Genomic DNA, 57671 nt, shown 5'->3' on the forward strand with positions numbered 1-57671 from the left:
GCTCGCGCAGGCCGTCGAGTCCTTCAGTGATCTTTTCGTTGGGGTGGGCCGCCATCGGCTTGGCGCCGGCGTCGACCTTGATTCCAGGGATAATGCCGACCTTGTCGAGCGCCTTTGCGAAAGGAACTCCCGCGGTGGATTTCTGATGGATGGTTTCATCGACCAGGATGGCGCCGTTGAGGCAGTCGCCGAGGCCGGGAGCTGTAACGATCATGTCGCGATAGGCGCGGCGGGCCTCTTCGTTCTGGGGAATGCCGGAGGCGGCGAATCGCTTGTTCGCCGTGGGTGTGCTTTCGTCCATGGCCAGCAGGCCCTTATCGCCGGCTACCATGGCTTTTGCCGTTTCGTTCAGCTTACGGACATCCATCGTGAAGTTTCCTTTCTGCTGTTGAGTTTGCAGGTCTGCCGGGACGCATGCGCGCCTGCGAAGGCCGAACCATGCTACACCGATTCTGATGCCGGGGACGTTCCATAGTTGTGAATTTGTTTCGGATGCACGAACAAGAATCCTCGGCGGGCATCAAATAAACTGAACGTCGTAACGACTTAACGCGTCAAAGGTAAGCAGGAGCGTTGGCGAGATGAGGATTTACCTGAGCCTCTTGCTGGGAGTGTGCGGCATCGCATCCGCTCAACTGACGCCCGTTCCGCCTCCGTCCACCGGCATGCCAGCTCATCCGTTTTTCATCACCAAGACCTGGGTTGTGGGCGGTGTTGGCGATTGGGACTACATGGCGATGGACCCCCAGGCCCACCAGTTGTTCATTGCGCATGGGCCCACGGTGCAGGTGATCGACGTTGAAAGCGGTTCGGTGGCCGGCGTCGTCAAGGGATTGCGCGAGGCGCACTCCATTGTTCTCAGTGCCGAGGGGACGTACGGGTACGTGAGCGACGGCCCAGCGGACATGGTGCGGGTCTTCGATCGGCGCGACTTCGAGGTAATTGCGAGTATTCCAACCGGGCCCTCCCCGCGCTCGATGGTTCTCGATCCCACCAGCGGACTGCTTTTTGTCGTGGGATCTCAGACAACCGCATCGGGAAACACGCCGGCAGGTTCAGCGCGGAATGCACCGACGCAAAGGGCAAGATCCTCGCGAGAGAGCAGTTCGAGCACGATGTCGCCCGGCGGTGCGGCGTCCACGGTGACCGTAATCGATGTCGAGCGCAGAGCGCAACTGGCCGAGATCGTGTTGCCGGGCAGTCTCGGCTTTGCGCAGGGCGACGGCAACGGGCGAGTTTATATCACGGTTTCTGATCGCGACCAGATCTTGCGTTTCGATGCGGCGGCAATTGGGTCGGCCGTGCACAGGGCTATCGACGCGCAACGGGTTCCGGCTACAGAAAATGCGGCGACGACGCAGTCGGGTGCCGATCGATCGAGCGCAAAACCTCCAGTGCTCGATTGGACCGTCGGGGCAAAGGCCAATGTGCCTTCAGACGCCTATCCCATTGCGATCCGCCTCGATTCGAATTGCGAGCATCCGCGAGCGCTAGCGATGGATACCGCCCACGACCGGCTCTTTGCAGCCTGCAGCAACTTACGTATGGTGGTTTTGAATGCCGCCAACGGACAGGTGGTTTCTGCCCTGCCGATCGGCATAGGCGCAGACGCGATAGGCTACGATCCGGATCGAGGCCTGATCTTCACGGCGAACGGAGGTAGCGACGGAAGTCTTACCATCATTCGCCAGGACGTAACCGACACCTACTCGGTGATTCAGACTCTACCTACTCGGCAGAATGCGCGGTCGCTCGCGATTGATCCTGACAATGGCGAGGTGTATCTCGCCACAGTCATCTATGGTGCCGAACTCAATCGTCCACCCATCAATGGCGCGCCGCTGAAGATGAGTGCTGTAGACAGCAGCTTTCAAGTTCTCGTTGTCGGGAACTAGGACGCACGTCGACGACTAGTGCGGGATGATGCGGATTAGTGAGAATCGGTCCCCGTGGTTCCAGAGTTGGAGAAGCCGTCTCCAAAGATGGAGATCCAGCTGATAATCACGACAAGCACGCAACCAATCAGTCCTGTAAAGAACATGATTGCGATGAATCGAATCGCCAAGACCATGAGTGCGTGGGCCATTTTGTGAGGTAACCAGAGCCTTTCCGCACAGATCGAACGAGCCGTGAGCGTACTTGCGAAGTAGATGGAGTATAGGGAACGGCCGGAATCGGCACTAGTTATACCAAGGTATAGTTGCGTTCCATGATCCAGCCCTCTACAGTCCAGACACGGACCCGTATATCCCTTGGCAAGCTGGTCCGCCGTCCCTTCTTGTTTGAGTCTGTAAAACCAGGTTGCAACAGAATGCACCGTATGAGACCTTACCGGCCCGGCGGTGAAGTGTACCCCGCAGCATCTCGCGCAGTTCGACAGTAAGAAGATTCCAAAATTGAATGGAGGAGCTACACGATGAAACCCATTGTGCGGCGGGGGAGATCCCTGTCTTTTTCGCAAAAGCTAACGCGTCTGGCAGAACGCCTGCAGCAACCAAAGTGGCAGAGGTACGGCGCGACCGTACTGGTAGGCAAACTGGCCGGCATCGGTCTGACGCTGCTGATCATGGCCGGAATCACCACGATATTCTTCGCTAAGGTTTACGCCGCCGACGCCCCCATGAAAGCTGCGGACATCGTAAATCCCGTCAACACCGCATGGACGTTGATTGCGGCTTTCCTTGTCTTCGGCATGCAGATCGGATTCACCATGCTCGAGGCAGGCTTTTGCCGTTCGCGCGAGACCGTGAATGTGCTGATGGAGTGCATCGTCGATACCTGCCTCTGCGGGATCCTCTTCTATGCCATCGGCTTTGCGTTCATGTTCAGCCACGGCAACGGCTTCATCGGCTACCACTGGTTCTTCCTCCAGGGCGCGCCGGAAACCTATGAGTCCACTGGCGTGGCATTTCTCGCCGTCTGGATCTTCCAGTTCGCATTTGCCGACACCTGCTCCACCATTACCTCGGGGGCGATGATCGGCCGAACCGGATTTGTCGGTGATCTGCTTTACTCGGTTGGCGTGTCAGGATTTATCTATCCGATCGTCGGCCACTGGGCTTGGGGTCCGGATGGCTTCCTCGCAACCATGGGTTCAGCCGGATATTTTCTGCCGAGCCTCGGACAGAGCTTTCATGACTTCGCCGGTTCGACAGTCGTACATACGATTGGCGGATTCATAGCGCTGGCTGGGGCGATCGTCCTCGGACCAAGGCTCGGGCGCAAGTTCAAACGCGACGGCGGCGCACCGATGTTGCCGCACGATCTCACCATCGCCGCAACCGGCGGACTGATCCTGTGGTTCGGCTGGTACGGATTCAACCCTGGCTCCACGCTTTCGGCAATGGACTTTGTCGGCATCGGCCGCGTCTCCGCCAATACGACCCTGGCGGCCTGCGCAGCCGGGCTCACCGCGATGATGTACGCCTACTTCCTGAGCAAGAAATGGGATGTGGGCTTTACAGTCAACGGATTTCTAGCCGGACTTGTCGCGATTACCTGTCCTTGCTACTGGGTAAGTCCAACGGGATCCATCATTCTCGGTGGGGTCGCCGGAGTTGTGGTCTGCATGGGCGTGGAACTGCTGGAGTGGTTGCGCATCGATGATCCAATCGGGGCCGTTCCCGTGCACGGGCTCTGCGGCATATGGGGCACGCTCTCACTCGGATTTTTCGCATGCGGCAAGTATGGAGCCTCTGGACCAGCCGGCCCGGACAATTCGGCACCGCTCGCCGGTCTCTTCTACCACGGAGGATTCACGCTGCTCAAGGCGCAGTTTATCGGCAGCGCCATCGTTACTTCAGCCACGTTTGGTGTTGCCCTGTTGCTGATGTACCTGGTGAATCTCACGGGCACGCTGCGCGTTTCCGAGGAGGGCGAACTCTACGGAATCGATCTCCACGAGCACGGCATCTCCGCCTATCCCGAGTACGTGATCTCGTCTTTGGCCGCTCCTGCCGGCATGCCGAAGGATGTCACGGGTCCGGTGCCGGTCCACGAGATGACTTCATTGCGCAGCGCTTCCACAACCGGCGATTGATAGTCGAGAAAGCGAGGAGCTTATGACAAAGATCGAAGCTATCGTCCGGCCCAACAAGTTCGAGGCGGTGAAAGCCGCCTTGATCGAACTGGGTGTGGAAGGGATGACTGTATCGGAAGTCCGCGGCCACGGCCGGCAGAAAGGCCACACCGAGGTTTTTCGTGGAAGGGAATACGACGTCGACCTGCTTCCCAAAATCAAGGTCGAGCTTGTTCTGAACGACGAGTCCGTCGAACGTGCGATCGAGGCCATCTCCAATGCTGCCTACACCGGCAAAATCGGCGATGGAAAGATCTTCTTCTTTAGCGTAGGCGGCGCCGTCCGTATTCGCAGTAAGGAGCGGGACCAGGCGGCCATCTAGTCAATTCCGCACCAGGGCCGCTCTGCGGCTGATGGAAACGGTCGATTCGTTTCCTGGCTCTCTGCTATGCGTGGTGCGAAAGAGACAATCTGCACGCAATCAAGTCTTGTGAAAACTCAGCTTGAGCGGAGATTCTCGCATGTCATTCGGTTCTCCTGTTTCCCCTTTTGATCCCAACGGGGAAGACTGGTGGTCCAAAGATATTTCGGGGCTGACGCGGCAAATCAACGGCGTCAGCCATTTTCTTCATAGTCTTCGCATACAACTTCGCTTCGGCGCGCTCTCTCGTGCGCGGCTTCATCTCTTAAGGCTTCAGATTAAGGACGATGCAGCCGAGTGTGATTGGGTCGCGCGCAGGCAGGATCCATGGGATGTGGACCTCACTCGCATGATCGGAAGGCGTCATTCCTCGCTCCAGGCGCTGAAGGATACTATCGATATTCGGTCGATCCTCTTCATCGCCTTGCCGGATCTCGCAACAGCGCGTTTCCGCGTCTATCGAGAGTCAGCGGACCAATCTCGCGAATTGATCATTTTCGGCAATGTGCGCCGCCAGGACAGCATGTTCCGGAGTATCCACTCCCTCGCAATGCGGGCCAAGCTCGTGGGTCTTCGCTTCCGTCTCGAGAACGGCTTGCTCTGCCGGATCTCGTAGGAGGAGAAATTCGGTTTCGGAGACTAGGAGGGACCCCGCCAGGATGGAAACCGTGCTCGCTCGCACATCTTCACTAATTCGGCCAGAGACCCAGCCAGCATCCCATCCATAACGCGCCGCCGATGAATCTTGACCGTGATTTCGCTGAGGCTTAACTCCGAGGCAATCTGCTTGTTGAGCAGGCCCGCAGTGACCATCGCCATCACTTCCCGCTCGCGATCCGTGAGCGAGTTGATCCGCGCATTGATTGTGCTAACGATGGAATCCTCCTGGCGACGAGTCCTATCCTGTTCGAATGCCTGCGCAACGGCGTGCAGCAATTCCTGCTTCTGAAAGGGCTTGGTTAGAAACTCAATGGCGCCGGCCTTCATCACTTTACGCACCATCGGTATGTCTCCGTGCGCCGTCATGAAGATGATTGGCAAACCGATACCCAGGTTCTTCAGATGCTCCTGAAACTCGACGCCACTTGCTCCGGGCAGGCGCGCATCCAGCAGCATGCAGCCCGCACGCTGATCGTTCCAGCTTTCCCAGAATGCCTCGGCTGAAGGATATTGTTCGGTAGGAATGCCCACAGAATCGAGAAGGTTTGACAGCCCTTCGCAAATTGAAGCGTCGTCATCGACGATAAACACCGTTTCGGCCTTCACGCGGTCACCCTCAGCGTGAATCGGAATCGCGCGCCCGCGGGATTGCGGTTCTCGACCCAGATGCGCCCGTCATGTGCTTCTACAACGCTGCGGCAGATGGCGAGCCCCATGCCGGTCCCCTGCTCCTTCGTACTGAAAAACGGTTCGAAAATCCTGCTCACAATTTCCGGTGAAATGCCTGGACCAACGTCGTCCACGGTGATAAGCACCTCGTCGGCTCCGCGCCGCTCTGAGTGGATGGTCACCTCCCGTGAACCTGTCACAGCCGTCATGGCGTCCATGGCATTGGTCGCTAGATTGAGCAGAACCTGCTGAATCTGCACTGAGTCCCCCTCGATCTTGGGCAGATTGCGATCGAGCACCACGCGAATGCCGACTCCCCGCCGGATAGCTTCGTCCCGAAGCAGGCGAGCCAGTTCCTGAATGAGCGGATTCAGATCAACGGTCTGTCTCTCGGTTCCCTCCTTCCGAAACAGTGCCCGCACCCGTTTGACAACGGAACTCGCCCGCGTACTTTCCTGAACGATCTTCTCCGCGGTAGCCGACGCCTTTTCAAGATTTGCCGGATTGGTGCTCAGCCACTCTCTGCAGGCGTAGGCGTGCGTAACCACGGCGGTCAGCGGCTGGTTGAGTTCGTGCGCGATCGAAGCTGCCATTTCAGCCATACTCAGCGTCCGCCATAGCCGCGAAAGATTGTCCTGCGCGATGACCAGGCTTTGTTGCGCTTTGTGTTGCTCCTCAATATCGATGTGAATCCCGTACCATCGCGTGATTGCTCCATCTTCGGCACGCTGCGGGATGCTGCGGACCAGAAACCAACGGAAAGCTCGATCGGCGCCCCGTACCCGTACCTTTACTTCGAACCGTCCGCCCGCCACGAGCGCCGATTCCCAGCCTTGCCTGAAGAGCACAGCGTCTTCCGGATGGAGAATGTTGAAGAAGGAATCGCCCTCGATCGAACTCTCCCTCTCTCCGACATAATCCCGAAGGTGCTGGTTGCAGTATTCAATGCGACCGGACACATCGGCGCGCCAGATTTGTTGCGGAATTGCCTCGGTCAGCATGCGCAGTTGGCGCTCGCTCTCCTGGATTTCCAGATTCGAATGCTCCAGTTCGGCCGTTCTTTCGCGCACTTTGGCTTCAAGTTGATCCCTCGCCGTCCGTACGGCGCTCTCGGCACGCTTCCGCGACGAGCTAACAATCGAGATCGCAATCGCGCAAAGAATGAAGGCAGCAAGAAAACTCTGGGATTCCTTTGCCACGGTAATTGAAAACACCGGCGGAATGAAGAAATACGTGATAACCAGGGAAGACTGAACGACCGCGACAAAACCTGCCAGGGCCCCGCCAAACCATGCGCTGCCCATCACGGCGCCAAAAAACAGAAATACAAACGGATACGCAATCACACGCTGTAGCGGAAAAGTCCACAGCAACGCCACCAGCACGAAGCAGGTCGCGATGGAGAATGGCTTGATTCCATACTCCATTGTCCGGCGGGGAATTTGCCCAAGCGTGACCGCGGTCATAGCTCCATCATAGGGCTGCGGCTACTCAAATCGCAGCGAGGACTGAAACAGAGAAAATCTGCGCGTCCAGGTAGAAATCAGCCAGACGATCTTCGGAACCCATGCCTTCTCTTCGTAACGCCAACATTTTCGCTGTCACCCTTGTCGTCACTTTGAGCCAGTCGGAAAATCGCCCCTATGAATTGCTTGCAGGCTTTCGATCACGCGCTGTTCCAAGCACGATTCTTGCGGTCGGCTGACACAATCCCCGATTCCATGACCTTGATGAGAGAACAGACCTGAATCTGGGTGAACTGCTGTGGGCAAGAATTATCAGAGCGAAAGAACCCGTAAGGATTCACCGCAAAACCGGCCCTGAAAGCCATCTAAGTTATTCAATATAAATACTGTGGAATCGCTGGCGGAGAGAGGGGGATTCGAACCCCCGATAGAGCTTTTGACCCTATAACGGTTTAGCAAACCGCCGCCTTCAGCCTCTCGGCCATCTCTCCGTGCTCATTCCGGATTATAGCGGAATTCCCGCTCCCTGAGAGTTTTGCCGCCCCGACATTCGCAGGCACACCCTTCGAGTTGGGATTCGCGGTTCTTTTCGGCGCATCGTGAAAAGTGTCGCCACGCTTCCTGACCAAGCGCCGCCGGTCGAGCGTTTTGCCGGGATGCACAAGACACGCGGTGGCATTGTCGGAAAACCGCACTAACTCTGATCTTCTCGAACTCTGCTCTCGACCGGCAAGCGATTCCGACCCCAGGTGTTCCGGCCCTCGAATCAGCCTCAATATTTGCTCAGCCGGGATCAGCTGACCTTGACTTTTTGTTACATTCACATCAATGCTTCCGGCACTCAAACCCGCACAGCGCAAGATGCGATTGCTGCCTCTCGTTGCCGCCACGTACTTCATGGTGTCAGGCGGCCCATACGGCATTGAAGACATCCTCGGGGGAGCCGGATTTGCACGCGCCATCATCATTCTTCTTGTCCTGCCGATTCTGTGGTCGCTTCCCACGGCCCTCATGATCGGCGAACTGGCTAGCGCCATTCCCGCTGAGGGTGGCTTCTACGTCTGGGTGCGTCGCGCTCTTGGTCCGTTCTGGGGATACCAGGAGGGGTGGCTTTCGCTCTCGGCCAGCGTCTTCGACATGGCGATTTATCCAGCAATCTTTGTTCTCTACCTCGGCAAATTCGATCCGGGCCTGACCTCCGGCTGGCATGGATATGCCTGGTCGCTGGCCGTCGTCATTTTCTGCTGTTCATGGAACATGCGTGGCGCGCCTGCCGTCGGGGAAGGATCCATTGGCCTGTTTGCGCTTCTGCTCGCGCCGTTCGTCGTCTTCATGGCGCTCGGCGTCTGGCGCGGATTCACGCTCCATCCCGCCATCCACTGGGCCAATTCCGGCTCCGAAGCAGCGCTCTCGACCGCCGTACTGGTCGCAATGTGGAATTACATGGGTTGGGACAATGCGTCCACCGTTGCCCAGGAGGTGGAGAATCCACAGCGAAATTATCCGCGAGCCATGATTGCTGCTGCCATGCTGGCAGCCGTCACCTACATTCTGCCGCTTCTGGCCATGGCGCTCGCCGGCCTGTCTGTCGAAAGCTTTTCAACCGGCGACTGGATGACCGCGGCCAACGCAATCGGCGGTCCACTGCTCGGTGTCGCAGTCGTCGCCGGCGGCGCTCTCTGTGGCATCGGCATGTTCAACGCGCTGATGATGAGTTATACGCGCCTGCCCATGGCTATGGCCGAAGACGGAATGCTTCCGCGTTTTGTGGCTCGTCGCAACAGCCGCAATGTTCCGTGGGTCAGCGTGCTGCTCTGCGGACTCGGATGGGCGCTCGCGCTCAACCTGAAATTCGAACGTCTCATCTCTATCGATCTGATTCTCTACGGCTCGAGCCTGCTGCTGGAATTTGTCGCGCTGGTCGTGCTCCGCATCCGTGAGCCCAATCTCACCCGGCCCTTCAAAGCCGGCAATCTCGCCTTTGCCTGTTCGCTGGGGATCGGTCCTGCCGTGCTGATCGGTTACGCTCTCTACGCATCCCGCAGAGAAGAAATCTCGTTGGCGCACAACTCGGTCTCTGCGCTTGTTTTCTCCGTTGCCGTCGGTTTGCTTGGTCCGGTTCTCTACTGGCTCACTGCCGCGCGTTTTGCGCGTCGCCGGCTGGCAGCCGCTTCGGCTGACTAGTTTCACATCGCAATCCAAAAAGCAAAAGCCGCGCGATCGTTCGCACGGCCTGCCATTCTCAACTTGCAAATCCCCTAGTCTATTTCGTCTATTTCGCCGCCTTTTGCTTCACCGCGCCAGCTTTTGGCTTCTCATCGACAAAGAATTTCGCTGCCCGAATCACACGGTCCCGCGCATATGCCGCATCGTGCCATCCCTTGATCTCAACCCGCTTGCCTTCCAGATCCTTATATATGGAGAAGAAGTGGGTAATCTCCTTCAGCATGTGGGGATAAATGTCAGTGTAGTTCCATACATTCGTGTAACGCGGATTGTTCTTGCCCACTGCCAGCACTTTCTCATCCAGCACACCCTGGTCCATCATCTCCAGCAACCCGATCGGCCGAACCTCGTGCACGCAGCCAGGAAATGTCGCGTGAGGCACCAGAACGAGCACGTCCAGAGGATCGCCGTCGTCGCTCAGCGTCGACGGAATAAACCCGTAGTCTCCGGGATAGTGCACCGGCGAGTGCAGGTTCCGGTCCAGCTTGAAGACGTGCAGCTCCTTGTCATATTCAAACTTGTTCGTTCCGTCCTTGGGAATCTCGATTACCGCCCGAAAGACCTCGGGCGCACGGTCGCCGATCGGCAACTCAAGATAATTAACCATCGTTCTTCCTTCTCCTTCAGTCGTGGGGGAATGGTCCGGCGCCCTGAATAAAGCCTTGATAAAGGTACTGCCCGCTCGCCTGTAGAACGCGGGCTGGATGCACAAATATAGCGGGTGCCCGGCACCGTCAGTTGACCCTTATATAATCACGGATAATGAAGGCGCATGTCTACGTCACGTTAAAGACATCGGTCCTCGATCCGCAGGGCCAAACCATCCACAATGCCTTGCGCAAGATCGGCTTCAGCGATATCTCCGCGGTCCGCCAGGGCAAGTACTTCGCTTTATCTCTTGCAGATGACCTCGATCCGCAGGCTGCGCGCACCCAGGTTGAGCGCATTGCCCGCGAAGTCCTCACCAACCCCGTCATCGAAGAATTCACATACCGCATAGAGGAATAGATCCTCCTCGTCGATCAAGGTCATTCATCTAAAGTGTTACAACGTCCGTCTGGCTGCCTCGCATAAAATCCAATCATGTGCGGAATTGTCGGTTACGTCGGTCGTAAGAAAGTCGTCCCCGTCATCATCGAAGGTCTGCGCCGCCTCGAATATCGCGGCTACGACTCCGCCGGCATCGCTGTTGGTAGCCCCAACACCGCGCTACTCGAAGTCTGCCGCGCCCCCGGCAAACTCGGCAATCTTGAAGAAGTCCTCCGTGAGCATCCTCTCGATGGCACGTTCGGCATCGGTCACACACGCTGGGCAACCCACGGTCGCCCCACCGAAGAAAATGCCCACCCCCATCGCGACTGCTCCGGCCGCATCGTCGTCGTCCACAATGGCATCGTCGAAAACTATCTCGCCCTCAAACGCGAACTCACCGCGCAGGGTCACAAGTTCGTAACCGAAACCGATACCGAAATCATTGCCCACCTCATCGAGCAGATCCAGAACGATGCCGCCGCATCCGGCACTCCCATTCTTCTCGAAGACGCCGTTCGCCGCGCCGTCAAGAGCCTCACCGGGGCCTTCGCTCTCGGCATCCTCTCCTCCGCCGAACCCGACAAGATCATCGCCGCCCGCTCCGGACCTCCCGTCGTCATCGGCGTAGGTGAGGGCGAGTACTTCATTGCCTCTGACGTTCCCGGCATCCTTCACCACACGCGCAACATCTACTTCCTCGCCGACGGCGACATGGCCATCCTCACCCTCGACGGCGTCAAGCTTACCGACTTCAATGGCAAGCCAATCGAGCGCGAACTGCAGCGCATCCAGTGGGATCCCATCCAGGCCGAAAAGGGCGGCTACAAGCACTTCATGCTCAAGGAGATTTGGGAGCAGCCCCGCGCCATCCGCGACACCACTCTCGGCCGCGTCTCTCTCGACTCCGGCAGCATCTTTCTCGGCGAAATGGACATCGACGACGATGAACTTGCCGCAGCATCCAGCATCAACATCGCCGCCTGCGGCACCAGCTGGCACTCCGCCCTTGCCGGGAAGTACATGATCGAGCGCCTCGCGCGCATGCCCGTTGATGTCGATTACGCCAGCGAATACCGCTACCGCAATCCCATCCCCGACCGCAACGCCCTCGGCCTGCTCATCACCCAGTCCGGCGAAACCGCCGACACACTGGCCGCCCAGCGCGAAATGATCAGCCTTGGCTCGAAAACGGTCGCCATCTGCAATGTCGTCGGCGCCATGGTCGCCCGCGAAGCTCACGGCGCCATCTACACCCACGCCGGCCCCGAGATTGGCGTCGCCTCCACCAAGGCCTTCACCGCCCAACTCACCGCGTTGTTTCTGCTTGCAGTCAAGCTCGGCCAACTCCGCGGTCGTCTAAACAAGGAACGCTCGGTTCAACTCATCGAAGAGCTCAGCCGCATTCCCGCCAAGATTGAAGAAGTCCTCAAGTCCAGCTCAATCCAATGTGAGCAACTCGCCGCCAGCTTCTCAAACGCACGCGACTTCCTCTACCTCGGCCGCGGCATTCATTTCCCCATCGCTCTCGAAGGCGCGCTCAAGCTCAAGGAAATTTCCTACATCCACGCCGAGGGTTATCCCGCAGGCGAAATGAAGCACGGCCCAAACGCTCTCATCGACGAAACCTTACCCGTCGTCGTCCTCGCCACCCGCGACGAAGGCGATCCCGCCTCAAAACTCCGCTACGAAAAAACATTATCCAACATCCAGGAAGTCACCGCCCGCTCCGGCCGCGTCATCGCCATCGCCACTGAAGGCGACACTACACTCTCCGGCCTCGTCGAGCACGTCATCCTGATCCCGCCCGCTTTTGAGCTGCTCTCGCCGCTCATCGAGATCGTTCCCCTGCAGTTGCTCGCCTACTACATCGCCGTCCGCCGCGGCTGCGACGTAGACCAGCCCCGCAACCTCGCAAAATCCGTGACCGTGGAGTAACGATCTCCGATCGTTGCCGCGCGCGTGGAAGTGAATAATAATTCTGCCTACTGTGTAAATAAACCGCCTACTGCGCTCAGAGCCGCAACGTAGATGCATAGCTCTCCCGTTACGTTTTCGCGATACCAGATCCTGTCACGATTCCGGAGAAGCGCGCGTAGAAAACAGCTCGATTGGGCTCGCGCAGGTTCGTGGTCGTCAGGGCGTCTTGAGTCCTTGCAGAAATTCTTGAATATTGGCTACGCTAAAGGCGCCCAGGCTACGCCCATATGCGGCTGCGTCCACATTCGTCCCGGCGAAATAGAGGTACGAATAGAAATCGCCAGTCATTGCGTCGACGATGTAATTTCTCATCATTGGATCGTTGGGATCAGGCGAAGGGTCGTTGTCCGGGATAATACGCCAGACCTCGAGGGCAGCAGGTGCGCCCCAGCACTGCAGCTGTACGCTGAGCACATTGCCTTTCATGCCGTGTTTGTAAGCCGTGTTGACTGCCTGTGCGGGATCGATGACTTTGGAGTTCATCATGCCGATGACGATGTCCGCCGGACGCAACAGGCCAACGATTGGTTGCGTGACCGGTGCACGCAGTCCGGAGACAGATCCTTTCGGTCCGTGTGTTATGTGATAGACCACCCCGGGAGCCGAATCTGCGCCAAAGACGAACTCCGTCTCGTAGCCTTGCTGCGCATTGTCTCGGGTAAACCCTAAATAAAGAAATCTGGCGTCGCGTTTCCAGCCGCGGGCCTGGGTCCATGCAGCGCGAATCTGCGCTCCGGCGTTGCTGGGCAAGTCTTGCGCCGCAGCTTGGGACTGCTGCGTGAAAAGTGCGGAATGGATCAGAAAGACGGCGAGCGCTGTACGCATCAGACCTGCTACGCGAGGCGACCATTCCCCTGAACTTGTTCCGTTTCGCATTGTCAGCACCCGTTCAGGCCTTCCTGAAGCGCCGCCACGCACTCCATTGCCTTGTAGGCCGGCGAATTGAATCCCTGTCCTTGATCCTGCCCTGAATTCTGGTTGCGATTGAAAAGTGCATTCCAAGCCGCAGCAATCTGGGCATCGGTGCCGTTGGGCGGGTCCATGGCGCGCTTCCAGGGGATGAACTTGCCACTCTTCGCGTCCACGAAGACCGGAGCCTCGATGAAGCTTCCATTCGATACATGGATCGTCCAGGCCAAAATCGGCTGTGTGTCGGTGGCGCCAACCATCCCTAGGTAAGAAGCGCCAAGCGGTCCATTCAGGTTCGCTCTTCGGATTGAAGCGATGGCATCCGGGAGATCGACATTGACGGCGGTGGGTAAAGGCGTTGTTAGCGCGTTAATTCCATTGGCCGGGGTAGCCTGCGCGAATGATTCGGCTCCGTTATTGGGACCGCCGACTTCAACGCTCATGATTCCCCCGTTGGACGGGGAATAAAGCTGCACTCCCAACCAACCGGCCACGTTCTGAATTCCCTCCAACTGGACCCTGGTGATCACGGCGTCCTTGCGCCACTTCTGGCGAGCGTCATTCAGCAACATATTTAGATATGGATTGGCACGCGGAATCCCGTTCCCACCCGTCTGAATCTGTTGGCTCAGCGCGACAAGAACACAACCGGCGGTGATCAAAGCTGCCGAAACAGCAGGCGCGAAACGCCTGATCTTTCTCATGAATCGGCGCCTCCGAAATTGGACTTGAGTCGAATCCATATTTGTCCTAAGCTGCCTCTGCGTCGAAAGAGTTGGCCAATTATTGCATGATTGCCACGTTGCTGCCTGAGATCGAAGCGGCCAGCCTGAGACCTCGACGAGTTCAGGTCGTGTAGTCGTCAATTGGGAAGTTTTCAGAAGGAGTTTCGTCCCTTCTCGCACAATGATGGGTCCGATGAGTTCGGCTGAATTGTGCCAACCAAAGGATTAGAAATCATACGGGGTTCATCTGATCGTGGATTGGGGGCGAGTCGTGGCCAAGTGGGAAGTAAGCCCTTTCCGCCCCAATTCTAAGAACATCCAACGTAGGAGTTTCTAACTCATGGATTGCGAGCACGGCTCTAGAAACCGCTGCTTACGTTCCGCAGAAAGTTTGGCGGACGCATTCTTCGGGACGGGCTGGGGTGGCGTAACGGTCGAGATCGGGCCGGTCGTCGTAGGGACGTGACACTGCATCGAGCAACTGTTCGAAGAGGTGGAAGTCCTGTTTCCACATCGCCGTGTTGAGCGCTTCCTCTACGATGTGGTTGCGCGGGATGAATGCCGGATTCGCTTTTCGCATAGCCGCGGCACGCGCATCGGGCGTGATGGATTCCTCTGCGAGACGCTGGCGCCATTGCGCAGCCCACTCTTCGTAAGCGCGCGGGATGACGAAGAGTTCACGTACTCCAATGTCGCCCTCGACGCCGGCGGCGGCTTCGCAAAGGCGACGGAAGGTTAATGTGAAATCGGCGCGGTTGGCGGCCATACGTTCGAGCAAATCTTCAGCAAGCGCAAGATCGTCGTCACGCTCGGTGTAGAGGCCAAGTTTGCGGTGCAGGCCGGCGAGGCGGGCTGCTTGAAACTGGGGATCGAAGGCGGCGAGGGCTTCGTTGGCCGAAGTCACTGCTTCTTCCTGGATACGGGATTCCTTGCTACCTGATGTCTGGCTACTTGGTTCCTGGCTGGGTGATTTAGGGCTACCCGTTTTCTGGCTGGCCGATTCCTGCTCAAGGAGGGGGAGCATTGCTTCGGCAAGCCGGGTAAGGTTCCAGAGGGCGATGCGGGGTTGGTTGGCGTATGCGTAGCGTCCGTTCTCGTCGATCGCGCTGAAGACGGTGGCGGGATCGTATGCCTCCATGAAGGCGCAGGGGCCGTAGTCGATGGTCTCGCCGGAGATGGAGGTGTTGTCAGTATTCATGACGCCATGGATGAAGCCAATGAGCATCCACTGCGCAACGAGGTGCGCGTGGCGGGAGATCACGGCGTCGAGGAGCGCGCGAAATGGGTTTTGAGCGTGCGTGGCCTCGGGATAGTGGCGAGCGATGGCGTAGTTCGCGAGGGTGCGCAGACCTTCGATATCGTTGCGCGCGGCGAAGAACTGAAATGTACCGACGCGGAGGTGGCTCGCTGCTACGCGCGTGAATATGGCGCCGGGCAAGATAGTTGCGCGGAGGACGCGTTCGCCGGTGGTGACGGCGGCGAGGGAGCGGGTGGTGGGCACACCGAGCGCGGCCATGGCCTCACTGACGACGTATTCGCGCAAAACCGGTCCGAGCACGGCTCTTCCGTCTCCGCGACGGGAGAAGGGAGTGGGTCCTGATCCCTTGAGCTGAATGTCGTAGCGCACGCCGTCGCGGCCCATGACCTCGCCGAGCAGGATGGCGCGCCCGTCACCGAGCTGTGGCACGAAATAGCCGAACTGATGACCTGCGTAGGCGAGGGCAATGGGCTCGGATCCTTCAGCCACGCGATTGCCGGCCAGAATTTCGATGCCTTCCGTGCTTGTCAACGCGTTCGGATCAAGGCCAAGGCTGCGAGCAAGTTCCACATTCACCTTGACGAGTTGGGGCGCCGCTACAGGCGTGGGGGCGAGACGGGCGTAGAAGTGCTCCGGCAGGCGGGCGTAGGTGTTTTCGAAGCTGAAATGAACGGAGGGAAGGCGGGATCCGGAGGTGTCAAGGGAGTCGATCGCAGGAGTGTCCGGTGAACTCATATCCATTGGATGTAATCCTGCTGCTATGGTCTCATCCGAAGGGCGAGTCTTTATTGTGGCATCCATGTCGCGAGACTTCAGCTGTAAGCTATGAGGTCAGTTCGTCTCTCGAGTTGATGCAGTGGCACCTGGGCGTTGGGATCGGATTATCAATTGGGTCGATTGCACCTGATTCAAACTGAGACCCTGCCGTTTTTGGAGCTATTTTCGGTCAACCAGGAGTAATACTCGGCGAATGTCATAAATCGAACCCGGACACCGGATCTACCCTCAAATCTCCTTAGCCTGATGGACAGATAAGGACGCGCTGTTCGACGAGAGCTTCAGGGAGCACGTGTTATGGCACGGGAGTTGCGGAGATTATCGTGGATGTACAACAAGAACTATGCTTCGCGAGGTAAATGTGCAAACCCGGCGTAGGTTCATTCAGGCACTTTCGGCGGGCGGCCTCGTTCTGGCTCGCGCGGAAGGCGATGCGACGGAGGCCTTCGCGCAGGCCGACGACCGCCGCGCCTCACACAGCGTCCCACTCTGTGGCGGTTGGGAATTCCGGCTTGATCCCAGTGGCGCAGCACAGCCTTCCGACGCGCTGGACCAAGCACGGGTATGGTCCGCGGTTCCAGTGCCCCATACGTGGCAATCTCTCGGCAGGTCGCCGGAGTATATCGGCGTGGGGTGGTACCGGCTTCGCTTTGAAGCGCCTGCGAACTGGGCGTCACGCCACGTGCGCATCGAGTTCGAGGCCGTGAATCATACGGCGCACGTGTTTTTGAACGGGACCGCGGTAGGCGAGCATGTGGGCAAGGGATACACCGCGTTTACGCTCGATCTTTCAGCCAAGCTCAAGTTCGGACTGGAAGAAAACATACTAATGGTACGGGTAGAAAATCGGCCGGGCGACCGTATGCTTCCGCGCAACCAGAGCTACGACTGGACCGATGATGGTGGCATCATTCGTCCGGTAAACTTGCTGGTGACTGCGCGAACGTTTATCGAGCGTGTGGAGATCGACGCTCAACCGGATCTGGCGAATGGATCAGCGACGATCCGCATCCGGGCAATCGTTCGCACTGCTGCCCCGCAGACGCAAAAGGCGAGTATTCAGGCCACGATCCGGCGATACGGCAGCGCCGAGGAAGCGGTGCGAATCGGTCCCGTCGACGCGGCTCTCGAACCGAATGCCAGCCAGGTTGTGACTCTCGGTCCAGCGACGCTGCGAAGTGCGGCGCTATGGCATTTCGATACTCCCCATCTGTACGAGGCGTCGCTCGAATTGAACAGTTCGTCAGGGTTTCACGAACTGATTGAGTCGTTCGGTATTCGCAGGTTCGAGACGCGCGGTGCTGCTTTCTATCTCAATGGAGAGAAGGTCTCGCTGATGGGGGTGGAACGGATGGCCGGTAGCCACCCTGGGCTGGGCTTTGCTGAAACCGCGGAGTGGATCGACGCTAACCACCGCGACATGAAGGAGCTGAACTGCGTCTTCACCCGCGTGCACTGGCCACAGGACAAGCGCGTTCTCGACTTTTGCGACCGGCACGGAATCCTGATGCAGGAGGAAGTCCCTGCCTGGGGATCGGAAACATTCTTGCAGACTTCGGATGAAGTCCAGCACGCACTCGAACAGAACGGGCTGGAGCAACTACGCGAGATGGTCCATCGCGACCGCAATCATGCATGCATTGTGGCGTGGGGATTGTGCAACGAGGTGGATGGAAAGAACCCCAGGACGCGGCAGTTTGCTCGCTCAGTGGGCGGTGAAGCACGCCGCCTCGATCCCTCGCGTCTGCAAACTTACGCGTCAAATACGCTGGGGACCGATCCAGCGGCCGACATGGCAGGAGAGTTCGATTTCATCTCGGCCAACGAGTACTACGGCAGTTGGGCGCCGGGTGGTCCCAGCGACGTGGAAGCGTATCTCGATCGTATTCGCAAGGCCTTTCCGGACAAGCCAATTATTATATCCGAGTACGGCTGGTGCGAGTGCCAGCCGACGATCATGCCTGGAGACAAAAACCGCGTCGAGATCGTCAACTCGCACACCGAGGCGTTCCGCAAGTTCTCGGAGGTCGCGGGCGCCATTTACTTCGACTACAACGATTACCGCACGCTTGTAGGTGACAAGGGAGCTGGTGCGCTGCGGCAGAGAGTGCACGGGGTGGTTGACCTTTACGGCGATCGGAAGCCGTCGTTCGAAGCTCTCCGCCTGCAGGCCAGCCCGATTGATCGTGCAGTGCTGCGCAAATCACGTGAGGGACGCTACGAGCTCGAAATACGGACGCGGGAGCGGCTTCCTGGATACGTGCTTCGTGGCTACTCGCTGCGATGGCTGGCTTACGGCTATGACGATCTGCCTATGGAGGGTGCTAAAACGGAGTTGCCAGAGTTGCATCCCGGCTCGTCGCAGGGATACGAAGTGAGCTTTTCAGTCAGCGGAATCAGGAGAGTCGTTGTGGACCTGATGCGGCCAACCGGATTCTCCGCCATCACAGTGCGGTACTTGGACAAGGCAGGCCAGAAGTGACGCATTCCCTCATGATGGAAGGTCAGCTGTTGCAAGGGCATGTCCCTCATTGAGCTTCCAAAAAACTACTTCGGCTATTCTTTTCCAAGTTCGACAATTGGAGCCTGTTCACTGAGCGAGCCGGCTGCTAACAGCAAGGGGTACTTTTCCAGAGTTCTCCAAATCATTCTGACGGTTTGGTTGCTCGGACTTGCCATCAATCGAGCCCGAAATCTAGTCTCTGCTAGACAGGAGGTGGGGATGCGCCCGCCAGCTCGTAGCCTTGAATTAACGCAGGTGACGGAATGGAAGGACGGCACCGTTCACTCGCAGCAGGATTCGATCGCCGCGGAAGAGCCGCTGGAGATTCGCGTTGATGGAACACCTCTGAGCGTAACGATGCGAACTCCCGGGAACGATCTCGAACTGGCCGCGGGGTTCTTGTTGACCGAGGGCATCATCGAGTCGCGCGACCAGCTTGACAATATTCGCGCCGTCGCGCCTGATTCCGCCACAAAGAGCAACGTAGTTGAAGTGCAGTTAAGGACGCAATTCACGCCCGAAAACCTGCAACGGAACTTCTTCGCCGCTTCCAGCTGCGGCATCTGCGGCAAGGCCTCGATTGAAGCTATTCGCCGTCGTGGCCTGCGCGCTCCCGATCGCGACTTCCGCGTGTCTCCGGAGGTGCTGTGCCGGTTGCCGGAGACGCTGCGCGCCGACCAGCTGGTCTTCGATCGTACCGGCGGCTTGCACGCTGCCGCGCTCTTTGATGCGCAGGGAAACCTTATCGCGCTTCGCGAGGACATCGGGCGACACAATGCAGTCGACAAACTAGTTGGATGGGCTTTGCGCGAAGACCGCCTGCCGCTCAGTAACTTCATCATGCTTGTCAGCGGCAGGGGAGGCTTCGAAATCATCCAGAAAGCGCTGGCGGCGGGCGTTTCCGTCCTTGCGTCGGTCTCTGCTCCATCCAGTCTGGCGGTCAAGCTCGCGCGCGAGTTGGGCCTGACCCTTGTTGGTTTTCTGCGTGGGCAGCGGTTCATTGTTTATTCAGGAGGCTTTCGCTGTCTTCCCAACGTTCCCAGCGAGAAATCTTCGTGAATTTGGTTCCCGCAGTCTCTCCGGTCGGCTGCCACATGTCATCAAACGTTAACAATGGCTGCGAGCCTGTGCAAATTGAGGCTTTACGTCTGCACCTGGGACGTACTAGCATCCTGCAGTCGATGAAGGGAGATTGCTTCCTTGGCGATTTTCGTGAACGGTAAACCTCAGGAGTTCAGGCTTGGGGAGCGCCTGATCGACATCGTCAACCGCAGCGGAGTCATGATTCCGCAGGTCTGCTATCACCCCCAGCTTGGTCCCATCCAGACCTGCGATACCTGCATGGTCGAGATGAACGGCAAGCTTGTGAGAGCTTGCGGAACTCAGGCCGTCGATGGTGCCCAGATCGAGACTAGGTCACCCCAGGCGCAGGCAGCGCAAGGTGAGGCCTTCGATCGCATCCTCGGCAATCATCTGCTCTACTGCACTGTCTGCGACAACAACAACGACAACTGCACCGTCCATAACACTGCGGTCCTCCTCGAAATCGAACATCAAGACACCCCTTTCAAGTCCAAGCCCTACGAGGTCGATGCGAGCAATCCCTTTTATCGCTACGATCCTCAGCAATGCATTCTCTGCGGGCGATGTGTGGAAGCGTGTCAGGACCTGCAAGTAAATGAGACCCTCAGTATCCGCTGGGAAGACCCGCATCCGCGCGTGCTGTGGGATGGTGGCGCCTCTATCGACCAGTCGAGTTGTGTTTCCTGTGGCCATTGCATCACCGTCTGCCCGTGCAACGCGCTCATGGAGAAGTCGATGCTCGGTCAGACCGGCTACTTTACCGGTCTGCCTAACGAGGCGCTGAAGGGCATGATCAACATCGTCAAAGGCGTGGAGCCTGAGGTGGGCTATAGCTCGATCATGCAGCTCTCTGAAGTCGAAGCCTTCATGCGCCAATCGCAGATCAAGCGAACGAAGACCGTATGCACCTACTGTGGCGTGGGCTGCTCTTTCGACATTTGGACGAAAGAGCGTCAGATCCTCAAAGTCGAGCCGCTTGATGGTCCAGCCAATGGCGTTTCGACCTGCATCAAGGGCAAGTTCGGGTGGGACTATACCAACAGCCCCGATCGCCTGACCAGGCCGCTGATTCGTGAAAACGACAAATTCAGAGAAGCGACGTGGGATGAGGCTCTCGACCTGGTGGCGCGCCGGTTCTCCGAGATCAAGGGCGCTTACGGTCCAGATGCACTCGCGTTCATCTCATCGTCGAAGTGCACGAACGAAGAGAGCTACCTGATGCAGAAGCTCGCGCGCGCAGTCATCGGCACCAACAACATGGATAACTGTTCGCGCTATTGCCAGGCGCCAGCTACCACCGGGCTTTTCCGCACCGTGGGCTACGGCGGCGATTCTGGCTCCATCAAGGACATTGAGAAAGCGGACCTTGTCGTCATCATCGGTAGCAACACTGCCGAGAGCCACCCCGTCCTGGCTACGCGCGTCAAGCGTGCGCACAAGCTGCATAGTCAAAAACTCATCGTGAGCGATCTTCGCGAGCACGAGATGGCCCGCCGCGCCGATGTCTTCCTGCATCCGCGTCCTGGCACCGATCTCATCTGGCTCTCCGCTGTTACGCGGTACATCTTTGACCACGAACTGGCAAACCAACCCTTTATAGACAAATGGGTGAACAAAGCCGCCGAATACCGCAAGAGTCTCGATCCTTTCACGCTCGAAATGGCGAGCGAGCGCTGTGGCATACTGCAGGCGACCATCATCAAAGTCGCCCGCATGATCGCCGAGGCCAACAGCGTCTGCATTCTGTGGGCAATGGGCGTGACTCAACACGTGATGGGGTCAGACACATCGACCGCAATCTCGAATCTGCTGCTGGCGACGGGCAATTACATGCGGCCGGGCACGGGCGCATATCCGCTTCGGGGACACAACAACGTGCAGGGCGCCAGCGATCATGGCGCCATGCCGAATTACTTCCCCGGTTATCAGAAAGTTGACGATCCGGCCATTCGGGCCAAATTCGAACAAGCATGGAACGTCACATTGCCGCCGAAGCCGGGCCTCGACAACCATCAGATGATCGATGCCATTCACGACGGCCGCCTCAAATCGATGTATGTCTTCGGCGAAGAGTTGAGCCTGGTCGACTCCAACGCAAATTACGTCGCAGCTGCGCTTGAGAAGTTGGATTTCTTTGTGATGCAGGAGATCTTCTTCTCTGAGACTTGCCGCTTTGCCAACGTGATTCTGCCGGCGAGCCCAAGCCTGGAGAAGGAAGGCACCTTCACCAGCACGGAGCGGCGTATCCAGCGCCTGTATCAAGTCATGGAGCCGCTGGGCGAAAGCCGTCCCGACTGGCAAATTCTCATTGATGTCGCCAATCGGCTGGGCGCCAACTGGACTTACAAGCATCCGTCTGAGATCTACGACGAGATCGCGGCGCTCACTCCAACGATGGCGGGCGTGACCTATGAGCGGCTGGAAGGATTCAAGTCATTACAGTGGCCTGTTGCGCCGGATGGCAGTGATCAGCCTCTGCTCTACACGCAAAAGTTCGCTACCTCGGACGGTAAGGCGACGTTCTTCCCGGTGCCGTGGACCGAACCCAGCAATCAGACGGATGCAGAATTCGACCTGCACCTGAACAACGGGCGCCTGCTTGAGCACTTCCACGAAGGCAACATGACCTACCGCAGTGAAGGCATCCGCGCGAAAGTGCCATGCACGTTCGTTGAAGTCTCGCCCGAGCTGGCATCCGCACGAGGAATCGAGACCGGAGCCTGGGTGCGCCTTGCCTCCAGGTATGGCGAAGTCAAGGCGCAGGCCGTTGTCACCCCGCGCGTTAGCGGCAACGAACTCTACATGCCGATGAACTCATCTCAAGAACCGGTGAACCACCTCACCAGTAGTTGCACCGACAACGTAACGCACACGCCAGCCTACAAGGAAACCTCGGTCCAACTCACGGTGTTGGGTCAAAGAGGCAACAATCCGCTGCCTCGGACTAATCCACGATATGGACATCCAACTCCCCAGATGGGTGTGGAAGTCGAGCGCAAGTGGGCGCGCAGCGATTACCACCCGCCCGGCAATGCGTTGGTTCAGATTGAGACCCGCACCCCGGTGACGGCTGGAAAGGAGAAATAGACATGGCGCGACCGATTGGCTTGGAAGTGGCACCACGCGATCTGCGCGAAGAGCTGCGCAAGCGGCTGGAAGAGGCACCCGAGCAACACGCCGAAGCGATCCTGGAATCACTTGAGTTGCTGAAAGATTTGCACGATTCCGGAGTTCTCAGGTTGCTGCGGGGAGCGGTGAGTTCGGGTGGCATGATTCTGGATGCGGTGGTTGGTGCGGCCGATTCCGAAGAGGGCATTCGCGGGCTGCGGAATGCAATCATCCTCGGCAAGATGCTCGGTGCGATCAACCCTGACTTGCTGCAGGGATTTGCCACCGCGATGACTGAGACTCTCGGTTGCCAAAAGCCGATGGTGGAACCGCCCGGACTGCTTAAGCTGTTGGCCGAATTCCGGCAACCCGAGTTACGGCGCAGCATGGCGCTCATCAACAAATTCCTCGAAATCTTCGGGAGTGAGCTCAAAACCCGTGGAGAGTGCCAATGATCGAAGCACCCCTCAAGTAAGACAATGGAGCGTTGAATGGCAACTACCAATCGCTGGGGCATTGCATTGGCCGGCTTCTTTATGCAGGTCGCATTGGGAGCCGTCTACGCGTGGAGCGTATTTCGAAATCCACTCACAAAACAATTCGGCTGGTCCATCGCCCAGGTCACGTGGACCTTCACGATTGCTATCTTCGTCCTTGGTGTGGCGGCCTTTTTCGGCGGCCTTTGGCTTAACAAGAAAGGCCCTCGCGTTGTCGCCCTCACTGCGGGCGTGCTCTATGGGCTCGGCGTGTTCCTGGCGAGTTTCTCTGCCGACAAGCTCTGGTGGCTTTACCTCAGTTATGGAGTGATTGGCGGAGTTGGGCTCGGATTTGGCTACATTGTTCCCATCGCTGTGCTGGTCAAATGGTTTCCCGATCGCCGCGGCCTGATCACTGGCATTGCCGTAGGCGGCTTCGGCGCTGGAGCCCTGGTCACAGCGCCGGTGGCTCAGCGACTGATTCAAAGCGTCGGCGTGCTGAAGACGTTCGCATATCTGGGTGTCGCGTACATGATTGTGATTGTCGCGGCAGGGTTATTCATGAAGAACCCGCCCGCAGGATGGGCCCCAGAGGGCTGGACCCCAAGCGCAACGCAATCGGCGCAACGGGCGAAGGTGGATTATTCACTTGGCACAGCGCTGGCGACCTGGCAATGGTGGGCGCTCTGGCTCTTGCTCTTCCTGAATACTTCGGCTGGAATCGCACTCATCTCCCAGGAATCCCCGATTTTTCAGAAACTCACCGCCGCAAGCGCAACCGTTGCAGCCGGCATGGTCGGAATGGTCAGCATCGGCAATTCGGCCGGACGAATCTTCTGGGCTTGGGTGTCTGACGGCATCACACGGCGCTGGGCATTCACTGCAATGTACCTATTCCAGTTCGGACTTTTCTGGCTGCTGCCCTCGTTAACTTCAGTTGCCGTTATCACTGTGATCTCGTTCGTGATTCTCATGTGTTATGGCGGTGGCTTCGGAACCATGCCTGCATTTGCTGCCGACTACTTTGGTTCAAAGAATGTCGGCCCGATCTACGGCCTCATGCTCACCGCATGGGGCTTCGCGAGCTACTTCGGTCCGCAACTGCTCGTGAAATTGCTCGGTCCAGGCGGCTCCTACACAAAGGGCTTGCACACCATTGCGATCATCATGCTCGTCTCCACGCTTCTGCCGATCATCGTTTCGCCCCCGACGCATATGACGTCGTTGCAGAAATCAAACTCCGCGCCAGAAGGATCCGTAGTCTGAACAACTGTGGTTTAAGAATTCAATGGGCGGTGGAAGTCTTCCATGGTCGTTCCGTCGCTCGACAGAACAATAACTGCATTGCAAATTCGCAGCTCTCGCCTGCAGCACAGCGCAACGGGTCGATTGGACGGGACGACTTCCCGTTATCGAACAGGGCACCATTGATGAGTGCCGAGTTCCTCGCATGGAGACACAAGTGAACTCTGGCGCGAACCCGTCCTTGGCCTGAGGCTGTCGAAATGAATGGGGGCCGAATGCGATATGAGTTCATTGCGATTGAGCAGAACGAGATTCCGCTGATGAAGGTGCATTCCCTTCAGTACGCGCTCGACACATACGCAAGCGAGACGAACAAGGTCGTTTCAACTTGGCGCGAATTTGCGAATAGCGATCTGGGTTTCAGGCCACACCCGAAATCGAGCACTGTTGAAGACATCTTGAAACACCAATTGCTTTCCGAGCGGAGGTTCTTCGGAGAATTTCTCGGCACGCCGGAACCTCCGCCGGATCACATCCTGCCGACTCCAGTGACCATCGAGGAGTGTTGTCATCGTGTAGCGGCGTTGGCAAAGGCAAGGTTTCTATTCTTGGCGGAACAGGATGAAGGTTGGTGGTCCGCAGTGGTCCCTTTCTTTGATGTGCAGCGGGAACGAATCTGGATTTTTTGGCGCCGTATTTTGCACACCACGCACCATCGCACTCAGCTGACTGTCTACTTGCGCATGCTCGACAAGGTTGTGCCCGCTACCTATGGGCCAACGTCCGACGTTACCTGGACGGGGGCGGATCCGACCACAACTGTGAAATCGGCAGGGAGGAAGTAGCTACCTTTGCTCCCGATGTTTCCGGGCACGCCGAAGGGCCTATCAGTGGATTGACAGTCAGGCATATGTGCTGCGTTCGCAATACTAAGGCCGCCGCCGCAGAGATGCAATTCCTTAAACTGTCAATGCCGTTGCACGCATTTCGCTGCGGCGATCCGCTTGAGCGAATAGTAGCCTTCCGGACAAATGGCGCGTGGCATTCACTCATCGAATTCGTACGCCTGATTCGCTCAAATTCGCGGCGAGTTTGAACTGCAGCTTACAGTTCGCGAATCGCGGTCACGGGGTTTCGGCGCATCGCTCGATGTGCGGGAAGGTAGCATGCTAGCAATGACATTACTCCCAGGAGCATGACCACGGAAACGACGGTGACCGGATCGTTGGCGCCGATTCCGTACAACAGCCGGACGATAATGCGTGTCACTCCCAACGCAAATGCCAGTCCCAGCGCCAGCCCGATGCCTGTGAGCCATAGTCCCTGCAACAGCACGAGTCTCAGCACGTCCACCCGTGAAGCACCTAGAGCCATTCGTATCCCGATCTCGTGGGTTCGCAACTGGGTTCGATATGCCACGACGCCGTAGATTCCGGTTACCGCAAGAACCAGCCCAATCAGCGCGAACATCCCCGCCAGGGTGCTCTCGATGACGGCGAAAGTGCTCGCCATCTGGGTGCTCTCCCGCATGGAACGCACATCGAAAACCGGCAGTCGCGAATCGATCCCATGGATGGCGTTTTCCACCATTGGCTCCAGGTCGACGGGATTCCCCTCGGTTTTCACCTGCACCATCGTCTCGTACCCCGGGTGCTGGAAATAACTCATATAGACCATAGGCTCGGGTGACTCATTCACGAAAGTATGGGTTGAATTCCTCGCCACACCGACAACCGTGAAAAGGCTGCCCCAAATCCTGAGCCTCTTTCCCAGCGGATCCTGCCCTGGCCAGTAGCGCCTCGCCGCGGTCTGATCGACGATGAGTACCCTCGGGGCCTTCTCATCGTCATCCGGTGTAAACTCTCGTCCTTCCAGAATGGGTATATGAAGGGATTCGAAATACCGCGGTCCCACCTCGGCATTCTGCACCAGCAAAGATTCATGAGGATGCGGCACATACCCTTCCGGATACGCATCGTTTCTCTTTTGAATCAGGGTCATCGGAATCCAGTCGGTAAGAGACGCAACCTCCACGCCGGGCAGTGCCGACACGCGATCAAGTATCTTGCGACGGATCAATTTTGCCTCATCGTCGCTGTAGCCGGCAATATTCAGCCCAACGGACGCAGTGAGAACGTGGTCCTGCTCAAAGCCGGGGTTCGCCGCGGCGAGATTCCGCAGCGTTCGCAGGAATAGCCCGGAGCACAACAGCAACGGAAGGGTAAGCGCGATTTGCGCCACCACCAGCCCGCTGAGCAATTTCCGGTTGCGTGAGCCGCCGGAGATACTTGCAGACTCTGCCTTGAGTACCTCAATGGCAGGCGCGTGAGACGAACGCCAGGCGGGGAGCGCGCCGCATAGCATACCGGCCAATAGAGAAAACACTGCAATCCCAATCACCACCTTATGGTCCATGTTCCCGTTCAGTACGAGGGGAATTGCATTCGCTGGAAAGAACCATGCGAACGTTTTCGATGTCCACGATGTCAATCCAAGGGCCACGACTCCTGCGACGATGGAAAGCACAGCGCCCTCCAGCATCATCTGCCGCACCAGTTGCATGCGATTCGCCCCGAGCGACTGCCGGATGGCAAGTTCGCGCCGTCGGGATACAAACCGCACCAGCGTGAGCGTCGCCACGTTCGCGCTGGTCAGCAACAGCACCACAGCGGCGAAGGCGAGCAGAATGGGCAGCGTCGCCGCCATGTATCCGTTGACGCCGAATGGCGAGCGCCACATGGGATCCAGCGTGATCCGGTTCTCGCCCAGATGATCAGCCGGAAACGACGCGACAATATTGTGCATCACGGTGTCGAGATCCTGGGCTGCCTGGCCACGGCTCACGCCGGGCCGCAATCTTCCTATTAAGATCAGCCAGTCCGAGTCGCGATGGGTCATTCGCCACACATCCGCCCCGAGGGGATCGAGCGTTACCCACAGATCGTCGCGCAGCCCGGGAGCTGCTCCGACAAACCCCTCCGGCGCCACACCGATCACCGTCACCGGATGCCGGGCGACCTCGATCGACTTGCCCACAATTGCCGGGTCTTTGCCATAACGCGTCTTCCAGAGCGCGTAACCCAGGACCACGTTGGGTACCGCACGGGCCTCCTCCCTCCTCGTCCGGCAGAAAGAATCGCCCCAGCGTCGGCTTGATGCCGAGCACATCGAAATAATTAGCCGACACATTCGCTATATAGACACGATCCGGCTGTGCGCCGCCAGTCAGCGCAATCCAATCGTTATGATAGGCAAGTATTCCCGTGAACGTGTGGTTCTGCTCGCGCAGATCGCGATAGTCGATATAGGAGAAAGGCGGAGTCGGCGAGAAGTTCCGTTCCCCCCGCTGCAGGCTAACAAGATCGCCCGTGTCCCGCGCGCCAGGAATCGGACGCAACATTGTGCCGTCGATCCAACTGAAGACGGTGCTGTTGGCGCAGATAGCCACAGCCAGCATCGCCGTCGCGGTGATCGAAAAGCCGGGGCTCTTGCGCAGTTGCCGTAACGCGTAACGGACATCCCGGCCCAGTTGTTCAAGCCACGCTTGGCCCCACATGTCGCGCGTCACATCTTGCACTAGAGGAATATTTCCAAATTCCCGCGCCGCTGCTTGTCGCGCTGTCTCCACCGTCTCGCCTCGCGCCACTCGATCTGCAATCGCCATCTGCAGGTGCGCATCAATCTCTTCCTGCAATTCGCGCTTGCGCCGCTGAAAACCGAAGCTCGGGAACCACTTCATGACTCACTCTCCTCCGGCTTGACGTACATCACCGACCCAATCGCTTCGACAATCCGCTCCCATCGGCCCAGATCGGAGGACAACTGCTTTTTCCCCTTGGCCGTGATTCGGTAGTATCGGGCTCTTTGCTTGCTCTCTGACTGCTTCCACTCAGACTGCACCCAGCTCTGACGCTCCAGTCGATGGAGAGCCGGATACAGTGATCCAGTCTCCACCTGAAGCACATCTCCGGATCGCAGACGTAACGCCTGGACAATTCCGTATCCGTGCTGCGGTCCCCATTGCAGGGTCTGAAGAATAAGCATGTCGAGTGTTCCCTGCAACAGCTCAATCCGATTCTTATACTGGTCTTTTTCGCTCATAGACGTAGACACTCTACTCCCAATGGAGGTAGATTGTCTACTTCGTTTTGTGCAGCGCAGCAAGCAGCCTTGCCCACTCAGCAGATTTAAAAGTACGTCGGTTCTCAGGACGAAAATTGGTGATTCTGCATTGGCGCGAAATCGCCAACTCACTCGTCGTCGGCCGATTAGTAATGAAATGCCGGCTCTGCTGTAGGAACAATTCGGTGCGATGATGAAAATCGAAGGGTCTGGCGCGATCCGTTTCAGAGGACCGACAGCGACCGGCTACGATTCTCATTGTGCTCGGGGATCCCAACCCTTCCGGTATTCCCGCTCGAGATATTTATCAGCCTCCGCCACATTGGTGACCTTTTGAGACTGACCGTCGTAAAGCAGCTTCTTGCCCGTCCGCAGTGCGACCGCATACAAGTTCACGGCCTCTGAGATTGGTCCCGCGTTCAAGAAACTCGAGGGCGATTGCGGTCCACCGCGCACGGCGGCAATCCACTGGCGCATCCCCGACGGAACCGCGCCGTGTTGGCCTCGAGCACGAACTGGCGCAACCAGATCCCTTGGCATCCTTCCTTGCGGTATCAGATGTGGATCTTCAAGCTGAAAGCCAGCCAATATCTTTCCCTTGCTGCCGACGAACATCATGCCCTCGATCGGAAGCTCTTCGCTATCAATCTCAAGCTCCTCCGGAGTTGGGGGACGCATGCCGCCGTCATACCACACCAGGTCCACCGCGGGTCTTTTCCCGGTTGCCGGATACTTGAAACGGACGGTACTGGCCGTCGGGAAGGAAAAGTCGTTATTCACTGTGTACGCGATTCCGTCCTTCAACCCACACGTGTGAGTCAGCATCGGTTCGACGCTGGTGGGAGACCCCAGATCCAGGGCATTGAAGACCGTCCAGAGGCTGTAATGACCCATATCCGCCATGGATCCGCCCCCGAAGTCATACCACCCGCGAAATACCATGTTCGTATAGTCCGGCGAATAGGGCCGATCGGCTTCAGGACCTAGCCACAAGTCCCAATCAAAGCCTTCCGGAACAGGGGTTGTAACGGTGGGCAGATTGGTGTATTGCGGCCACACAGGACGGTTCGTCCAATTATGGATTTCACGCAGATCGCCAATGGCTCCGGCTTTGATCCAGGCCATCACCTGATCCATCGATCCATTCGCTTCCCACGGCATGAAGTGCGTCGCAACACCCGTTTCTCGCGCGGTGTCGATCACCAGTTTGGCTTCGCGCAATCGATTGGCGATGGGCTTATGCATAATGACGTGCTTGCCCCTCTTCATGGAAGCAATGCTGATGATGCCGTGAAGATGATCCGGCGTCATGATCTTGACGGCATCGACGTCTTTTTCTTTGTCAAGCAGCTCACGGAAATCGGCATAGGAAGAGCAGCCCTTGAACGCGCCACCCTGTTCGGTCGCGTAGTACGTCTCGACAAAGTCCTTGGCTACATCGCGGCCTCCGGGGACAGTTCCTTCGGTTCCCGCCATCCATTCAGGCTTACCGAGGACCGTCCGCAGTTCATTGAGAAGGTCATCCCTTCCCCAATCCCGGTACCCGATCGCATGCTTTGAAGGGTCACAGACGGCAACAATCTGGATCTCCGGAATCGCCATCAACCTCGGCATCTCGCGAAGACCCTGGGTGCCTGTGCCGATGTGTGCAAGCGTGATTTTGTCGCTTGGAGGGACAACTCCGGTTCCGCCCAATACATGCCTTGGGAGGATCGTGAAACAAGCGGAGGCGGAGGCGGTTTCAAGAAACTCGCGGCGATTCATCATATCTGTGACCCTTTCTGCTTCTAATCGCATTACAAAGGACAAGGTCGTGTGCGGCTTCCGCAACGGCCCCGGTCATACTATCTGTCAAACCTGAAGTTGGTGAAGATAGGACACGGACGCTTTCATCAAAGGCAGGTCCATTTCGACGAAGTAGTTCTTGATGCCTCCTGTCTCCGCAGCGGCAAAAATCTTCTTCCAGTCGAGAGTGCCTTGGCCAACCGGCACAATGGAGCGCGTCTTCGCCGACCATCCCTGCACGTGCATGGAGATGAATCGGCCTGGATACTTCGTGAAATATTCCGACGCGTCAAATCCCTCGCTGATCGTCGATACCTGGAACTGGAACTGCACAGCTTTTGGATCGAGAAGCTTGAACAGCAGGTCGTAGGTCCGCTGGCCATCCACCGTCGTGCATTCAAAATTCTCGTTGTGGAGCCCCTGCACAATGCCTGCCGCCGCAGCATGCTCGCCGATTTTTTCGTATTCCGCAGCGGCGCGCTTCACATCATCCATCGTGGGATTCTTCGGGCCGCCGAGACTGGCGACGAGCATCTGCGTCATCCCCATGTCCTTGGCCCATGCAATGCGCCCGTCCTGGTCTTTGCGCAACTCGTCGAGTGAAAAATGGCTGCTCACGCAGGTCAGGCCCGCGTCCTGAATGATGGATCGCAGTTCCTTTCCGCTGTACTTCCTCAGGCCCCCAAACCCAGAGTCGGCGTACCCCACGGGTGAGCACATCTCAATGCTCTGAAAACCCGCCGCCGCCAACTGCTGAAGGGTTCCGGGAAAATCCTTCGCAATCATGTTGCGCACCGGCCAGGTCTGGCAACCGATAGGAAGCCCGAGAGGGTTCGCATAAGCCATCTTCTCTCCCGACAAGAGAAGTTCACCGAGAGCAACACACATGCCCGCCTGCTTTACAAATGTTCTCCTCGAGATAGTCCGCACGTGTTTCTCCTTATACGACTGCGAGGACATTGTAAGCGCGGCGGCGCAACGACGCTGAACAAACGCAACGCTGTGCGGGGTCGTAGCCACGACTATGGGGCGCTGAAAAGGTACTGGTATGTCGGCTACCCACCCAGCCAATACGCCAGGATCCATATGAATAGCCCGGTGTATATAGGGTGGCGCATGAAACGATAGGCTCCGCGTGTGACCACTTCGCGCTGAGCCGGCACGAAGCCAATGTTTCGGCCCAGGCTGAAACGTCCCCGGAGCTCGATGAGGGTACTGAGGATGCTCAGGGTATCTGTGATCCAAAGTGGGGCGAGTCGTCGACCGGGCTGCTCGACAAAGCCGATCATGAAAAACAAGTACGTCGCAACGCAGGCCAGGAGCCAGAGCAGCGGATTGCGCGTGATTCTGATGGACAACTGGATCAAACGAGCTCAAGTCGAGCCTTTGACGATGGATTGATCGCTCGACATCGAGAAGTTTTCCCCTTGGAGTCAGCAACAGACCGCTCTGGATGAAGGAGAACTGCGCTTAAATCACTCGTCACAGAACCATTGACGCTCTACCCAGAGACAACCTATAGAAATGCACAAGGAAAGAACACATGCTCAACAGCGCCCGACATGCTCAGTCTCAAGATGCTTGCCCGCTCTCGCCTCAAAGTCTTCAGCACTCAGCAATCCAACAAAAGACTCTTAGACAACGTGCTGGAGATGAGGTGCACCCTGTGGTGGGCATGCTGAATTCTGCATGTGCAGCATCTAGACCGACACTAGTTTCTCGGATGCCCTCGTTGTTCTTCGCAAGGCGCACGGGACATTCCAATTCTCTCTTTGCCACAGCGATGTTGGGTATCTGTTTTATATCTGCGGCAGTTCTGCCCGCTGATACCGTTTCCAGTGATCAGCGCACAGTGACGAAGTTAGCCGACGGCATCTACGAAATCCGGCATAAGGATGCACCCGACCATTTCCCGCAAGGGAATACTGTGGTCATCATTGGCGACTCGGACGTGCTGGTGGTGGACTCCTGCTACCTGCCCTCGAGCGCTCGAGAAGACATCGCGCAAATTCGCCAGTGGACGACTAAACCTGTTCGCTATCTACTCAACACACATTGGCACAACGATCATACTCAAGGGAATTCGGCCTATTCTGATGCATTTCCCGGAATAGCAATCCTTGCGCAAGTCGAAACGGCAGGCCTCATTGGCCTTCGGGTTGGGCGCTATTTATCGGAATACCCTGGGCGCATACAGAGGTTCCAACAGCAGCTCGACATCGGAACTAATCCCGACGGTAAGGCGTTGACTGAGGACGAAAAACAGGATTTGAAGAACGCCATTGCAGGAGGCAAGGCCGCAAGCGATGCGGTGTCAGCGGAGTTCCTGAACTTGAAGCCCAAGTTTCCTAATGTTACCTTCGAGCACGAACTCAACTTAAATCTGGGAAACCGGGAAGTGCAATTGAAATTCCTGGGGCGCGGCAACACTGCTGGAGATGCGATCGCTTATTTGCCGAAAGAGAAGATCCTGGTCGCCGGCGATCTCGTGGATTCTCCCGTCCCTTACCTGGGAAGTGGCTTTCCCATCGAGCAGATTGGCACGCTGAAAAAAATGGCGGACATGGATTTTGAAACGCTCGTTCCCGGACACGGCAATGTCCTCAAGGGCAAAGACTTCGTGCAACAGGAGATTGAATTGCTGGAAGCCGTCATTGCTGCCATGGCCCAGGAGATTGGACGCACAAGTGCTTCGCCTCAAAACAGGTTCGAAGCGATCAAGAAAGGTGTGGAGCAAAACGTCGATGTGAAGGCATGGCGGCAGAAGTTTGCCGGAGATGATCCCCAAAACCAAGAATTTTTCGACGTCTTTTCATGGCCTGGTCTGCTGGAGGCAGCACATGCTGAGATGTGGCCGCGCTAAAGCTTCTGTGCTGGCGGACTGCCGGCAGATATACGAGCGTTGTTCGCGGCTGACGGGGCCTGAACGTGCCTAGACGTTCATTTGAAGATAGAGATTTCATGGACGAAGGAGGTTCATTCCCTGAGGCCATGCACAATTACTCACCGGATTCTTCTATTCGCGATCAGAGTCCGGCCGGCTGAGAGCGGCTGAATATCCTTCCGTCACATACCTGTTGACATTCTGCCTATCAAAAACAGACGATATGTTGGATTTCAACATGGCGGTTCGCTTTCTATGTCCAAAACCAAATGCGACGTTCTGCAGGGCACACTCGATTTGATGACCCTCAAGACCTTTGAAGCCCTGGGTCCGCTACATGAAGAAAACCGGTCGCGCATCGTGTCCACCATGAACCGCTTTCTCTCACCTGCGAAATAGGAGTGACCAATGGACTGGCTTCGGGAAATGTTCAGCCGCTGCACGGCGTTTCTGGATCGCCGCAGGCTCGACAAGGATCTAGACCAGGAACTTGAATCGCATATCGAATCGGCAATGGAAGACAATATCCGTCGCGGTATGACGCCCGAGTTGGCCCGCATGGCTGCGCTGCGCCTGTTCGGCGGCGTCACTCAAATAAGGGAATCCTATCGCACCCGCCGCGACATTCCTTTCGTCACTTCGTTAGGCCGCGACCTGCTCTACGCCATGCGCCGGCTGCGTTCTTCGCCCGGTTTTACCCTCATTGTAATCGCCACCCTGGCACTCGGCATCGGTGCCAACACCGCCATCTTCACGCTGGTCGAGGGATTTCTGCTCCGTTCCCTGCCGGTGTCCGATCCAGCGAGCCTCTACCGCATCGGCGACCGCAACACATGTTGCTATCATGGCAATTTCGAATACCCGGACGGCGATTTCGACCTCTTCTCTAATGATCTGTATCGCCGCTTCAGGCAAGCGGCGCCGGAGTTCGAGCAGCTAGCGGCGGTGCAGGCTGGAGGCAGCGGATACACCGTACAATACGGCTCGGCTGCGCCACGTCCGCTCCGGACGGAGTTTGTCTCCGGGAATTACTTCAATACCCTCGGCGTCGGCGCATATCTCGGTCGCCCGTTCGCCGATAGTGACGACCGCCCGGGAGCTCAGCCCGTGCTGATGTTGAGCTACATGGCATGGGAAACCGAATTCGGCCGCGATCCGTCAATCGTCGGAGCAACGGTGTATGTCCAGAGGCATCCGTTCACCGTGGCGGGCGTGGCGCCATCGGGATTCTTTGGCGATCGCATCGCTTCGATTCCTCCGGACCTGTGGATGCCCCTCTCCGCCGAGATCGAGATTGAAGGAGCAAACGCGGCGGTAACACAACCGTTGACCGCATGGCTTTATCCATTGGGCAGGCTGCGAACCGGTGTCCAAAAACCGGCGCTCGAAGCCAAGTTGTCCTCGGTGCTGCGGCAGTGGATGCGGGAATGGCCCAGGTTCACCGAGCACGGTGGATCTGCAATCATCCCACGCCAGCACGTAATGCTTGCCCGAGCAGGTGGAGGAATCCAGAAACTCCAGCAACAATCCGGCGCGAACCTGCGCCTGTTAATGCTTCTTTCCTGCGTGGTGCTGCTCATGGCCTGCGCAAACATCGCCAGCTTACTGTTGGCGCGATCGACAGCCCGACGGATCGATGTAGCCGTTCGGATGGCTCTTGGCGCAGCCCGGTTCAGAATCATTCGTCAGATCCTGATCGAAAGCCTGCTGCTCAGCGTAGCCGGAGGCGTGGCAGCTCTGGGTGTCGCCTGGTTCGGCGCTCACGCCATTCTTGCGTTGGCTTACCCAGAGGCCCACAATATGCCCCTGCATGCCGAGCCTTCGTGGCCGGTCCTGGTGTTTACATTCGTCGTGTCGCTATTGACTGGTACGATTTTCAGCGTGGCTCCCGCATGGGCGGCCTCGCACGCGCAGCCATCCGAATCCCTGCGCGGAGCCAATATCGCCAGCCGGGACCGCGCTTCTATCCCGCAACGCACACTCGTGATTCTGCAGCTTGCCATGTCTGTCGTTCTGGTCTCCAGCACGTTTCTTCTGACCCGGTCGCTTATGAATCTGGAGCATCAGAACTTCGGGATCGAAACTGCCAATCGCTACACCTTCCAGATGGATCTCGAAGGTGCCGGATACACCGTCGATCGCGTCGCGGGCCTGTACCGTCAAATCGAAGAAAGACTGGGAGCATTGCCGAGCGTCGCCCATGTGAGCTTCGCCAGGTACATTCCCCTCGGCGGTAACCAATGGGGAACCTGCGTCTCGCTGCAAGGTGAATCCGATCCGGGCCAGGAGGACAAGTGCTTCTCCGATTGGGATCGTGTGAGCGCGCAGTTTCTCGATTCAGTAGGCGTGCCCATTGTCCGCGGTCGCAAATTGACTGAGCGTGATCAAGCGTTTTCAATGCCTGTAGCGATTGTCAATCAAGCCTTTGTAAAGAAGTTCTTGCCCGAGCATGATCCAATCGGCATGCACTTCGGGCGAGAAGGGGCGAAATACTCCAGCGAGTACGAAATTGTCGGCGTCTTTTCTGATTTTGTCCTGACAGATCCTCGCGCCGAATCCCGCCCACTGTTCCTTGTTCCCAACACCCAGCGATTCACTGGTTACACCAGCCAGGAGGATGATGCTGGCGAAAAGGCATCGATGTATCTCGACTCCGTTATTCTCCAGGTCGCGGGTTCACCCACCGACATCGAAATGACGGTGCGAAAGACGATGGCAGAGATAGATCCCGAACTTTCCGTCTTTCGCTTCGTTTCGTATGACTCGGTAGTGGCCAGCAATTTCAACCAGGAGCGGCTCATTGCGCGGCTCACCTCGGCATTCGGTCTTCTATCATTGATTCTCGCGTCGGTCGGCCTATACGGGGTAATGTCGTATTTCGTGACGCGTCGCACCAGCGAGATCGGGATCCGCATGGCGATCGGGGCTTCCCGCGCGCTCATCGTGCGTATGGTGATCCGGGGAGCGATCGCTCAACTTGTCGTGGGTCTTGCATTGGGCATTCCGGCAAGCCTGTTTATGGGGCAGCTGATGAATAGCCTCCTGTTCCACGTCAGCGGGTACGATCCCGTGATTCTCGCCGCGGCTTCGACGGTTCTGGCGATTTGCGCAGCCGGAGCGGCGTTCATCCCTGCTATTCGCGCAGCGTCGGTTGATCCGGTTCGCGCATTACGGACGGAATGAAAACTTGGCCTGATACGTCAGCGACTTTCCACTTGGCCGAATAGTCGCCTTTCCGGACAAGTAACCATCGTTCGCCGCTGCTTGTCTAGGACATAGCCTTTCGCTTCTTCTGAGAACCGCACGATAATCGCGTTTGCCTTTTAGAATGACGCTAGTAGGCAAAATTGGCGCATGGTCCTTCATGCTCTGCGGACAAGGGCACTTAGGCAGTAGGTGGAATTGGCGCACAACGGATGGCTCGGCGGAGCGTTAAGTCATTCAAAGACGAGCAACGAGTAGGCAGAATTGTTATTCAGTTTCACGCGCGCGCGCTCGTGTCCGCCTCCTCCCGTGCGCTTACTTCACTCACATGCCGCCATCCATCACCTAACGGTCCCGAACTGGCGCGACGATAAGCAAAGAGAGATGCGGAGAGTCCGCGTTGGAGAAGCGTCTTTCCGGTTCAACGAGTCTCTCTTTAATCGAGACAAGGCTCGTGGCAAAGCTGCGCCCAGTCATGCAATGTGCGACCCTCGAATGCGGCCAGACCAGCATGCTCAAAGCACGCTCCGCGGTCGAGCATGCCCGCGCATTGCTGGAATCATCCTTAACCGCGTCCGGCGCGGACATCCGAGCCGTTGCCACGCAATTCGAAAAGCTGGCGACGGAGGTTGAGGGCGTTCTTGATCTCACGTCCGCCATCGTTGCCTGTGTACGCGAAGATTGGGTGCGCTCCATTGTTCCAATGGCTCGCACGCTCGACGCCGCGGCGCGCCGGTTCAGCGCCGAACGGGTCCAATCGATCGCCGCAATCGGCACCGTGTTCACGGGCGAAGCCGGCATGATTGAGAACCTGCTGACGCTCACCGCGGGACAGCGCTCGATTGCGCGCGAAGGAAGAACACTTGGCGTGCTGGCCAGCATTGAAGTTGCCCGCCTGGGAGCGGACGGGCGGCGTTTCGGATACATGGCGCGGGAACTCGACGAATTCTCTGCGATCGCTTCCTCCGGCGCCGAGGAGGTAAGGGCCGAGGCTGCGCAGCGACGCACAAGCATCATCGATCGCCGGCATAAATTCACTCTCACCCTTCAGAGAAGACGCAAGTACCTCAGCAACATCGAGTTGGAAATGAGCGAGGCGATCGCCGCAATGGAGACCTCGCTGGCACAGCTCGAAAACGTCCCTGCCGATTTTCAGCAGTGCGTGGCTGTCATCGCGGCGGACATCTCCAGTGTTGTCGAAGCCGTGCAACTGCAAGACGTAACCCGCCAGCAGGCCGAGCACGTGCGGGACGCGCTGATCCGCGTATCCGGCGAAATCGCGAGCTCCGAGGGACAAACTGGGGGCCCCGATGCGCGGAGTTTTTCAATCCTCAGAGTCCAGGCTCTGCAGATCGAAAGCGCGCGCGCCAGCACGGAAGGGTGGATCATCAAGATCAATCGATGCCTTGAAAGTATCCTGCACGTCAGTTCGTCGGATGTTGTAGCCGTCGGCGCCCGCATCTTGGCGCAGGAGCGTGGTCTGTCTGCGCAGCTCGCACGCATCGAACGCTTTGAGCAGGAGTGCGAAGCCGACGATGCGGAAATCGAGTCTTGTCTCGCCGGCCTTGGCGACCTGATGCGGATCGCGAAGTTACACCTCGAGCGTTCCAGATGCACGCGCGACCGCATGCGGCTCTTGAACTTCAACTCCATGATTGAAGCGCGTCATCTGGGATCCCAGGCCACTGCGGTCCTCGAAATCACACGGAATATCGGCCGTATCTCAACCGGCTGGTCAGCACTGACCGATCGATCCGGCGACACGCTCGAAGCCATGCTCAGCTCTTCGGCGCGTGCCGAAGAAGCGCATCGGACCATGGCCCGCGCCAGCATGGAAGGTCTTCGTAACACACGAAAGCAGAGCCAGGCCGGCCTTCGAGCACTTAGCCACGCCGCCGTAATTGCCAATTCTAACGGCGAAAAGATTGAGGGCGCGGTGGCGGTCATCCACAACCAAATCACAATGCTCGCCTGCATCGCAGTACGGCTCATGCAGTCTGTCACCATGCTGTCAGAGGCGCGCAACGAAATCGAACACGCAAATGAACTCACCCCAATTTCTGCGACAAGTTTGAGCGAAAGCGACTGGAAGCAGATCGAATCTGAATGCGCCGCTGCTTACACGAGCGAGTTGGAGCGGCGCATCCTGCGCGCTGCGCTCTTTGGCGAAGCAATGCCGGTGGAAGGAGCCGCGACAACGCCCAATGAAGTTGAATTGTTCTGACAGTGAGCCAGTCGCCTTCAGCGACGCAGTCAAGGAGGGTTTCTTTGATGAAGAGAATTCTGAGTGTCGATGATTCTGCGAGCGTGCGCCAAATGGTAGCATTCACCTTGCGCAAAGACGGCTACGAAGTGGGTGAGGCCTGCGATGGGCGCGATGCGCTCACCAAGGCCACGCAGTCGAAGTTCGACATGATCATCACCGACCTCAATATGCCCAACCTCGACGGCATCCAGATGATTGCAGCAGTGCGTGCGCTCCAGGGATACGCGTTTACGCCCATCCTCATGCTGACCACCGAATCACAGCCGGAAAAGAAAGACGCTGGACGCAAGGCCGGGGCTACCGGTTGGATCGTAAAGCCCTTTAAAGGCGAGCAATTGCTGGCAGTAGTCCACAAGCTGGTGCGCTAGCAGACGGGCGCCGGGCATACGGAAACGCGGAATTGCAGCTCGAGCCTTCTGTGAATGCGCGCACCAGCCTGGCACATAGTTCCTGCCTTCCAGTTTTCAAAAAAGAGATTCCCAATTCCGTCCACTGGATTCCCGAATCCGACGGCATTCCACCCTTAGGCAAATCCAATCAAACAAGCGCTGCCGATGGCTCATCCTTTGCCTGTCGAAGCCGATGGATGACTCGTACGGCGATCTGTCTCCCGGGCTTCCAGTGCAAAGCGCGCTGATCAGGGGCGACAAGGACTCCGGAATCGAAAGGCAACATGGCCGTCGACGTTGACACCCGTGAAGGCATTCGGTACATCAGGCTGGCGGACGCCCTCGACATCGCGCAGGCAGCGGAGCTGAAGTGCGCGCTGATGGATGCCATCCCGTCGTCGCAACGAGTCTGCATACAGGTTGCCGCCGTCTCTGCCATCGATGTGACGATCGCGCAACTGCTGTGGGCTGCCGTTTTTCACGCAAAGTCGGCTGGCTCTGACCTCATCCTCGAAGGTCCACTAAGCGAAGCAGTCGACAAATCGCTCTCCGCGACGGGGATCTATCCGCTGATGGCATCCCTGCTGGTCCGGTCAGAAGAGGAGGCAGGCAGTGTCCACACCAGCCGGAGCTGATCAATTCCGCCAGGCCTTCCGCGAAGAGGCGAACGAGATTTTGCTCGATCTCGAAGCCACGCTGCTTGAGCTGAACGAGCGCCGCGATGACGTGGAACTTGTGGGTCGTGCCTTTCGTTCGCTGCACACCATCAAGGGATCGGGCGCCATGTTCGGTTTCGACGACCTCGCCGGTTTCACGCACAACCTTGAAAATGCGTTTGATGAGGTGCGCAGCGGCCGGCTCGCGGTAACGGCCGATCTCGTCGATCTGACCCTGACGGCCCTCGATCACATCCGGGTTCTGCTCGAAGATTCTCAGCAGGGAGATGTTGCCGGTCGCGAGCGTTTGCTTGAACGCCTGCGAAGCATGATCGCCGCGCCGAGCGAGCTGCTCATGGAAACCTCAGTTGCTTCCCTCGTAGAGCCCGCCATGGCGACAGCCTGCCCTGAGACTCGCGCCTGGAAAATTCATTTCGCTCCCGGTCCCGAGCTAATGCGCCGCGGCAGTGATCCGCTGCAATTGGTGCGTGAGCTGGCAGAGATGGGAGAACTCGAATCGACGTGCAGCATCGCGTCCCTTCCTCCTCTTCCCGAGCTCGACCCCGAGCGCTGTTACATCGCCTGGGACTGTATGTTGCGCGCGCCGACAAGCCTCGACGCAATCCGTGACGTTTTCATCTTCGTCGAAGATTGCTGCGAACTATCGATTGAACCTCACGAGAAAACCGCCGTTGAATCGGACCTGACCGCGCTTGCGCTGCAGGTGAAACGCGATAAGTGCGGGGGGCGCCGCCACTACGATGCGCCCGATTCCGCCAGCAGCATTCGCGTGGCCGCGGCAAAGCTCGATCAGTTTGTGAATCTTGTTGGCGAGCTTGTCACTGTGCAGGCCCGCCTAGGCGAGCTCGCCGCGCGGCGCGACGATCCCGAGATAAGCGCGGTCGCCGAAGAAGTCGATCGCCTGGCATCGGCCTTGCGCGAAACCTCGATGAACGTGCGCATGATGCCGATACGGAGCACCTTCGAGAAGTTTCGCCGCCTGGTGCACGACCTGGCGGGTGATCTGGGCAAAGATGTTGAACTCACAATCGAGGGAGCGGACACAGAGCTCGACAAGACCGTGATCGATCAGCTCAGCGACCCGCTCATGCACCTTATCCGTAACAGCATGGATCATGGCATCGGCTCGCCGGAAGATCGCATTGCCAGCGGCAAGCCTGCACTCGGCACTATTCATCTCGCCGCGCGCTACTCCGGCGCCCGCGTTCTCATCAGCGTCTCCGACGACGGCCGCGGAATCGATGCCGATGCGGTCCGCGCGCGCGCCGTCGAACGAGGATTGATCGATCCCGATGATCAGCTCAACGAGTCCGAACTGAACGCCTTGATCTTCCAGCCTGGTTTTTCCACCTCAAAACAGGTGACCGATGTCTCCGGTCGCGGCGTCGGCATGGACGTCGTGCGCCGCAATATCGACAAGCTCAGGGGAAGCATCGATGTTGCCAGTCAGGCTGGAAAGGGAACCACCGTCACGCTGCGCCTGCCGCTTACGCTGGCCATCATCGATGGATTGCTGGTCACCGTCGGCGACGCGTACTTTGTGCTTCCGCTCGCCACGACGCTGGAATGCATCGAAATGTCGCGCAACCAGATCGACAGTGCCCACGGCCAGCGCCTCATCAGCGTGCGTGGCGACGCCGTGCCGTACATCCGCTTGCGCGAGCATTTCAACCTAACCGCGCCGCTGCCCGCGTTTGAACAGGTCATGCTGGTCGAAACCGAAGATGGGCGCTACGGACTCGTCTTCGATCGCGTACTTGGGAACTGCCAGACCATGATCAAATCCCTGGGCCGCGTCTATCGCCACGTGCAGACAGTTTCGGGCGCCACGATCCTGGGCAACGGCACCGTGGCGCTCATCCTCGATCCCAACCGTCTTGTGCTGGAGTGCATCCATGCCATCCGGCCACGCGGGCATCCGCCCTTGTCCGAGAAGGTCTTGCAGGAAGGCAATTGCAGAAAGTGATGGTTTGCGTCGCGAACGCGCAATCTCAACGAACGGAAACGATTCAGAAATGTTGCACTGGTCGCCGATCGCAATGACGGCTGCCAAGGGCAGAGAGAAGGGAACACAGAGATGTCAACAACACTGGTAAGCGAATCCCGCAAACCGCACAGCGCAAGTGACGGTCAAGCGAAGAACGGCAAGCACGTCGCTCCGCAACACGACCGCGACGCCTTGCTAAACGAAATCATGCGCCTGGTCGATGCCTCCAAGGAAGGGCGCCTGACCGAGAGAGGGCGCGCGACCCTCTTCAATGGCCCGGACCGCGAGCTGATCCAGGGTGTCAACGAAATGCTGGACGCCATCCTTCTGCCGATCGGTGAAGGCAACCGCATTCTGGCGCAGATTTCAGGGGGCAAGATCGATGAAGGGATCGCTCAGACCTACAAGGGCGACCACGAAAAGATGAAAGTTGCTGTGAACAACGTGGCGCTTTCGCTCCAGGGCCTGCAAAAGGAGATGGGGCGTCTCGCCGTGGCATCAAACGAGGGACAACTCTCCGAACGCGGCAAGCCGGAAAACTTTCAGGGCGCGTACGCGGAGATCGTGCGCGGCACCAACACCATGCTGGACGCGATTCTCCTGCCCATCGGCGAAGGCAACCGCATTCTGGCGGGGATTTCGTCCGGCAAAATCGACGAGCTGATTGCGCAGACTTATAAGGGCGATCACGAAAAGATGAAGCTGGCCGTGAACAACGTGGCCATCGTCGTGCAGAGCCTGCAAAAAGAACTCGTTAGCCTCACCGACGCTTCCAAGGAAGGGCGCCTCTCCGAACGCGGCAAGCCGGAACAGTTTCAAGGCGCATACGCCGAGATCGTGCGTGGGGTCAACAGCATTCTCGATGCGGTAATCACGCCGCTGAACGTTTCCGCCAACTACGTGGATCGCATCAGCAGGGGCGACATTCCCGCCAAGATCACCGATACCTACCACGGTGATTTCAACCTGATCAAGAACAACCTCAACTCCTGCGTGGACGCCGTCAATGGGATGGTTGCCGACGGAGTCATGCTGGTACAAGCCGCGTTGGACGGCAAACTGGCAACCCGCGCCGACGCCGCCAGGCACCAGGGCGACTACCGCAAGATCGTGCAGGGCGTAAACGACTTGCTCGACGCCGTTGTCGGACCGCTCACTGTCTCCGCCAAGTACGTCGAACGGATCAGCAAGGGAGACAATCCGCCGCCAATCACCGACACCTACAACGGGGATTTCAACCTGATCAAAAATAACCTGAACTCGCTGATCGGCGCGATGAACGAGATCACGGGGGCCGCCGAACAGATCGCCGGCGGCAACCTCACCATCACGCTGAAAGAGCGTTCCGCCGAGGATAAGCTGATGCAGGCGCTCGTCGCCATGGTCGGCGGACTGACGCGTACAGTCTCCGACATCCGTTCCATAGCGGGCGAAGTCGCGGCCGCCAGCCAATCCATTTCGACCGCATCCGTGCAGGTGTCCAAGGGCGCAAGCTCCCAGGCGGCTGCTGCTGAAGAAGCCTCTTCCTCCATGGAGGAGATGGTTTCCAACATCAAGCAGAATGCTGACAATGCGCAGCAAACAGACAAGATTGCCAACAAGAGTGCCAAGGATGCGCAGGAGAGTGGCAAGAGCGTGCTCGAAGCTGTGGCCGCAATGAAGGAGATCGCCAACAAGATCTCCATCATTGAAGAGATCGCCCGCCAGACCAACCTGCTTGCGCTCAACGCTGCCATCGAAGCGGCTCGCGCCGGTGAGCATGGCAAGGGTTTTGCCGTGGTGGCCGCCGAAGTCCGCAAACTCGCCGAGCGCAGCCAGAAAGCAGCCGGCGAAATCAACCAGCTTTCCACCACCACGCTGCGAGTCAGCGAAAAATCGGGCGAAATGCTCGAAAAACTCGTTCCCGATATTCAACGCACCGCCGAGCTGGTGCAGGAGATCTCGGCTGCCAGCAAAGAGCAGGATACGGGTTCCGAGCAGATCAACAAGGCGCTGCAGCAACTGGAGCAGGTGATCCAGCAGAACGCCTCGGCAGCCGAAGAGATGGCTTCCACGACCGAGGAACTGACCGGGCAGTCTGAACAACTAGTCAGCGCTCTCTCGTTCTTCCACACCGGTGATGAAGGCGATGCTCCAACTCACAAGCCCGGGATGAAAGCCGCCACGCCGCGTCCCACGGTTGCGCAGCCGAATCCGAAAGCGCACGGACATGGGCCTGCGCCTGCTTCCAAACAAGGTGTATCGCTGCGCATGAAAGACCGGCAGGACGATCTTGACGGTGAGTTTGAGCGGTACTAAAGGCGCGGGGCGCCGCGGTGGTTTACGCGGCGCACCCGGAATTCACACGCCACACGAGAAAGGAAGAGCATTCATGAGCGTGAACGAAATCACGGAAACGCGCCAGTACCTGACCTTCAAGCTCGGCAACGAGATATTCGCCACCGACGTGGCCAAGGTGAGAGAGGTTCTGGATCTAACCGCAATTACACAAATCCCGCGCACGCCTGAGTTCATGGCGGGCGTTATCAATCTGCGCGGCAGCGTGGTCCCGGTCGTCGATCTAAGGTTGTGTTTTGAGATGACAAAGACTGTCAGCACGCGCAATACCTGCATTGTCGTCGTTGAAGTGATGCTCGACGACGAGCCAACCGTTATTGGCGCGCTTGCCGATTCCGTCGAGGAAGTAATCGATCTTGAGCCCGAACAGATTCAGCCCGCGCCACGCATCGGCACGCAGATTCGCGTCGACTTCATCAAGGGTATGGGCAAGCGCGAAAACAACTTCATCATGATCCTGGACATCGACCGCGTATTCTCGGCCGGCGAACTCGCATCCTTCCACGGCCAGGAAAAGCCGTTACCCGAAGCAGTTGCCGCGTGAGGGAGAAGACTGTGACTGAGGCTCATGCCGTCCACGAAGATGGGCTTTCCGCCCGTGATTTTGCGAGGCTGCGCGAGCTCATCTACGCCGAGACCGGCATCTGCCTGAGTCCGGAGAAGAAAACCATGGTCGAGGTCCGCCTCAAGCGGCGCTTGCGGGCCTTGAGCATGGCAACTTACGCCAGCTATTGCGAGTTCGTCTTCGAGCGCCGGGGTGTGCGAGAGGAACTCGTCTTTCTCATTGACGTAATCACCACCAACAAGACCGACTTCTTTCGCGAACCGGCTCACTTCGATTACCTGACGCAGCGAGCGCTGCCGGAATTGGCCTTGAACGGCCGTCCCTTCTGCGCATGGAGTGCGGGCTGCTCCAGCGGCGAGGAGCCTTACACCATGGCTATGGTGCTCAGCGAATTTGCCGAGTCGCATCCCGGGTTTCGCTTTCGCATCCTGGCCACCGACATCTCCACAACGGTCCTCGAGAAGGCGCAGCTCGCCATCTACTCATCGGAATGTGTCACGCCAGTTCCACTCGCGCTGAAACGCAAGTACCTCATGCGCAGCCACGATTCAAAACGTGTCCGCGTCGTGCCAGACTTACGCAGTCTCGTCGAGTTCCGCCGTCTTAACTTCATGGACGCCGACTACGCACTCGCGGAAAGAGTCGACGCCATCTTCTGCCGCAACGTTCTCATCTACTTCGATCGCGCCACGCAAGAGAGCATCCTGCGCAAACTGGTGCACAACCTCACACCCTCGGGCTACCTGTTCGTAGGCCACTCGGAGACACTGCACGATATGGATCTGCCGGTCGTGCCGGTGGCTCCGGCACTGTATCGGAAAGCCCATGCCCACAACTGTGGCTGAACTGCCAGAGTTCTATCTTCAACCGGGAGAATCGCGCCTCGTCTCCGGCCCTTCCGTCTTGAAGACGGTCCTGGGCTCCTGCGTCGGGATTACCTTTCGCGTGCCGCGCCTCGATGCCTCAGCCCTGTGCCATCCCATGCTCCCAACACATGCGTCAAGGCCCCCGGTGCGGTCAGACCCGGTCAACGCCCGGCGCTACGTGGACTACGTGATCCGTGAACTGGCGCATGAGTTCGACGCTCTCGGTGCCCGGCGTGAAGAAGTGGAAGTAAAGCTTTTCGGCGGCGCCGACGTTCTGGCCTCATCGCGCAAGACTGCGACCGTGGGTGCGATGAATGCAGAAACCGCCCTGCGCGTTCTCGGCGACGAGGGATTCACGGTGCTTGCATCACGCTTAGGCGGAAGCTGCGGCATCTTCATCGAATTCAACACCGCCACCGGAGAGGTTCTGTTGCGTCCATTAGCCCGCATGGATCCGCAAACTCTGGCGCGGACGTAGAAGGAGCGAGGGAAGCGATGACAGCCAGAAAGATCCGGGTACTGATTGTGGATGATTCAGCGGTTGTGCGTCAGGCACTCAGCAACCTGCTGGCCGCCGACCCCGAAATCGAAGTCATGGGCACCGCCTCCGATCCCTTCGTCGCTGCCGAACGCATCGCTGAGGAAGTCCCCGATGTCATCACACTCGACATCGAGATGCCCCGGATGGATGGCCTCACCTTTCTCAAGACCATCATGACGCAGCATCCAGTCCCCGTCGTCATCTGCTCAAGCCTCGCCGATCAAGGTGCGCAAAGCACGTTGCGCGCGCTCGACTACGGCGCCGTCGACATCATCACCAAGCCGCGCCTCGGAACGCGGCAATATCTCGAAGACTCGCGCACATCCATCTGCGATGTTGTTAAAGCCGCAGCGCACGCCCGTCTCACCCAGCCGCGCATCGAGCGCACCGTCGAGCCCAAGCTCACCGCCGACGTCATCCTCCCGCAGGCCACGCACGCCATGGCGGAAACCACAGAGAAGGTAATCGTCGTAGGCGCCTCCACCGGAGGCACAGAAGCTTTGAAGTCGCTGCTCGAAACGCTCCCGCCAGACGCTCCCGGCATCGTTATAGTGCAGCACATGCCTGAACTTTTCACGCACGCATTCGCCAACCGGCTCGACACTCTCTGCGCCATCACCGTCAAAGAGGCAGAGACCAATGACACCGTGCTGCGCGGCCGTGCTCTCATTGCTCCCGGCAATCATCACATGCTGCTCCGCCGCAGCGGCGCACGCTATTTTGTCGAGATCAAGGATGGTCCGCTCGTGTGTCGCCATCGTCCTTCCGTCGATGTGCTGTTTCGTTCCGCGGCTCGCTACGCCGGCCCCAATGCCGTCGGCGTCATCCTCACCGGCATGGGCGACGATGGCGCGCGCGGCATGCTCGAGATGAAGCACGCCGGGTCATTCAATATCGCGCAGGATGAAGCCAGCTCCGTCGTCTTTGGCATGCCCAAGGAAGCCATCAAGCTCGACGGTGTGCACAAGGTGCTTTCTCTCGCGCACATCCCGGCGGCCATCCTGAAGCACGGAGCCTGACGCACTTATCCGCAAGCCGCGCCTCCGTTCGTTTCCTGACTCTCCACCGCAGATCATCCACAAGCAAAAAGGGCCGCCGCACTTCGAGGAGATGCGGCGGCCGTCAGTCTTGCTTACAACGCGTTACTTAGTCGCCGTTCTGTTCGCCCTGCGCCGCGTGCACCACGCGGTAGCTTGCGCCGCCGTGCGACCACACCAGCAGCAGGATGTCCTTGCCTGCCGGAACAGCGTGCACGTCATCTGCAAACTCCTGCGAATTCTGAACTGGCTTGCGATTCACTTCCTGGATCACGTCTCCAGGTTGCAGCCCTGCATCTTCCGCCGGGCTTGCAGGCCGAACGCTCTCGATCGCCGCGCCCTTTACCTGCGACGGAATATTCAACTGCTGGCGCATATCCGGCGTCAGATCGCCTACACCCAGCCCAAGCTTTCCGCGCTGGTGTGATCCATCGCCTTCGTTCTCCGCGACCTGTTTCTCGCCCTTGTACTCGCCGACTTTGAGGCTCAGGGTTTCCGGCTTTCCATCGCGCAGAATGCCCAGCTTGATATCGGTACCCGGCGCAGTCTGGCTCACCACAACCTGCAACTGGCCGCCATTCCTGATCTTGCTGCCGTTCAATTCACGCAGCACGTCGCCGCTCTTCAATCCCGCGCGGCTAGCCGGCGAGTCAGGCGTCACCTGGCTTACGATTGCGCCCGTCGCATCCGGCAGGTTGAAGAAGGTTGAATTGTCCGGCGTCACATCGTTCATGCTGATGCCGAGATAGCCGTGGTGAACCGTTCCGTCCTTGATGATCGCCTCCGCTGAAGCCCGCACGATCTGCGAGGGAATCGCAAATCCGGCTCCCGCAAACGATCCGTTATTCGTGATGATGAACGTGTTGATGCCGACAAGCTCTCCACGCGCGTCCACCAGCGGTCCGCCCGAGTTGCCCTGATTGATTGCCGCGTCTGTCTGAATAAAATCGCCCGGCTTCCGCGCATCGTCCGAGTACGGATTCGGTCGATTGAGTGCGCTCACGATGCCGCGCGTGACTGAGAACTGGAAGTATCCAAACGGGCTCCCGAATGCGAGCACCGTCTGTCCCGGACGCAGTTTGGTCGAGTCGCCCCATGCCACCGTCGTCAGGTTGTTCGCGTTGATTTTGATCACCGCGAGATCGTTTAGCTTGTCCACGCCAACCACCTTCGCCGGAAACACGCGCCGGTCATTCAGTGTCACGCGAACCTGCGTCGCTCCGTTCACCACATGATTGTTGGTCACGATGAAACCGTCCGGCGAAATGATGATGCCGCTGCCAATTCCGTGCTCGATCTGCGGCTGCGCCTGCCCGCCTTCAGACGGACCGAAGAACCTGCGGAGCTCCGGCGGAATCGCGTTCTGCGGAATATGACCGCCGCCCGAATCCTGCCCGTCGTCATCGCCGTCAGCTTCCTGCGCGGATACACGCGCCGTTACCGACACATTCACCACCGCCGGCGTTACCCGCGCCGCAACCGCTTCCACGGCGTTATCCAGAGCCACGAGCGACGACACGCTACTGTCATCCATCGGAGCGCCGCCGTTCAAAGTCGCCCCATTGGCCGCCGCATGCGCAACACAATGCCCAATCAGAAACGAAAAGCCCAGGAGCACCGCGGCAGCCGCCCCGACCGGTGCGCCAAACTTTCTCACTCTTGCCACTAATGAATTAGTTGTTGCTGACATATTCCCTCACCTTGATGTTTTGAGTTTGAACTTACAGTTGAATCACGAACCAGCCGCCGCGCACTACCCCATTCTCCGGCTGAGTTGACTTTGCATTCGCAGGAATTACTCTCAAAATTAGCCGCGTCACCGTGTAGCTGCTGCTCTTCTGATTTTGCAACCCGTTGGTTGCAGTTCCAACCGTTTTGCCATTGTCCGACTGCTGATTCGCTGTCGCTCCATCGTCGGCAGTCATAGCGGAGCTCGCGTCATAGTCCGACACGCTATTTGAGGTGCGGCTTACCGTCCGTACTTCTTCCCATGCAGCTAATACAACCCACTGCTGCTCTGCTCCCGCATTCACGCGATCGCCGGCCGCATCAGCCTTCTCGATCTGCCGCGCACTTTCCATTGCATGGGTGTTCACCGCCGGGCTTTTCCGGGCCGCATGGTTCGCCGGCTTCACCGGGAGCGTGCGGTTAATCTCCGGCATCACTGCCTTGGCCGTTTCCGTGCGGAACCCCGGCGGCAGCGTCATCTTCGCTTCGGCGTTCTCACGCGCCAGCATCGCGGACATCTCGCGTTGTCTCGCCGGCGTCATGGCCAGGTTCTTCTGTTCCGGCACAAACGCCACCAGTTGCGGACACCTCGCCATCTCGACCGATCCGGCCACCAACGCGCATCCCACCGTGCCCAGCAGCGCGGCCGCTGCGGCCGTGCTCAGGCTGCGTTTCCGCCAGAGAATTCCGTGCACCCGGTGCACCAGTTCCGGCCGTCTCTGCCACGCACCCAGCGACAGCGCTTCAGCCCGCCGCTCCAGTCCACGCTCTGCCAGGCTCGCCAGGCATGCTGCATACGCTCGCGGCGCATTCGTAATCCGTACCACGCCCTCGTCGCACGCCATCTCCCGCTCACGGCACAGTCGATGCTCCATCCACACGAGTGCGGGATTCAGCGGAAACAAAACAAGCGCCAGCTTCTGCGCAAGGTTCGTCCAGTCATCGCGCCGCCGCAGGTGCTCCGCTTCGTGCAAAACGATCTGCTCCAGCTCGTCGGGCGTCAACCGTGCCATCAGCCATGCGGGAATCAAAATCCGCGGCGACAGGAACCCGATCACGCTCGGCCGGTCCAGCGTCTCCGTCGTGCAAATTGCCACCCGCCCGCCGCGCACATCCTCGATCGCCGCTGCGAGCGCCTCACTCACCTCAACTGGCTGAGCGGCCTTCCACAACCACCTTAGCCGAATTGAGTGCAGCGCCAAACGTGCCCCGCGAACCGCCGATACTCCAACCCAGAGCACCGCAATGGCAAACACCCAACGCGCATCCAGCTGTAACAGCGGCGCCGTAGCGCTCCCCGCCACTCCCGCCGCGCCAGATACCGCTCCGCTCGTACCGAAATGCAATTGCGGCAACCACGGCAGTCCCATAGCGATCACAAACCCCGCCGCCCATACCGCAAAGCGATGTGCGGCAGAAATGCGCGGCATCAGCCTCAACGCAATCTCCAGCCCGCAAACAATGACAGCTCCCTGCCAGATTGAAGTCACCAGCGTAGTCGCAGCAGGTTCAAACCCCGAAGCAAGCCGCTCCCACACAACCTGAGCGGCCATTCCGAGATCGCCGATCTGTGTCGCCAGGTGCATCATCTAGACGTCGTTGACCTCATCGGGTGTTGCATTACGAATCGCCGCCTTCAACCGTTCCAGTTCTTCCCGCGAAATCTTGCCATCATCCAACAGTGATAACAACAACTGCTCCCGCGAATTTCCAAAAAATCTGCTCAGAACGTGCTTCACTTCGCTGCGGCCTGCTTCGTTCTCCAGCACCACCGGCCAGTAGACAAACGCGCGCCCCTCCTGCCGATGCTCCACGTAACCCTTCTGCTCCAGGATCCGGATCGTCGTCAGCACCGAGTTGTACGCCAGCGGTTCGTCATCCGGCATCGCCGCAACAAGATCGTTGACCGCCGACTCGCCGCGCCGCCATAGAATCTTCATCAGTCTCAACTCGGCTTCGGTTAACGTGTTTGATTTCTTCGGAGGCATCCTTAACTCATTGATTCCATTCGATCGGCTACAGCCATGATCCAGCCTTACTTCTTGTTGGACGTAACAACTAAACGATTAGTTACCATAGCCAGCGCACAAATTTCAACTGCACTCCCGCATCCCAACTTATAGTGAGTGCTTGGGTCCGCCTGCTGCCTCGCCGGACCGATTCCCCCCAGGAGGATTCTCATGCCGCCTTTATCCGACTCCGAAATAAAATCCCGCCTCGTCGCCGTCCCAGACTGGCAGATCGAATCAGGCGAGCTCGTCCGCACCTTCCTCTTCAAGGACTTCCGCGCCTCTCTCGCCTTCGTCAACAAGGTCGGTGACGTTGCCGAGAACGCCGGCCACCACCCCGACATCGACATCCGCTACAACAAGGTGCGCCTCGCCCTCGTCACCCACGACGCCGGCGGCATCTCGCAAAAGGATTTCGATCTCGCCGCAGCCGCCGACAAACTCTGCTGATGTAATCCGGATATGTCACTTCACTGAGAATCGGGCCTCCGCAGGAATCCGGCTCTGTCTCGCCACAATCGGCGCTTTGATCTTCACTACAGCTCCCGTCAGTGTCTTCGTCATCGATCACATCCAAGATCCTTCCGAGAACTAAAAGGTCGCAGTTCTGTTTCTTCTCCTCGTGCCAAATGGGCAGCGGTATGTAAGTAAATGCCTGCTTTGGAGATATTCCTTTACTTCGAGTCGACTCACGGTTAGCATTCGACGTGACTTAGAACGTCTGCGCCTTTCCCGGCCCCCCTTCGTTTCAGCGCAAATGAAATCTGAGCAAGCAGCGGGACCTTCCTTCAAAAAATGAGACACGCCCGGCCTTCTGAAATCACTTTTAGGAGAGGTCCGTAAGGAAGCCCAATAAGCAATTCAGGTGGAGGCCACCGTGACACGTTCGGGACTCGCATCACTTTCTCTCTGCTTAGCCATTGTCACAGGCATTTCGTCTGCCCAGACATCAACTCCCGCCAAGGTCGACTTCGGCCGCGATGTTCTGCCCATCTTCCGCGAGCAATGCGGCGATTGTCATGGCCCCGCCAAGCAGCGTGCAGGCATGAGGCTCGATCGTCGAAGCTCCGTGATGAAGTCGTTCTCGCGCCGCGTCGTGCCCGGAAGCAGCAGCAACAGCTTTGTCTATTACCGCCTGATCGGGGAATACGGCGCACAGATGCCTCCCACCGGCGCGCTTCGCCCCGAACAGATTGCCACCGTCAAATCCTGGATCGATCAGGGAGCCGAATGGCCTGACGCCCTCGCCAACGAAGTAGATCTGCCACCCTTCGATCCCAAAGCGATCGCCATGGTCGATGCCCTCCGCGCTGCCGACCTGCCCTCATTCCTCAAAGCCGCCACCGCCGATCCAGCGCTGCTCAACGGCCGCGGACCCGAAGGCTCCACGCCGTTCATGTACGCCGTGCTCTACACCAATGTGCCAACATTGGCGCGTCTTTTGAAGATGGGCGCCGACCCCAACAAACACAACGACGCCAACGCAACCGCCTTGATGTGGGCTGCCACCAATCTTGAGAAAACCCGCCTCCTGCTCGATCACGGCGCGGATTCAAATGCCCGGTCTGACGACATGCGCACCCCGCTCATGATCGCCGCTCGTCGTCCTGGCGGCGCGCCCATCGTCAAGCTCCTCCTCGATCACGGCGCCAAAACCAACCCCAATTACCGTCCCGAGAATGAGTCTTCCCCGCTCATCGAAGCCCTTACCTTAGGCGATCCTCAGGTCGTCGGCCTGCTCCTCGATCACGGGGCCGACGCCAAAATGGCCGGCGAAACAGGCCTCACCATGGCCATCACCGCTCATTGCTCCAGCTGCGTCGCTCGCATCCTCAAGCAGATCGACGACAAGAACGTTCTCACCGCTTCACTCGATGACACCGTCGTCCTAGCCGATCTGCGCGACGTCCGCACCTTGCTCGATCGCGGTGCCGACGCCAATGGCTACGACCCGCTCGGCCGCACGCCGATCATGTATGCCGCAGTCTCAGATATGCTTCCCGTCGAGACTGTGCAACTCCTCATCGATCGCGGCGCCGACGTCAACGCCATCGACAAGCATGCAAAAACCGGCGATGAAGGCCTCACGCCACTCGATATCGCCCGCCATAACGGAGATACGCCCGTCGTCAAGCTGCTCCTGAAAGCCGGCGCGAAACCGGCTCCGTACACGCCCGTTTCTCTCCGCATGCGTCGCGACAACACCATTCAGCGCGCTGTCCAGGACACCATTCCCCACCTGCAACGCGCCGATGTCAACTTCATCACCAACTCCGGCTGCGTCTCCTGCCACGACAACAGCCTCACCGCTATGACCATGGGCCTTTCTCGCAAGCATGGCTTCCAGATCGACGAAAAAACCGACGCTTCGCAGGTAAAAGCCAATGGGGAGGTGCTTGCCAAAATCCGTGATCGCATGCACCAGGGGTTCATCGTTCCCACGGAGGACACCTTCAGCGAGGGCGTCCTCGCCTACCAGTTGATGGGACTCGCTGCTGAAGGCTACAAGCCCGACCTCAATACCGACACGGCCGCTCTCTACATCCTTCAACGCCAGCACTCAAATGGTGAATGGCCCGCGCAGCATGCCGATGCCCGCCCACCCATTTGTCTCGACTACGTCGGTCAGACCGCGCGAGCCATGCACGCCCTGCAGCTCTACACACCTAAAGCCAACGCAGAGGAATACCGCAAGTCGATTCGCCTCGCCGCAAACTGGATTGCCAATGCGCGCTCCTACAACAACGAAGACCGCAGCTGGCGCGTTGCCGGCCTTGCCTGGGCGGGAACAAACAAAGCAGCAATGCAACAGGCCGTGAAAGAACTGCTTGCCGCGCAACACCCTGATGGCGGATGGTCGGATCTACCCACCATGCAGAGCACCGCATATGCCACCGGCAAAAGCCTGGTGGCGCTCCATCTCGCTGGTGTTTCTGCTTCCAGTCCTGCCTACCAGCATGGCGTCAAGTGGCTCTTGGGCAACCAGCAGGAAGACGGTTCCTGGTACGTGCAGACCCGCGCTCTCGGATTCCAGCCATGGTTCGACGCCGGCTTCCCCCACGGACCCAATCAATGGATATCTGCCGCAGGCACAAACTGGGCCGCCATGGCGCTGACCTATGCGTTGCCCGAAACCGGAATCAAAACACCATCGCCACATCCCGGCTCCATCGCCAAATCATCCGCGAAATCCCATCCGGACTCTGGCGACAAACGCATGGCTGTCCTGCTGACGCCGGAAGCTCCAGAACGGCAGCAGCTTCCGCACTAGAGCGGTTTCGCGTCGCCAAGGCGAACTAATGCGCCCCGAATTGAATGCTCTGGCCGACGGTAAGAAAGGCTTTTCCGCCGTCATCTTTCTGCTGCCCGTCGATGGACGCAACCAGCAGCAGGTGATTCTGCCCCGTACCCGAAACCTCGCTGACACCACCGATGTAGCTGTCTCTCGCGGTGCCGTCCGCACCATTCGCGCTGAAATTGTCCCAGGTCAACTCAACGCCATGGCCGAAAAGCTGCAAAAGTCCGGTCGACCCAAAGGGCGGTTTGCGGCCGCTATTCGATTTCGCCGCCATGTTGGTTTCGTAGCGGAGCACAACTTCACTCGCGCTCGGTGCCGGATCTACCGGAATAACGTTGATCCAGTTGGAACCCGACCGAAGTTGTACGCCATTGATTCCTTTGTCGCCTTCGGAGGTCGCGGTCCAGCCCTCAGGAATGGAAAAAGAAAATCTCCCGCTTGGATCGCGATAGACGTTGGCTTTTGCTGCTGCAGCTGTGTCTTCGCCGGCTGTCTGCTTGCTGTATTGAATGCCGATCTGTCTCGCGCACTCCTCCTGCGTAAACGCGCCAACCGCACAGGCCTTCTTGGCTTCCGTCACCCCCAGCGGGTCCGCGTCCTTCGATACCGCTGGGGTGCTGTCGTTTCCGGTCACGTGAAGGCTGGTGCGGATTCCGTCGAGCACTGGCAGATTTGCGTAGTACTGACTGAGCGGCGAGATCATGGTGAAGCCGACCATGTAGTAGTTCGGCGTAAGCACTGCCGAGGCCTCGGCAACGGCTGGCGATTTGGGGTCGCTGCACGTGACGATCGTATAGATGCCCGGCGCGCCAGCCAGCGTGACTGTGCCGCTTTGTCGCTCTTGGGTGGTGGGGCATTGCTGCTTAAACTCGATCACAGTCGAATCGACAAACTCCTTCGCGGTCATCGAATTTGACTTGTTTTGCTGGATCACCGCGATGATGGCCTGTGCAGCTCCATGGTGGACGATAATCTGATCGGCTCCGCTGTCGGGTGCCGCGCTCCATCCGGTCGGAACCTGCAGATCAAAACGGCCTTTGGGGTCGTGATAAGTGGTCTGCGCCCGGGTTGCAATGGGCAAAAGCACGGCAGCGAAAGCTACAAGTACCACGGCGCGGCGTGTGATTTCAAAGGACTTCGAAACCTTGATATCGTGCATGTCGACCTCGGTGGGGAGGAGTTCGATTCTACTAGGTAAGCGTCAATCGGGGCAGAAATGACTCACCAATCCGGCAAGAGACAGCCCCTCTGGTTTGACCTGCTCCCGGGACACCCGTATAGTAGTCCCAATGAGTCTCTGTTCCATGCCGGTCGCTTGTTGCGCATGTTGTTGTGCGCCGCGCCGGACTATGGGATAAGCCACCACCAGACTCACCGGAATTCCCCATACCCCGCGCCGCAGCCTTCCCGCCGCCGCGGGTTTTTTATTGCCCCTAAAACAACAAAGGAAACGCATGACAGCGACCGCAATCCTTCAGAAATCCAACCCGGTCAAATCAGATCCGGCCCCGCTCGCCGACGAGCCCGTTTCACAGGAGCGCCTCAGCCACATCCAGATCCTTGAGGCCGAGAGCATCCACATCTTCCGCGAGGTCGCGTCTGAGTTCCAGAACCCCGTGATGCTCTACTCCATCGGCAAAGATTCCTCCGTCATGCTCCGCCTGGCGCAAAAGGCCTTCTACCCCGCACCGATCCCGTTCCCGCTCCTCCATGTCGATACCGGCTACAAATTCCGCGAGATGCTCGAATTTCGCGATCGCTACACCGCCGAACTCGGCCTCAAACTCATCGTCTGGCGCAACGAAGAAGCCCTCGCCGACGGAGCCAACCCCATCAAGCTCGGCACCCAGCGTTGCTGCGGACTGCTCAAAACCCAGGCTCTTCTCGATGGCCTCCGCGCCCACGGCTTCGATGCAGCCTTCGGTGGCGCGCGCCGCGACGAAGAGAAATCTCGCGCCAAAGAACGCATCTTCTCCTTCCGCGACGCCGCCGGCCAGTGGGATCCAAAAAACCAGCGCCCCGAACTATGGAGCCTCTTCAACGGCCGCATCGGCCCGGGCGAAAGCATCCGCGTCTTCCCGCTTTCCAACTGGACCGAGCTCGACATCTGGCACTACATCCATCTCGAAAAAATCCCCATCGTCCCGCTCTACTTTGCTAAGTCACGAAAAATGCTCGTGCGCGCTGACTCGCTCATCCCTCTCGAACAGCCCTTCATCCAGGGCCTTCCCGGAGAAGAGCAATGGGTCACCTGCCGCCTCCGCTCTCTCGGCTGCAGCCCCTGCACCGGCGCCATCCGCTCCGAAGCCGACACCGTGCCCAAGATCATCGAGGAATTAATGGCCGTCCGCAATTCCGAGCGCGCCAACCGCATCATCGACCACGATCAGGACGGCTCGATGGAGATGAAAAAGCGCGAGGGCTATTTCTGATGGCCACTGCAGAACAACACGCACCTCAAGGAATATCCGCCCCGGCTCCGGCTTTGAAAGGGCACGGCTTTAGCCGTGCCCTAACGGACCCAAGAATCAATGGGGCTTTAGCCCCTGAGGGAGTCCTCGCAACAAATCCAGTCCTCGCTCTCCCATCCGATCCAGCTCTTGAACCCATCGAGCAACGCCTCGAAGCCGAACTCGCCAAAGACCTGCTCCGCTTCTCCACCGCCGGCAGCGTCGACGACGGCAAGTCCACCCTCATCGGCCGCCTGCTCTACGACTCGCACAACGTCTACGACGATCACATCCGCTCCGTTACCCACAACGCCGCCATCGACTTCGCCCAACTCACCGACGGTCTTCGCGCCGAACGCGAGCAGGGAATCACCATCGACGTCGCCTACCGCTACTTCTCCACACCGAAACGCAAATTCATCATCGCCGACACCCCCGGCCACGAACAGTACACGCGCAACATGGCAACGGGCGCTTCCACCGCCGACGTCGCCATCGTCCTTGTCGACGCTCGAAAAGGCATCCTGGCCCAGACCCGCCGCCATGCCTGCATCGCTGGCCTGCTCGGCATCCCCATCGTTATCGCCGCCATCAACAAAATGGACCTGGTCGACTTCTCCGGAGAAGTCTTCCATCGTCACAGCGACAGCCTGCATGGCCTCGCGCGTCAGTTGGAAATCCCGCAGCTGATCCCTGTTCCCGTCAGCGCCCTCGACGGCGACAATGTCGTCCATCGCAGCACACGCATGCCGTTCTACACCGGCCCCAGCATTCTCGAATTGCTTGAATCCCTCCCCCTTGCCATCGAGCGCACACAGGCAACCTTTCGGATGCCCATCCAGCGCGTCGTCCGCCCCCATCAGGATTTCCGCGGCTTCGCGGGCCAGATCACCGCCGGCTCAGTCCATCCCGGCGACGAAGTCCTCGCCTTACCCTCCGGCCGCCGCACCCGCGTCCGCACAATTGCAACTTA

The 57671-nt window shown here is 58.4% G+C and carries 46 protein-coding genes, 1 tRNA gene and 2 pseudogenes (2 of these 49 running past the window's edge); 30 read left to right on the plus strand and 19 right to left on the minus strand.

Annotated elements, in window-relative coordinates; translation table 11 throughout:
• Positions 1-367, minus strand: the 5' portion of a protein-coding gene (locus VK574_RS19935; protein WP_472801629.1) for a class I fructose-bisphosphate aldolase. 656 nt of this gene lie to the left of the window's left edge; 367 of the gene's 1023 nt are visible here — the first part of the coding sequence; the start codon lies at positions 365-367; its stop codon lies off the left edge, out of view.
• A gap of 214 nt (positions 368-581) precedes the next feature.
• Between VK574_RS19935 and VK574_RS19940 the strand changes: the two genes are divergently transcribed.
• The 4 genes from VK574_RS19940 (at position 582) to VK574_RS19955 (ending at position 5055) form a co-directional block, all read left to right on the plus strand.
• Entirely contained in the window at positions 582-1895 is a 1314-nt protein-coding gene (locus tag VK574_RS19940; RefSeq protein WP_472801630.1) for a YncE family protein, read from the plus strand.
• A gap of 521 nt (positions 1896-2416) precedes the next feature.
• Positions 2417-4039, plus strand: coding sequence for an ammonium transporter (locus tag VK574_RS19945; RefSeq protein ID WP_472801631.1), 1623 nt, complete (start codon positions 2417-2419; stop codon positions 4037-4039).
• Between the two features lie 22 nt (positions 4040-4061).
• Positions 4062-4400, plus strand: a complete 339-nt coding sequence (locus VK574_RS19950; protein WP_472801632.1) for a P-II family nitrogen regulator — start codon at positions 4062-4064, stop codon at positions 4398-4400.
• Between the two features lie 139 nt (positions 4401-4539).
• The gene (locus VK574_RS19955) at positions 4540-5055 is read left to right on the plus strand and encodes a hypothetical protein (RefSeq protein ID WP_472801633.1); all 516 of its coding nucleotides are present in this window, start codon (positions 4540-4542) and stop codon (positions 5053-5055) included.
• Positions 5056-5078: 23 nt separating this feature from the next.
• On the opposite strand, the gene VK574_RS19960 is transcribed toward VK574_RS19955, so the two are convergent.
• From VK574_RS19960 to VK574_RS19970, 3 genes are all read right to left on the minus strand, one after another.
• Positions 5079-5705 (minus strand): response regulator transcription factor, encoded by a 627-nt coding sequence (locus VK574_RS19960; RefSeq protein WP_472801634.1) that lies wholly within the window; start codon positions 5703-5705, stop codon positions 5079-5081.
• Complete coding sequence (locus tag VK574_RS19965) at positions 5702-7234, minus strand: ATP-binding protein (RefSeq protein ID WP_472801635.1); 1533 nt, start codon at positions 7232-7234, stop codon at positions 5702-5704. Before VK574_RS19965 ends, VK574_RS19960 begins: the two co-directional genes overlap by 4 nt.
• 398 nt (positions 7235-7632) lie before the next feature.
• Positions 7633-7725, minus strand: a tRNA-Ser gene (locus tag VK574_RS19970).
• Between the two features lie 370 nt (positions 7726-8095).
• Between VK574_RS19970 and VK574_RS19975 the strand changes: the two genes are divergently transcribed.
• The gene (locus tag VK574_RS19975; protein WP_472801636.1) at positions 8096-9418 is read left to right on the plus strand and encodes an APC family permease; all 1323 of its coding nucleotides are present in this window, start codon (positions 8096-8098) and stop codon (positions 9416-9418) included.
• Positions 9419-9506: 88 nt separating this feature from the next.
• Here the strand turns inward: VK574_RS19975 and VK574_RS19980 are convergent, their stop codons facing one another.
• Entirely contained in the window at positions 9507-10067 is a 561-nt protein-coding gene (locus tag VK574_RS19980; RefSeq protein WP_472801637.1) for an inorganic diphosphatase, read from the minus strand.
• A gap of 155 nt (positions 10068-10222) precedes the next feature.
• Between VK574_RS19980 and purS the strand changes: the two genes are divergently transcribed.
• On the plus strand, positions 10223-10468 hold the full coding sequence (gene purS, locus VK574_RS19985; protein ID WP_472801638.1) for a phosphoribosylformylglycinamidine synthase subunit PurS: 246 nt from the start codon (positions 10223-10225) through the stop codon (positions 10466-10468).
• A gap of 75 nt (positions 10469-10543) precedes the next feature.
• Positions 10544-12427: a glutamine--fructose-6-phosphate transaminase (isomerizing) gene (gene glmS / locus VK574_RS19990; protein WP_472801639.1), complete on the plus strand. Its 1884-nt coding sequence runs from the start codon at positions 10544-10546 to the stop codon at positions 12425-12427.
• 198 nt (positions 12428-12625) lie between these two features.
• Here glmS and VK574_RS19995 read toward each other — a convergent pair whose 3' ends face one another.
• From VK574_RS19995 to VK574_RS20005, 3 genes are all read right to left on the minus strand, one after another.
• Entirely contained in the window at positions 12626-13294 is a 669-nt protein-coding gene (locus VK574_RS19995) for a hypothetical protein (RefSeq protein WP_472801640.1), read from the minus strand.
• Positions 13295-13347: 53 nt separating this feature from the next.
• Positions 13348-14082 carry a hypothetical protein gene (locus tag VK574_RS20000; protein WP_472801641.1) on the minus strand — a complete coding sequence of 245 codons (735 nt, stop codon included), beginning with the start codon at positions 14080-14082 and terminating at the stop codon, positions 13348-13350.
• Positions 14083-14476: 394 nt separating this feature from the next.
• Positions 14477-16102 carry a protein adenylyltransferase SelO gene (locus tag VK574_RS20005; RefSeq protein WP_472801642.1) on the minus strand — a complete coding sequence of 542 codons (1626 nt, stop codon included), beginning with the start codon at positions 16100-16102 and terminating at the stop codon, positions 14477-14479.
• Between the two features lie 397 nt (positions 16103-16499).
• Here VK574_RS20005 and VK574_RS20010 point away from each other — a divergent pair, with 397 nt between their 5' ends.
• The 6 genes from VK574_RS20010 to VK574_RS20035 all read left to right on the plus strand — a co-directional run bounded on the left by VK574_RS20010 (position 16500) and on the right by VK574_RS20035 (position 25398).
• Entirely contained in the window at positions 16500-18620 is a 2121-nt protein-coding gene (locus VK574_RS20010; protein ID WP_472801643.1) for a glycoside hydrolase family 2 protein, read from the plus strand.
• A 240-nt stretch (positions 18621-18860) separates the two neighbouring features.
• On the plus strand, positions 18861-19700 hold the full coding sequence (gene fdhD, locus VK574_RS20015; protein WP_472801644.1) for a formate dehydrogenase accessory sulfurtransferase FdhD: 840 nt from the start codon (positions 18861-18863) through the stop codon (positions 19698-19700).
• Between the two features lie 141 nt (positions 19701-19841).
• Positions 19842-22811, plus strand: coding sequence for a formate dehydrogenase subunit alpha (fdhF, locus tag VK574_RS20020; protein WP_472801645.1), 2970 nt, complete (start codon positions 19842-19844; stop codon positions 22809-22811).
• A gap of 2 nt (positions 22812-22813) precedes the next feature.
• On the plus strand, positions 22814-23287 hold the full coding sequence (locus tag VK574_RS20025) for a helical membrane plugin domain-containing protein (RefSeq protein ID WP_472801646.1): 474 nt from the start codon (positions 22814-22816) through the stop codon (positions 23285-23287).
• A 36-nt stretch (positions 23288-23323) separates the two neighbouring features.
• Complete coding sequence (locus tag VK574_RS20030) at positions 23324-24574, plus strand: L-lactate MFS transporter (RefSeq protein WP_472801647.1); 1251 nt, start codon at positions 23324-23326, stop codon at positions 24572-24574.
• Positions 24575-24828: 254 nt separating this feature from the next.
• A complete protein-coding gene (locus VK574_RS20035) occupies positions 24829-25398 on the plus strand; it encodes a DinB family protein (RefSeq protein WP_472801648.1) in 570 nt (189 codons plus the stop codon).
• Between the two features lie 259 nt (positions 25399-25657).
• Here VK574_RS20035 and VK574_RS20040 read toward each other — a convergent pair whose 3' ends face one another.
• Both VK574_RS20040 and VK574_RS20045 read right to left on the minus strand, forming a co-directional pair.
• On the minus strand, positions 25658-27643 hold the full coding sequence (locus tag VK574_RS20040; RefSeq protein WP_472801649.1) for an ABC transporter permease: 1986 nt from the start codon (positions 27641-27643) through the stop codon (positions 25658-25660).
• A 79-nt stretch (positions 27644-27722) separates the two neighbouring features.
• Positions 27723-27965: pseudogene (locus VK574_RS20045) on the minus strand (hypothetical protein); the annotation flags it as partial.
• On the opposite strand from VK574_RS20045, the gene VK574_RS20050 reads away from it, so the two are divergent.
• Complete coding sequence (locus VK574_RS20050; protein WP_472801824.1) at positions 27922-28065, plus strand: hypothetical protein; 144 nt, start codon at positions 27922-27924, stop codon at positions 28063-28065. The pseudogene VK574_RS20045 and the gene VK574_RS20050 overlap by 44 nt on opposite strands.
• A gap of 119 nt (positions 28066-28184) precedes the next feature.
• Here VK574_RS20050 and VK574_RS20055 read toward each other — a convergent pair.
• From VK574_RS20055 to VK574_RS20075, 5 genes and pseudogenes are all read right to left on the minus strand, one after another.
• Positions 28185-28292: pseudogene (locus VK574_RS20055) on the minus strand (hypothetical protein); the annotation flags it as partial.
• The gene (locus tag VK574_RS20060; RefSeq protein WP_472801650.1) at positions 28289-28654 is read right to left on the minus strand and encodes a PadR family transcriptional regulator; all 366 of its coding nucleotides are present in this window, start codon (positions 28652-28654) and stop codon (positions 28289-28291) included. The gene VK574_RS20060 and the pseudogene VK574_RS20055, both read right to left, overlap by 4 nt.
• Positions 28655-28930: 276 nt before the next feature.
• Positions 28931-30442, minus strand: coding sequence for a Gfo/Idh/MocA family protein (locus VK574_RS20065; RefSeq protein WP_472801651.1), 1512 nt, complete (start codon positions 30440-30442; stop codon positions 28931-28933).
• Positions 30443-30526: 84 nt separating this feature from the next.
• Positions 30527-31306, minus strand: a complete 780-nt coding sequence (locus VK574_RS20070; RefSeq protein ID WP_472801652.1) for a sugar phosphate isomerase/epimerase family protein — start codon at positions 31304-31306, stop codon at positions 30527-30529.
• A 209-nt stretch (positions 31307-31515) separates the two neighbouring features.
• Positions 31516-31818 carry an isoprenylcysteine carboxylmethyltransferase family protein gene (locus VK574_RS20075; RefSeq protein ID WP_472801653.1) on the minus strand — a complete coding sequence of 101 codons (303 nt, stop codon included), beginning with the start codon at positions 31816-31818 and terminating at the stop codon, positions 31516-31518.
• A 185-nt stretch (positions 31819-32003) separates the two neighbouring features.
• On the opposite strand from VK574_RS20075, the gene VK574_RS20080 reads away from it, so the two are divergent.
• From VK574_RS20080 to VK574_RS20135, 12 genes are all read left to right on the plus strand, one after another.
• Positions 32004-33323, plus strand: coding sequence for an MBL fold metallo-hydrolase (locus tag VK574_RS20080; protein WP_472801654.1), 1320 nt, complete (start codon positions 32004-32006; stop codon positions 33321-33323).
• A gap of 276 nt (positions 33324-33599) precedes the next feature.
• Positions 33600-33743, plus strand: coding sequence for a hypothetical protein (locus VK574_RS20085; protein WP_472801655.1), 144 nt, complete (start codon positions 33600-33602; stop codon positions 33741-33743).
• A gap of 9 nt (positions 33744-33752) precedes the next feature.
• Positions 33753-36527: an ADOP family duplicated permease gene (locus VK574_RS20090; protein WP_472801656.1), complete on the plus strand. Its 2775-nt coding sequence runs from the start codon at positions 33753-33755 to the stop codon at positions 36525-36527.
• A 475-nt stretch (positions 36528-37002) separates the two neighbouring features.
• Complete coding sequence (locus tag VK574_RS20095; protein WP_472801657.1) at positions 37003-38772, plus strand: hypothetical protein; 1770 nt, start codon at positions 37003-37005, stop codon at positions 38770-38772.
• A 47-nt stretch (positions 38773-38819) separates the two neighbouring features.
• Positions 38820-39182 carry a response regulator gene (locus tag VK574_RS20100; protein ID WP_472801658.1) on the plus strand — a complete coding sequence of 121 codons (363 nt, stop codon included), beginning with the start codon at positions 38820-38822 and terminating at the stop codon, positions 39180-39182.
• A gap of 305 nt (positions 39183-39487) precedes the next feature.
• Positions 39488-39838 carry an STAS domain-containing protein gene (locus VK574_RS20105; protein ID WP_472801659.1) on the plus strand — a complete coding sequence of 117 codons (351 nt, stop codon included), beginning with the start codon at positions 39488-39490 and terminating at the stop codon, positions 39836-39838.
• The gene (locus VK574_RS20110; protein WP_472801660.1) at positions 39816-41846 is read left to right on the plus strand and encodes a chemotaxis protein CheA; all 2031 of its coding nucleotides are present in this window, start codon (positions 39816-39818) and stop codon (positions 41844-41846) included. The genes VK574_RS20105 and VK574_RS20110 overlap by 23 nt, the downstream gene beginning before the upstream one ends.
• Before the next feature lie 111 nt (positions 41847-41957).
• The gene (locus tag VK574_RS20115; RefSeq protein WP_472801661.1) at positions 41958-44165 is read left to right on the plus strand and encodes a methyl-accepting chemotaxis protein; all 2208 of its coding nucleotides are present in this window, start codon (positions 41958-41960) and stop codon (positions 44163-44165) included.
• Between the two features lie 73 nt (positions 44166-44238).
• Positions 44239-44748 carry a chemotaxis protein CheW gene (locus tag VK574_RS20120; RefSeq protein WP_472801662.1) on the plus strand — a complete coding sequence of 170 codons (510 nt, stop codon included), beginning with the start codon at positions 44239-44241 and terminating at the stop codon, positions 44746-44748.
• A gap of 11 nt (positions 44749-44759) precedes the next feature.
• Positions 44760-45614 carry a CheR family methyltransferase gene (locus tag VK574_RS20125; protein ID WP_472801663.1) on the plus strand — a complete coding sequence of 285 codons (855 nt, stop codon included), beginning with the start codon at positions 44760-44762 and terminating at the stop codon, positions 45612-45614.
• On the plus strand, positions 45595-46113 hold the full coding sequence (locus VK574_RS20130; protein ID WP_472801664.1) for a chemotaxis protein CheD: 519 nt from the start codon (positions 45595-45597) through the stop codon (positions 46111-46113). Before VK574_RS20125 ends, VK574_RS20130 begins: the two co-directional genes overlap by 20 nt.
• Positions 46114-46130: 17 nt before the next feature.
• Positions 46131-47195, plus strand: coding sequence for a protein-glutamate methylesterase/protein-glutamine glutaminase (locus VK574_RS20135; RefSeq protein ID WP_472801665.1), 1065 nt, complete (start codon positions 46131-46133; stop codon positions 47193-47195).
• Positions 47196-47322: 127 nt separating this feature from the next.
• On the opposite strand, the gene VK574_RS20140 is transcribed toward VK574_RS20135, so the two are convergent.
• From VK574_RS20140 to VK574_RS20150, 3 genes are all read right to left on the minus strand, one after another.
• Positions 47323-48870, minus strand: coding sequence for a trypsin-like peptidase domain-containing protein (locus tag VK574_RS20140; protein WP_472801666.1), 1548 nt, complete (start codon positions 48868-48870; stop codon positions 47323-47325).
• Between the two features lie 64 nt (positions 48871-48934).
• Positions 48935-50530 carry a M56 family metallopeptidase gene (locus VK574_RS20145; RefSeq protein WP_472801667.1) on the minus strand — a complete coding sequence of 532 codons (1596 nt, stop codon included), beginning with the start codon at positions 50528-50530 and terminating at the stop codon, positions 48935-48937.
• Positions 50531-50929 carry a BlaI/MecI/CopY family transcriptional regulator gene (locus VK574_RS20150; protein ID WP_472801668.1) on the minus strand — a complete coding sequence of 133 codons (399 nt, stop codon included), beginning with the start codon at positions 50927-50929 and terminating at the stop codon, positions 50531-50533.
• A gap of 192 nt (positions 50930-51121) precedes the next feature.
• On the opposite strand from VK574_RS20150, the gene VK574_RS20155 reads away from it, so the two are divergent.
• Both VK574_RS20155 and VK574_RS20160 read left to right on the plus strand, forming a co-directional pair.
• Positions 51122-51400 carry a 4a-hydroxytetrahydrobiopterin dehydratase gene (locus tag VK574_RS20155; RefSeq protein WP_472801669.1) on the plus strand — a complete coding sequence of 93 codons (279 nt, stop codon included), beginning with the start codon at positions 51122-51124 and terminating at the stop codon, positions 51398-51400.
• 427 nt (positions 51401-51827) lie between these two features.
• A complete protein-coding gene (locus tag VK574_RS20160) occupies positions 51828-54221 on the plus strand; it encodes an ankyrin repeat domain-containing protein (RefSeq protein WP_472801670.1) in 2394 nt (797 codons plus the stop codon).
• A 25-nt stretch (positions 54222-54246) separates the two neighbouring features.
• On the opposite strand, the gene VK574_RS20165 is transcribed toward VK574_RS20160, so the two are convergent.
• Positions 54247-55407, minus strand: a complete 1161-nt coding sequence (locus tag VK574_RS20165) for a hypothetical protein (protein ID WP_472801671.1) — start codon at positions 55405-55407, stop codon at positions 54247-54249.
• 295 nt (positions 55408-55702) lie between these two features.
• Here VK574_RS20165 and cysD point away from each other — a divergent pair, with 295 nt between their 5' ends.
• Both cysD and VK574_RS20175 read left to right on the plus strand, forming a co-directional pair.
• A complete protein-coding gene (cysD, locus tag VK574_RS20170) occupies positions 55703-56680 on the plus strand; it encodes a sulfate adenylyltransferase subunit CysD (protein ID WP_472801672.1) in 978 nt (325 codons plus the stop codon).
• A protein-coding gene (locus VK574_RS20175; RefSeq protein ID WP_472801673.1) for a sulfate adenylyltransferase subunit 1 crosses the window boundary here: on the plus strand, positions 56680-57671 show its 5' portion. Its footprint extends 790 nt past the window's final position; the window shows 992 of its 1782 coding nt (coding positions 1-992); it begins with the start codon at positions 56680-56682; the stop codon falls past the right edge of the window. The genes cysD and VK574_RS20175 overlap by 1 nt, the downstream gene beginning before the upstream one ends.

It is taken from the genome of Occallatibacter sp., from assembly GCF_035317045.1.
Taxonomy (GTDB): Bacteria; Acidobacteriota; Terriglobia; order Terriglobales; family Acidobacteriaceae; genus Telmatobacter.

Bases quoted from the DNA above. Each gene is read 5' to 3' on its own strand.
- VK574_RS19940 (WP_472801630.1), top strand. From the start codon at position 582: ATGAGGATTTACCTGAGCCTCTTGCTGGGAGTGTGCGGCATCGCATCC.
- VK574_RS19945 (WP_472801631.1), top strand. From the start codon at position 2,417: ATGAAACCCATTGTGCGGCGGGGGAGATCCCTGTCTTTTTCGCAAAAG.
- VK574_RS19950 (WP_472801632.1), top strand. From the start codon at position 4,062: ATGACAAAGATCGAAGCTATCGTCCGGCCCAACAAGTTCGAGGCGGTG.
- VK574_RS19955 (WP_472801633.1), top strand. From the start codon at position 4,540: ATGTCATTCGGTTCTCCTGTTTCCCCTTTTGATCCCAACGGGGAAGAC.
- VK574_RS19965 (WP_472801635.1), bottom strand. From the start codon at position 7,234: ATGACCGCGGTCACGCTTGGGCAAATTCCCCGCCGGACAATGGAGTAT.
- VK574_RS19975 (WP_472801636.1), top strand. From the start codon at position 8,096: ATGCGATTGCTGCCTCTCGTTGCCGCCACGTACTTCATGGTGTCAGGC.
- VK574_RS19980 (WP_472801637.1), bottom strand. From the start codon at position 10,067: ATGGTTAATTATCTTGAGTTGCCGATCGGCGACCGTGCGCCCGAGGTC.
- purS (WP_472801638.1), top strand. From the start codon at position 10,223: ATGAAGGCGCATGTCTACGTCACGTTAAAGACATCGGTCCTCGATCCG.
- glmS (WP_472801639.1), top strand. From the start codon at position 10,544: ATGTGCGGAATTGTCGGTTACGTCGGTCGTAAGAAAGTCGTCCCCGTC.
- VK574_RS19995 (WP_472801640.1), bottom strand. From the start codon at position 13,294: ATGCGTACAGCGCTCGCCGTCTTTCTGATCCATTCCGCACTTTTCACG.
- VK574_RS20000 (WP_472801641.1), bottom strand. From the start codon at position 14,082: ATGAGAAAGATCAGGCGTTTCGCGCCTGCTGTTTCGGCAGCTTTGATC.
- VK574_RS20005 (WP_472801642.1), bottom strand. From the start codon at position 16,102: ATGGATATGAGTTCACCGGACACTCCTGCGATCGACTCCCTTGACACC.
- fdhD (WP_472801644.1), top strand. From the start codon at position 18,861: ATGCGCCCGCCAGCTCGTAGCCTTGAATTAACGCAGGTGACGGAATGG.
- VK574_RS20025 (WP_472801646.1), top strand. From the start codon at position 22,814: ATGGCGCGACCGATTGGCTTGGAAGTGGCACCACGCGATCTGCGCGAA.
- VK574_RS20030 (WP_472801647.1), top strand. From the start codon at position 23,324: ATGGCAACTACCAATCGCTGGGGCATTGCATTGGCCGGCTTCTTTATG.
- VK574_RS20035 (WP_472801648.1), top strand. From the start codon at position 24,829: ATGCGATATGAGTTCATTGCGATTGAGCAGAACGAGATTCCGCTGATG.
- VK574_RS20060 (WP_472801650.1), bottom strand. From the start codon at position 28,654: ATGAGCGAAAAAGACCAGTATAAGAATCGGATTGAGCTGTTGCAGGGA.
- VK574_RS20065 (WP_472801651.1), bottom strand. From the start codon at position 30,442: ATGATGAATCGCCGCGAGTTTCTTGAAACCGCCTCCGCCTCCGCTTGT.
- VK574_RS20070 (WP_472801652.1), bottom strand. From the start codon at position 31,306: ATGGCTTATGCGAACCCTCTCGGGCTTCCTATCGGTTGCCAGACCTGG.
- VK574_RS20080 (WP_472801654.1), top strand. From the start codon at position 32,004: ATGCTCAACAGCGCCCGACATGCTCAGTCTCAAGATGCTTGCCCGCTC.
- VK574_RS20085 (WP_472801655.1), top strand. From the start codon at position 33,600: ATGTCCAAAACCAAATGCGACGTTCTGCAGGGCACACTCGATTTGATG.
- VK574_RS20090 (WP_472801656.1), top strand. From the start codon at position 33,753: ATGGACTGGCTTCGGGAAATGTTCAGCCGCTGCACGGCGTTTCTGGAT.
- VK574_RS20100 (WP_472801658.1), top strand. From the start codon at position 38,820: ATGAAGAGAATTCTGAGTGTCGATGATTCTGCGAGCGTGCGCCAAATG.
- VK574_RS20105 (WP_472801659.1), top strand. From the start codon at position 39,488: ATGGCCGTCGACGTTGACACCCGTGAAGGCATTCGGTACATCAGGCTG.
- VK574_RS20115 (WP_472801661.1), top strand. From the start codon at position 41,958: ATGTCAACAACACTGGTAAGCGAATCCCGCAAACCGCACAGCGCAAGT.
- VK574_RS20120 (WP_472801662.1), top strand. From the start codon at position 44,239: ATGAGCGTGAACGAAATCACGGAAACGCGCCAGTACCTGACCTTCAAG.
- VK574_RS20130 (WP_472801664.1), top strand. From the start codon at position 45,595: ATGCCCACAACTGTGGCTGAACTGCCAGAGTTCTATCTTCAACCGGGA.
- VK574_RS20135 (WP_472801665.1), top strand. From the start codon at position 46,131: ATGACAGCCAGAAAGATCCGGGTACTGATTGTGGATGATTCAGCGGTT.
- VK574_RS20145 (WP_472801667.1), bottom strand. From the start codon at position 50,530: ATGATGCACCTGGCGACACAGATCGGCGATCTCGGAATGGCCGCTCAG.
- VK574_RS20150 (WP_472801668.1), bottom strand. From the start codon at position 50,929: ATGCCTCCGAAGAAATCAAACACGTTAACCGAAGCCGAGTTGAGACTG.
- VK574_RS20155 (WP_472801669.1), top strand. From the start codon at position 51,122: ATGCCGCCTTTATCCGACTCCGAAATAAAATCCCGCCTCGTCGCCGTC.
- VK574_RS20165 (WP_472801671.1), bottom strand. From the start codon at position 55,407: ATGCACGATATCAAGGTTTCGAAGTCCTTTGAAATCACACGCCGCGCC.
- cysD (WP_472801672.1), top strand. From the start codon at position 55,703: ATGACAGCGACCGCAATCCTTCAGAAATCCAACCCGGTCAAATCAGAT.